At 45.3% G+C, this 57,671-nt stretch carries 30 protein-coding genes (1 of these 30 running past the window's edge); 20 read left to right on the forward strand and 10 right to left on the reverse strand.

The features are described 5' to 3' along the window. From LU351_RS04930 to LU351_RS04940, 3 genes are all read right to left on the reverse strand, one after another. Positions 1-4,790, reverse strand: a 4,790-nt coding sequence (locus LU351_RS04930; RefSeq protein ID WP_232592946.1) for a beta strand repeat-containing protein, incomplete at its 3' end; no start/stop codon positions are given. A gap of 135 nt (positions 4,791-4,925) precedes the next feature. Next, positions 4,926-6,872, reverse strand: a complete 1,947-nt coding sequence (locus LU351_RS04935) for a ShlB/FhaC/HecB family hemolysin secretion/activation protein (RefSeq protein ID WP_232592947.1) — start codon at positions 6,870-6,872, stop codon at positions 4,926-4,928. 123 nt (positions 6,873-6,995) lie between these two features. Beyond that, on the reverse strand, positions 6,996-9,680 hold the full coding sequence (locus LU351_RS04940; RefSeq protein ID WP_232592948.1) for a bifunctional serine/threonine-protein kinase/formylglycine-generating enzyme family protein: 2,685 nt from the start codon (positions 9,678-9,680) through the stop codon (positions 6,996-6,998). A 598-nt stretch (positions 9,681-10,278) separates the two neighbouring features. Here LU351_RS04940 and tagH point away from each other — a divergent pair. From tagH to tssC (LU351_RS04985), 9 genes are all read left to right on the forward strand, one after another. Beyond that, the gene (tagH, locus tag LU351_RS04945) at positions 10,279-12,456 is read left to right on the forward strand and encodes a type VI secretion system-associated FHA domain protein TagH (RefSeq protein WP_232592949.1); all 2,178 of its coding nucleotides are present in this window, start codon (positions 10,279-10,281) and stop codon (positions 12,454-12,456) included. Between the two features lie 167 nt (positions 12,457-12,623). Then, positions 12,624-13,100, forward strand: coding sequence for a type VI secretion system lipoprotein TssJ (gene tssJ, locus LU351_RS04950; protein ID WP_232592950.1), 477 nt, complete (start codon positions 12,624-12,626; stop codon positions 13,098-13,100). A gap of 72 nt (positions 13,101-13,172) precedes the next feature. Next, positions 13,173-14,507: a type VI secretion system baseplate subunit TssK gene (gene tssK / locus LU351_RS04955; RefSeq protein ID WP_232592951.1), complete on the forward strand. Its 1,335-nt coding sequence runs from the start codon at positions 13,173-13,175 to the stop codon at positions 14,505-14,507. A gap of 2 nt (positions 14,508-14,509) precedes the next feature. Next, the gene (gene icmH / locus LU351_RS04960; RefSeq protein ID WP_232592952.1) at positions 14,510-15,376 is read left to right on the forward strand and encodes a type IVB secretion system protein IcmH/DotU; all 867 of its coding nucleotides are present in this window, start codon (positions 14,510-14,512) and stop codon (positions 15,374-15,376) included. A 60-nt stretch (positions 15,377-15,436) separates the two neighbouring features. Further along, positions 15,437-18,982, forward strand: a complete 3,546-nt coding sequence (tssM, locus tag LU351_RS04965; protein ID WP_232592953.1) for a type VI secretion system membrane subunit TssM — start codon at positions 15,437-15,439, stop codon at positions 18,980-18,982. Between the two features lie 172 nt (positions 18,983-19,154). Next, positions 19,155-19,835 (forward strand): type VI secretion system-associated protein TagF, encoded by a 681-nt coding sequence (tagF, locus tag LU351_RS04970; protein WP_232592954.1) that lies wholly within the window; start codon positions 19,155-19,157, stop codon positions 19,833-19,835. Positions 19,836-20,177: 342 nt separating this feature from the next. After that, positions 20,178-21,479 (forward strand): type VI secretion system protein TssA, encoded by a 1,302-nt coding sequence (gene tssA / locus LU351_RS04975; RefSeq protein ID WP_232592955.1) that lies wholly within the window; start codon positions 20,178-20,180, stop codon positions 21,477-21,479. A 348-nt stretch (positions 21,480-21,827) separates the two neighbouring features. Further along, positions 21,828-22,340, forward strand: a complete 513-nt coding sequence (tssB, locus tag LU351_RS04980) for a type VI secretion system contractile sheath small subunit (RefSeq protein WP_232592956.1) — start codon at positions 21,828-21,830, stop codon at positions 22,338-22,340. A 4-nt stretch (positions 22,341-22,344) separates the two neighbouring features. Beyond that, entirely contained in the window at positions 22,345-23,832 is a 1,488-nt protein-coding gene (tssC, locus tag LU351_RS04985) for a type VI secretion system contractile sheath large subunit (RefSeq protein WP_232592957.1), read from the forward strand. Positions 23,833-23,912: 80 nt separating this feature from the next. On the opposite strand, the gene LU351_RS20645 is transcribed toward tssC (LU351_RS04985), so the two are convergent. Next, on the reverse strand, positions 23,913-24,047 hold the full coding sequence (locus LU351_RS20645) for a hypothetical protein (protein ID WP_269783295.1): 135 nt from the start codon (positions 24,045-24,047) through the stop codon (positions 23,913-23,915). Between LU351_RS20645 and tssC (LU351_RS04990) the strand changes: the two genes are divergently transcribed. The 7 genes from tssC (LU351_RS04990) (at position 24,037) to LU351_RS05020 (ending at position 35,517) form a co-directional block, all read left to right on the forward strand. Continuing rightward, entirely contained in the window at positions 24,037-25,764 is a 1,728-nt protein-coding gene (gene tssC, locus LU351_RS04990) for a type VI secretion system contractile sheath large subunit (RefSeq protein WP_232592958.1), read from the forward strand. The two genes, LU351_RS20645 and tssC (LU351_RS04990), sit on opposite strands and share 11 nt — an antisense overlap. A 2-nt stretch (positions 25,765-25,766) precedes the next feature. Then, positions 25,767-26,246, forward strand: coding sequence for a type VI secretion system baseplate subunit TssE (tssE, locus tag LU351_RS04995; RefSeq protein ID WP_232592959.1), 480 nt, complete (start codon positions 25,767-25,769; stop codon positions 26,244-26,246). Continuing rightward, the gene (gene tssF / locus LU351_RS05000; RefSeq protein ID WP_232592960.1) at positions 26,243-28,072 is read left to right on the forward strand and encodes a type VI secretion system baseplate subunit TssF; all 1,830 of its coding nucleotides are present in this window, start codon (positions 26,243-26,245) and stop codon (positions 28,070-28,072) included. Before tssE ends, tssF begins: the two co-directional genes overlap by 4 nt. Continuing rightward, the gene (gene tssG / locus LU351_RS05005) at positions 28,036-29,196 is read left to right on the forward strand and encodes a type VI secretion system baseplate subunit TssG (RefSeq protein ID WP_232592961.1); all 1,161 of its coding nucleotides are present in this window, start codon (positions 28,036-28,038) and stop codon (positions 29,194-29,196) included. Before tssF ends, tssG begins: the two co-directional genes overlap by 37 nt. A 261-nt stretch (positions 29,197-29,457) precedes the next feature. Continuing rightward, positions 29,458-32,208 (forward strand): type VI secretion system ATPase TssH, encoded by a 2,751-nt coding sequence (tssH, locus tag LU351_RS05010; RefSeq protein WP_232592962.1) that lies wholly within the window; start codon positions 29,458-29,460, stop codon positions 32,206-32,208. A 153-nt stretch (positions 32,209-32,361) separates the two neighbouring features. Next, the gene (locus LU351_RS05015) at positions 32,362-33,894 is read left to right on the forward strand and encodes a type VI secretion system contractile sheath domain-containing protein (protein ID WP_232592963.1); all 1,533 of its coding nucleotides are present in this window, start codon (positions 32,362-32,364) and stop codon (positions 33,892-33,894) included. A 663-nt stretch (positions 33,895-34,557) separates the two neighbouring features. Further along, positions 34,558-35,517, forward strand: a complete 960-nt coding sequence (locus tag LU351_RS05020; protein WP_232592964.1) for a sulfotransferase family protein — start codon at positions 34,558-34,560, stop codon at positions 35,515-35,517. A 115-nt stretch (positions 35,518-35,632) separates the two neighbouring features. Here LU351_RS05020 and LU351_RS05025 read toward each other — a convergent pair whose 3' ends face one another. Both LU351_RS05025 and LU351_RS05030 read right to left on the reverse strand, forming a co-directional pair. Continuing rightward, on the reverse strand, positions 35,633-39,979 hold the full coding sequence (locus tag LU351_RS05025; protein WP_232592965.1) for an EAL domain-containing protein: 4,347 nt from the start codon (positions 39,977-39,979) through the stop codon (positions 35,633-35,635). 3 nt (positions 39,980-39,982) lie between these two features. Continuing rightward, positions 39,983-40,399 carry a BLUF domain-containing protein gene (locus LU351_RS05030; RefSeq protein ID WP_232592966.1) on the reverse strand — a complete coding sequence of 139 codons (417 nt, stop codon included), beginning with the start codon at positions 40,397-40,399 and terminating at the stop codon, positions 39,983-39,985. A gap of 716 nt (positions 40,400-41,115) precedes the next feature. On the opposite strand from LU351_RS05030, the gene LU351_RS05035 reads away from it, so the two are divergent. Next, positions 41,116-43,671, forward strand: a complete 2,556-nt coding sequence (locus tag LU351_RS05035; protein ID WP_232592967.1) for a S41 family peptidase — start codon at positions 41,116-41,118, stop codon at positions 43,669-43,671. A gap of 177 nt (positions 43,672-43,848) precedes the next feature. Here the strand turns inward: LU351_RS05035 and pepN are convergent, their stop codons facing one another. Beyond that, positions 43,849-46,545: an aminopeptidase N gene (gene pepN / locus LU351_RS05040; RefSeq protein ID WP_232592968.1), complete on the reverse strand. Its 2,697-nt coding sequence runs from the start codon at positions 46,543-46,545 to the stop codon at positions 43,849-43,851. A 427-nt stretch (positions 46,546-46,972) separates the two neighbouring features. Here pepN and LU351_RS05045 point away from each other — a divergent pair, with 427 nt between their 5' ends. Beyond that, entirely contained in the window at positions 46,973-49,060 is a 2,088-nt protein-coding gene (locus LU351_RS05045; RefSeq protein ID WP_232592969.1) for a VacB/RNase II family 3'-5' exoribonuclease, read from the forward strand. A 77-nt stretch (positions 49,061-49,137) separates the two neighbouring features. On the opposite strand, the gene LU351_RS05050 is transcribed toward LU351_RS05045, so the two are convergent. Together LU351_RS05050 and LU351_RS05055 are read right to left on the reverse strand one after the other, a co-directional pair. Beyond that, positions 49,138-49,980, reverse strand: a complete 843-nt coding sequence (locus LU351_RS05050) for a substrate-binding periplasmic protein (RefSeq protein ID WP_232592970.1) — start codon at positions 49,978-49,980, stop codon at positions 49,138-49,140. A gap of 374 nt (positions 49,981-50,354) precedes the next feature. Beyond that, positions 50,355-53,174, reverse strand: a complete 2,820-nt coding sequence (locus tag LU351_RS05055; RefSeq protein ID WP_232592971.1) for a sensor histidine kinase — start codon at positions 53,172-53,174, stop codon at positions 50,355-50,357. A gap of 773 nt (positions 53,175-53,947) precedes the next feature. Here LU351_RS05055 and LU351_RS05060 point away from each other — a divergent pair. Together LU351_RS05060 and LU351_RS05065 are read left to right on the forward strand one after the other, a co-directional pair. Next, positions 53,948-55,051: an MBL fold metallo-hydrolase gene (locus LU351_RS05060; protein ID WP_232592972.1), complete on the forward strand. Its 1,104-nt coding sequence runs from the start codon at positions 53,948-53,950 to the stop codon at positions 55,049-55,051. 236 nt (positions 55,052-55,287) lie between these two features. Next, on the forward strand, positions 55,288-57,453 hold the full coding sequence (locus LU351_RS05065) for a prolyl oligopeptidase family serine peptidase (RefSeq protein ID WP_232592973.1): 2,166 nt from the start codon (positions 55,288-55,290) through the stop codon (positions 57,451-57,453). 91 nt (positions 57,454-57,544) lie between these two features. Here the strand turns inward: LU351_RS05065 and LU351_RS05070 are convergent, their stop codons facing one another. Next, positions 57,545-57,671: the 3' portion of a hypothetical protein gene (locus tag LU351_RS05070; protein WP_232592974.1), read on the reverse strand. Its footprint extends 98 nt past the window's final position; the window shows 127 of its 225 coding nt (coding positions 99-225); the start codon falls outside the window, past its right edge; it ends in the stop codon at positions 57,545-57,547.

Genomic DNA, 57,671 nt, shown 5'->3' on the forward strand with positions numbered 1-57,671 from the left:
CCGGTAACAGTGAAGGTATCTAATGATGTCGTACCGGTAATATCACCCGTGTTGGTAACCGTGGTAATCCCATCCACATCAATGGTTGTGGTATCCAGTGTAAAACCAGTAGCTGTTAACGTGACATTGCTATTACTGATATCAATGGTATTCGCAGCATCTCCCGTAACACCCGTTACACCCGCAAAGCTGCCTATACTGGCCGCAGTTAAATCACCTGAGATATTAAGAGTAAGGTTTTGTGTGGTGCCGGTTGAATTAACCGCACCAGCATTGGAGGTTGAGCTGATACCAGAGAACGTCATTGAATTAGAAGAAAAACCAGCATTACTCAGAGCAATATCCAATCCTAGAGCATTGTCTAAGGTGTCCGCTCCACCACCTCCGCTAAGACTTGTCACACCTTGGAAAGTAATGCCTGAATAAACAATTTCACCATCCGTGCTGGTTACGCGGAAGGCATCATCGGAAGAGGTTCCGATTAAAGAATTGGCACCCGTTACCGTATCCACATTCACTATCTGAGCACTACCACCGGCTGTACCGGTAATAGTGAAACGATTCCCTGTATTCAGTTGTACACTGGTATCGATACCTGATCCCAACGTGGCGATATCTGTACCACCACCACCATCGATATAGGATACATTATTAAAAATGGCCCCAGGACTTCCATTACTTGTGATATAAAAATCAACGTCTAGTTGGCCATCAGAACCAATATCGGTAATAGCAAAGGTTTCATTCGCGCTCGTACCGATAACAGCAGAATTATTCGAATCTACCTGTTCTATTCCCTCAAATAAAATACCATCTATACGAAAACCAGCCCCATCCACCACTGTTGACTGGCCAGTAAAATTAGTTAAGTTGTCGCCAGGTGTTATCGTATTTTCAGCCCCACCATCTACCGAAGAAACACCATAAAAGCTAACCCCATTAGAGGAGACATAAATACTACTATCTACACTCGCTCCCACTATAGAAAAAGAATCATCAAGAGCACTGCCTGTTAATGTGCCCAAATTCGTAACCGACTCTACATTAGAAAATCGAACACTACTTCCATTTACAAAGCCTGCATCTATAGCTGAGCCAGTATTCGTTATCGTCGCGTTATCACCCGCTAAGCTCACTTCATCGGCACCGGCAGCAGTATCGATACTGGATAAATTTTCGAACGTAAACCCGGCCCCGGTTCCCTCAACGGTGACAGTAGCACTGGTAAATACTGATCCACCAGCATCCACAAGGGTAACAACGTCATTCAGAGATGAAGTAGTTAAGGTACCAATATTAGTAATTGAAGTGATTCCTGAAGAAGGAGACACCTCAATGTCTGAAACAGAAGCCGAAGCATCAGTTCCAACGGTTGCACCAAGGTTTCCTGCATTCAGTGTATCTGCACCACCACCGCCGTTAAGGCCAGTTACTCCGCTGAACGATAACGTTGAGGCTAAGCTGGTTTCATTTAGTGAATTAGAGCCGGTAACAGTGAATGACTCATTTCCACTGGTCCCAGTTAGAACTCCCACTCCACTGATCGTTTGATAATCTGAACTTAATGCAATAGAGCCTGCGGTAACCGTTCCGTCACCGTCCAAAATGACACCAAGGTCTCCCGCGCTAAATGTCTCTGTACCACCACCACTAATAAGAGAAGTGACATCGGTAAAGGATCTGCCAGATACACTTTCTTGTAAGGAATTAGCGGCAGTTAGGGTAAAGTTTTCGCTCAATGAAGAGGAGGTTAGCGCACCCACTTGAGCGTAGTTTTCAGCATTATCAACGGTAATATTGCCAATGGTTACCGTATCAATATCGGTTATCGTGGCACTAGCATTATCGATATCGATCGTATCATCGCCCAGGCCAACATCAACCGTTAATGTATTGATCATGCTCGTACTTGAAATTGATATCGAATCATCACCATCAGAAGAGGTGAGTGTGGCGATATCTGCCAATATATCCCCAGCAATCGTTCCAGTAACCCCTGAAGTTGAGCCAGAACCCAGTGTTATCCCTAAGGTTCCTCCTGCTCCTTGCCCACTAGCCTGAATAGAAGAACCACTTCGAATGCGCAGTCCAGTAAGGGCGTTAAAGGTGATTGCACCGCCGGAGCCATCTAACGGATCACCACCATAACCATTGCCGTTTTCATCATTTCCCTCTGCCTCAACCACCACAACCACCGTACTCGTGCCGTCGAATCCAATATCGATGTTGGCATTGGTTGAGGTTATCGTTATATCTCCACCATCAATATTTGACGCAGAGCCAGATGTGGCGAGATCTGCACCGATTTGCACTGCGCCAGCTGAACTGATTGTAATATTGCCACCTTCAGTTCTGATTTCAGAGTGGCTGGTAAACTCATCTACGTAGGCTTCGAGTGATCCGGTACCCAGGTTTAAGGTGCTTGAACTGAATGTTAAATTGCCGGTTGAGGATAAAGCTGAGCCAAAGCTGAGAGTTGCTGCAGTACCAGCTGATCCATTCGTACCATTTGTTGCTGTAACACTAGAGCCACCTAAACCACCCCCCCCTTCATTTAAAACAAGTGCACCATTTACTGAGATGGAGATTGCAGATAAAGAGACATCTCCCGCATCTCCACCATCTCCACCATTTCCACCATTTGCAAGCCCACCGTTTCCACCAGCTCCACCGCTTCCTCCAGAGGTATTGATGGTACTAGAGGAGGAAATTGCTAAAGTTCCAGATACAGAATCCAAAGTAACTGAACCTGCCCCTGCCCCTGATCCACCTATACCTCCAGAACCCAAACCACCATTATTACCCGCAATACCATCAACACCACTGGTATCAATTATTCCGTTGACGGTGATATCACCCACCGCATCTATCGATACAGATCCACTCGTAAAGTCGGCAATCGTATCCGCTGCTGTAGCACCTGTAAGTCGTGTGGTAATAATGGAACTTGAGGAATCAATACTCACTTGGCCAAGATCACCCGCTTCGAGATCTAAGCCTGCATCAATGTCGACGTTTCCACCATTCGTATTGATCGTGGCACCGGTAATAGAAACACTGTTGTCAGCTTGTAAAGACAAATCCAAAGCACCGTCGCCGTTAGTGACGCTAATGTTATTGGAAACCGTAATGGTCTCATCGGCTAACAGTGTTAAAGAAGCATCGGAGCTCAAATCCAACGTAATCGACGTATTAACATCAATGTTACCCTCACCGGAACCCGTTGCATTCTCAGTGGTAATCGTAACATTGGTACCAGCCTCTAAAGCCGTCTCAATATCGGCACCCCGAATATTCGCAGTGGACGTACCCGCATTAGGGTTAAAGGCACCTGATGTTTCGGTGATATTAGAGGTCGACGAATTGGAAATCGTAATATCGGTTGGATCAATCAACCACTCGCCGGCCGCACCATTGACTGCACTGGCATCGACCGCCCCCTGAAGATCGACGTACTGCTTACCGGAAGTCTCAATAAACCCACCATCACCCGATTCAGAGCCCCCTTGAGCACTGATGTCACCATAAAAGCGAGTCGTATCATCTGCCCAAACAATGACTTTACCGCCATCGCCATGGGTACCACCATCGGAAGAAATTTGGGCAGTGTCACCAACATAAGTGACTTGTGCATTACGCACATTGGGGTTTTGACCTAAGTAATCGCCTCCAATGAGAACTTCACCACCACCGGTATCACCTGAGGCATCGATATTGCCTTGATTAAACACACCCACGTTGTCACCGAGGACGTTAACCGTACCGCCCTGACCAGCAACAGAATCGACCAGCACATCACCATCCACAATGGCAGTATCACCTTCAATGGTGATATCACCACCGGCAAGAACCCCTTCACTGGAGGCATCAAGAGTACCGGTAGTAATCACATCACCACCGAAGCCACCCAAGGTAATGGCTCCGCCGGAAGTATCAATGCCAGTGGCACGAACAATGCCGGTATTATTGACTGCCTGACTAAATAAATTGGCCGATACACGACCTTCCATCACAACGTTACTGGCTTCGATGGTTCCGCTGTTTAAGACAGCATCCGGCGTACCAAGTGTATTTTCCAACACCTCCTCGGATACTTTAATTCCAATAAGGCCGCCTTCATCAAATGTAAGAATCGCCTCTCGTGCAGCGGATAAATTGACAAGCCCGGCACTGATTAACTGGCCAGCGTTTTCCACCGTATTTCCGATTAACGCAACGCCATTGGCAGCATTGATAATGCCTCGGTTGATGACGTAGCCCGCGCCGTTGGGGTCGGCTCGAAAGGTATAGTTCCCGGCGTTGAAATCTTCTAGGTCAACAGCCAGTCCACTCACCACCAAACCGTTCACGTCTACCCTGGCGGTATCGGAAAACACAACACCGCTACTGTTGACCAGCACGACGTAACCATTAGCTTCAATGGCACCCGAAATGGTACTGACTTGATTATTGAGAACATTATTGACCGCGATCGCGGTATCGGTAGGCTGGACAAACAACACGGTCTCATCGGCATCGACATCAAAGCTTTGCCAATCGATGACCATGGACTGGGTGTTCTGATCGATTGTCGTTAAGGTATCTTGCTGAATGATGGTACCGTCACCGGCTGTGACCGTCCCTCCAGCAGGGCCTGCAACCGCGACCTGTGAGCAGAGATTTGCCATGAAGATACTGGCGGCCAGTTTATTGGCAAAATGCAGTTTTCGCTTTATTCCCCGGTAGCTCAATGTCACCAAGCCGCCCGAGAACAGGTAAGTTCCCTCACCGCAAATAACTTTTCTACTCACTGTAGACTCCCTCTTTATGCCCAAATCAGAGCATTTACGTTACACAATTATTGTTGAACAGTTAACAAGCAATTAACTGAACGGTTAACAAAATAGAACTAAAAACGCGCCATATGCCCACTTTAGAGTGCTTATTTATTCAAAAAAGTACGTAAAGTCCGCAAAAATATTCAATCCTTCAGATTCAATCTCTGAGCCCTCATCGCTAAACCCTGATCCGATTGATTTTGTAAAACTGAAAGATGAAGTGAAAGCATTGCCATAGTTCACTTTAATTAACCCACCCGCGCCCTGAATATGACCAAACTGATCATCATCTCGCCCATCCGTTGCATAAGCTTCGCCATAGGCGCCATCCCATACCAACGCGAACTGCAAGAAATCACCAATCGTGCGGCCGCCACCAACACCGAAATCCAAAACAGAAGGCAAATTCCAGTACCATTCGACCCCCAAGTAAGTGCCGACATCCGCCGAGAAATCTCCCGGTTGATATGCCCTAACGCCGTTGGCCCCGCTTAATACAATCTGTTCAAATCCCGGCAAACCTTGCTCGGTATATTGCCAGCGAGACTTGAGAAGGAACTGGGTGGGGATTTTGATAAACGGGATATCCCAAAATGCCAAAGTGGTTGTTGAAGCTGATAACTTATAAAATTCCGGATCTTGGAGTTCATCCACATCAGTTTGGAAGTCTCCATAAAGCAGATTCACTTCGTAAGCATTCAGCATTCTCGACGCCGTACTTAATTTGTCGCCACGAAGATAGAAGTTGGCCCCTAAGATGCGTTCATCATCAACCACACTGGAAGCAGCGGCCGCCTCCAAATCCGTTCCTCGATCAAGTAACGACACGCCTGAAGAAAAATTAGTGGTTCGACTGCGACGAAATTTGTGCTCAAGCCCAACGGTGTAAGTTTCATTAAGACCGGTAATACCAAGACGTGAGATGGCCTCTCCAACGACAGCGAAGTCAGTTTGATCCACTGACACTTTGACTCGGGTTCTGGGGCCACGAACAGGGAAAGAGTAAGAAAGCTGATACAAATCAGACTCGTCCGGTGAAAAGGACTTCATGTAACCCACGTTGATTTCATCGCCATAGCCAAAAGGATTATTCCATTCAGCCAGACCATACAAACGATGTTCACCGGTAAATTCGGAACCATGGTTATCTGACCGCAACGAAAAGCGATAAGGTTGCTCACGGTTTACATCAATATTCAGCAGGGTTTCGCCAACATTATCTCCAGCAGAGAAAGAACCATAGACGTTCAACCCAGGATAATCGTTCAACAGATAAATCCCTTCTTCAACCGCCTTTTGGTTAACCAAATTGCCATTATTTTGCTCAAACGGCGCCGCAAGGGTTTCTACTCGATAACGTTGTGCATTCGCGACTTTCACACCTCCCTGGATACCCTCCAAAATCGCCAATTTAACCACTGCATTTTGTACTTGCTGTGCAGGAATATAAGCTTGAGCCAAAAATAAACCACGCTCTCTGTAATAAGACTGCACTCGATTGGCAATTTCATTGAGGCCTCGAATACTAATACCACGCTGCGAACGCTGCTCTTGCAATAATTCAATCAAGCCTTCGGTATTCGAACCACGCAAATTTCCAGGCCTTGACAAGGTGCCCACTGAGGCAAGGTATTCACCAATCTGCTCAAGCTCTTGATGGGTAAAACCGCTTACCACCATATTGTCTTCTTGCATCAATTCGACGCGGGCATTCTCTACCAGCTCAGCCACTTCATCAGCGTGTACACCTAGATCAGGAAATTCAGGTATGCGATCAAAAACAATTTGTTTAACGATGATCCGCGTTTCATCATCGCGGCGGCTGACACCTTTGACTTCAATATTCTGCTTAGGGGCAAATTCTTCTGCTGCACGATCTCGATACTCAGCTTCAAAGTCCCGCTCATCAATGATGTGCAAACTGCCGTCCCGCGAGGTGCCGAACGTGGGCACAAACTGCTCATCACCCACTTGTGCAAACGCTGGAGCGTACACTCCTAACTTCACCAGTGCCACAGCGACACTAAAACTGGCTAACTTACTAATCCTTGGCATGAAAAACCTTACTTAATGTCAATCGCTTAGCCGATCATCCTAATTTTGATCAGACCAAAAATGAATGTAACGTCTCGTTATAATCTCAACACCCAAAACAATCTCAACACCCAAAAACCGCGTTCATTGAACTACCCGCAACACCCGAAACCCTGTAATACCATCCGGGCTTCCATTGTGCTCATGTACCGTCTCTGCATCACAACGTGACATGGGGTCGCGAATACTACCCCCCATTGCCAATACGGATGACCCAGAAGTCACCCACTCCTGAACATTACCTAAACTGTTCACAAGCCCGTAACCATTGCGCTCACCGGAGTTCACTGGAATAACGCTGTCACCCTTAGAGATACCATTGAATTTTAAATAGCAGTTACGGTTGGGGTCAGGCTGGGAGCCCGCCGCACGGGCGCCGCCTTGCCACTCACTCTTAGTGGGAATTCGGTACTCATACCCCGTCATTTGCCCCAACCAAGTAGCATACTGATTGGCCTCGGCGAACGAAAAACTGGTGACAGGTAATTTATCGTCCCCACCAATCGAACTACAGGCTTTCGTTGCTGCGCAATATTTATTGGCATCACGCACACTGATTTCATACCTGGAAATGGCCAATTTAATGTCAGGATCATCTGGGGAGGGATACACCACCATAACCGGTGGCTTAAAACCTTTGCGAGCACTGTCTCGACAGGGCTTCGCCGAACCAGCCCGAATATGTCCGCAAAAATCAATTTTTAGTGATTTCAAAGACGCCTGAGAAGGGAACAATTGTCTAGCAACATTCAACATATCTTGAGCCGAGGACGGGCTTCTTCTCGCCGTTTGTTTGACACAGGTCTCTGTCATACCGGATAACTGAGGAACAAACGTCATCGCCTGCTGAGGGTATTTCTGAGAAAACGCATCAAAAGCAGCTTTCGGCTCACCCGCTAAATTTAAATTTTTCTTACAAGCAAATTTACTGAAAAGCTGTTTCACGGCTCGATCGTAAGCATCTTTCTCTTTTTGAGCCTGAATACGATTCTGGCGAGCTTTCTCAGCTCGAATTGCGGCTTGCTCTCGCGCTTCTTCTGCGGCTTCTGCGGCGGCAATACTGGCTTCTAAATCTCTCTGCGCCTGCTCGATGGCCGCTTTTTCCAACACAATAGGCTCTGTGATTTCCACCCATTTTTTCGCGATCTCAAGACGAGCCCTAGCCGCATCAAGATCACCGGCTTCACGAGCGTCTGCTGCCAACTGCACGAACTGATCTGAGATGCGCATTTCAAAATCCGCCACAACAGTGTCATCTTCCTCGGCAACACCGGATAACTCCTCCAGTGTTTTACGGGCGTTGCTTTGCCATTTTTTAGACAACAAATTCTCCGTCAGTAATTCTTCCATCCGCTCAACCGAAAAGGTGTAGGTTTGCTGCCTCAATTCAACCACGCGCTCTTTTTCTAACTCTTGCCGCAACGCTTCTTCCCGTTGCTGAACCTGAAAATAAGAAACGATCGCCACAACGGCCATGACGGCCAATAACCCAAAGACAATTACAGGACTGCGCCGGGTGCCAAAAAACTCTGACACAAATTCATCAACGGAAGCCGTTCGATCTTCCCGGTGGAGAGCCAACGCTTTCTCTAGTGCACGCCACTGACGATTGCTTAACGCAGTAATTCGTGAAGGCTTGTCGGTGGTTACTTTGTTGGCGGGTGTTTTGTCGTAAGGGTGACGTCCCGTCAGCATTTCGTAGGCAACACAGGCCAACGCATACACATCATCACGAGGGTCAGGGTCTTCCCCTTCCAGCATTTCATAGCTGGCATAAGCCGGTGTTAAGGCCCCCAGACTGCCCGCATCAAATTCATCGTCTTCATCCACCCCTTCCGAAACCGCTCGTGCGATGCCAAAATCCAGCACTTTCGCTGCAATATTAGAAGCTTCTTTATCTTCTTCTGAAGCAGTAACAAAAATGTTGCCCGGCTTAAAATCAGAATGAACAATGCCGTGAGAATGTGCGTAACTCAACGCACTGGCGATATCTTTAGTGACACGTAGCGCCAGTTGATGCTCAAGACCCAGACCGTTACTTCCACGCAGCAACGTATCTAGGGGCTGGCCATCCAAAAACTCCATCGTCATAAAAACGATTTCACCATCCCGGTCGAAATCGTGCACATTCACAATATTGGGATGGGCCAGCGTTTGAGACTTTCGAGCTTCTCGCTGAAGGGTGACAAACGCCTGGGGATGGCGACGAAAATCTTCATTCAGAACTTTTACCGCCACATAGGGGTTACTGTCGCGCGCCTCCACTTTACGACGGTCAATCGCTTGATAAACCGCCCCCATTCCACCCACGCCGAGCAAATCAACAATCTCGAAGCGATTTCGAATAACACGTAAATCTTCGCCTGTCTGAGGCGATGAAGATTGAGGCGCTGTGGGTGCAATGGGCTTTCGCTCATAATTGCGATGCTTTGTATGCGCCCCAGAGTCCTGTGCAGGCGCCCCTTGTGCACCCTGTGATTGAGCGCCACTCGGTTTGGCAATCAACGTACGGTCATTGGGAGAAGCTTGCGCCGGCGTGGCTTGTCGTGGTCTGTCCGCTATAACGGTACGATCACTCACTTGCGTTTGCTTAGGCGACGCCGCTTGAGCGGATTTGCGATTATCACCGGTAATGCTATGTTTATTATCAGTAGGCTTTTTTACTACTGGCTTACGCGGAGTGAAGACAGTTTTATCTCCATTATCATCAGGGCTGCCTTCTTTATTTGATGGTTGAGAGACAAAAACCGTACGATCTTCTTCGGACATTGAACGACCTCTTCCTGAAGCATCAACAACGCTATGTAGCTACCTCCCTTTTTGACCCCTCACCATAGATTTGGCTCCAATCACAACGATCAAAAACCGATTCACAGCGAAGAACCACCAAGGGGCTCGAAAAACTCAGTATTCCCACCTACACAAAAAATTGACCTTTAAAACAACAAAAATAAGTATTCTTGTAATAAGAATTGCCAATCATTGGGTCGAAACATAAATTTTGCTCTATAAAACGCGATTCTACCGAATTGAACCAACCAAGCAACAAAAGCGTGCCAATCATCACACAAAAAACACTTTATAAATCACAAAAAAATCACAATAAATTCGAGTAAGCCGTGGATATTCACACTATGTCTTCTGTATAAATTACCTTAAATTATCTGATAATGACTTTTACTAAATGAATTTTTATAGAAATTGCGTTTTATGTGCAGATTTGTCACAAGCATTTGGCTTATTGCGCAAAGATCAGAAGAACATTAGTTTTAGATTTGCAAAGTTTATTTGCTATGATTTGCATTTACGAAACCTAAGATGTGGCAGGACTCGCCACTTGAAATAAATAGCGCAACGGTGATATGCGATGGAATTGACGCTAGTCATAATAGAAGCCCCTGAGCACTCAAACATGCTCAACCACACCAAAGTATTCCCCACCACAGGGGGTAGCTTCGGTCGTTCTGAGAAAAACTTTTGGGTCCTACCCGACCCAAATCGTATTATCTCATCTGAACATGCCAATATTGCCTGTGCAGCAGGCCAATTCACGTTAAATGACGTGAGCACCAATGGCACTTACGTCAACGACAGCAAGTCTCCCATTGGAAAAGGCAAAAGTCATACGTTACAAAACGGTGACATCATTGTCTGTGGCGAATACAAACTCAAAGCCGTATTGCCAACCGAAGCGCCAAAGCAGGCGGCACCTAAAGCCGGTGCGGGCTCCTTTTTGGATGATGCCGACAAGACCACCTTTACCTCATCCCCCGCTGCTGCCCAATCCGCCGCCCACGATGATGCACAATCCCTCGATAAATGGCTGGATAACCCAGCCGGAGGCCATAAGTCCGATTCACATGCCAGTGATTGGGGTGATGGCTTCGCCAGTATTTCTGACCCAAATCAAGCCAACAGCTTAGACCCACTGGCCTCTCCACCGAATAACACGGGTGGACTGAACACAGGTGGACTGAGTGGTAATTATTCAAACTCGAACCAATTTGGCTCTGACAGTTTCAGCGCCGGTGGTTTTGATTCAAATAACTTTGATTCAAATAACTTTGATTCAAATAACTTTGATTCAAACAACTTCGGTTCAAGCAACCTCGACTCAAATAGCTTTTCCTCAGACGGGTTTGGCTCTAACTCTAATGCAGACCCTTTTTCTGGTTTGAACGATGCCAATGTATCGCCCCCCAACTCAGGGCTCAATTCAGGCAATGACCCTCTGAGCGGATTTTCCAATGAGTCGCCCGCCAGTAATGGCCCAGAAAGCTGGGGTAATGATGACGATTGGTGGAAAGAGCCTTCTGTCGCCGATAATACTCCCGCGATCAATCATGCTGTGCCTAATGTTCGAGCAGAACAACCGAAACAGAATACGATGGATACACCATCACCTAGCAACCCCTCAATGGGAACAGCCGATGGCTCGAACTTCAACCAAGCTCGCCAGCAGCCACCTGCTACAAAACAACCACCTGCTATAAATAATCAAAGCCAGTTTGGTAATGACCCGGCTTTCAGTCACAGCCAAATCTCTGCCGACGCACACCAAGCGGATCCACTAGAAGGCTTTGGCGGGAGCAATGTTCAGAGCAACACATCAGCACCTGCTGAAGAGCCAGCTTGGGCACAGACTCCGCCTAATAGACCAATTGATGATGGGCTAATTGATGACGGACTAACTGATAACAGAGCCAACGATAACAAGGGGGCAGCACCTCAGGGCCAACCCCTTATTGGCGGTTTTACCGCAACAGAACAAACTCCACACGCTCAATCACCGTCCCAACAACCGCTGAATCAACCCCTTCATCAACAACAACCTCCAGCCAGTGAATGGCAAAACGCCCCCTCCCAAAGCCATAGCGCAGCTGGGACGAACAGTGGGGTTGCACTCAACGCTCAACAGCCAACGCCTCATGCTCCACCTTCCTCTAATAATGATGGAAGCTCAGATTCATTAGCAGCACTTTTAGGTATTGATGCTGCACGAATTCCCGCAAACCGTTCTTTAAATCAAGAAGTTTCTGAGATGATTTCAGAAACGGTGGTGCGACTGATTGATCTTTTGCGTGCAAGAAGTGCCATTAAAAATGAATTACGCGTCCAGCGTACAATGATAAAAACCACCGATAACAATCCGTTAAAATTTTCTGTCTTACCAAAAGACGCGATGAATGCAATGTTTGGGGAGCAGTCTCAATCGTTCATGTCTCCGCCTCAAGCCATTAAAGACAGCTTTGACGACCTTTCCGATCATCAGGTTGCCGTTTTATCGGGTATGCGTGCTGCATACGACACAATGCTTGAACAATTTTCTCCGGAAAATTTGGAACGTCGCTTTAACAACAAAGGTTCCCTTATCTCAAATAAGAGTGCAAAAAATTGGGATTCTTTTTCGGCCTATTACAAAGAACTTGTTGCTGACCGGGAGAAAACCTACTATCGACTTTTTGGTGACACCTTTGCTGACGCCTATGAAAAACAATTATCCGATATAAAGGCAACACGCGACTTTACCAACAAAAATCGTTAGGAAAGACAATAAAACTTCCTCTTGCATACAAGCATTTTTAGCAAGTGGGATACAAGGGAGCACCCGTACCGGGATAAAAAAATAAAACAGGATGAGATTTTGCAGTAATGATTGGCGATTTTTTAAAAAAAATTGTATTAAAACGATCCAATACAAGGGGAACAGAGGTGAATAAATCTTTCAACATTGCGATAATCGCGATTCTTTTTTCAGTAATTTTAATCGGTTGTCAAACCACTCGAGAGGTACTCAACTTTGATACCTCTGCTGAAATTAATTTCACCGCCCACCCAGATGTTAACCCAGACAAAGATGGCCGCCCCTCCCCGGTTATTTTAAAACTTTTCACCTTAACGGATGATCGCCAATTCGCTCGCGAAGAATTTCTTAATTTGTATGAAGATGCCAATGGGCGACTAGGTAATGATCTCATTGATACCATTACACTACGGGAATTTTCCCCCGGTGAAGAACGCCAAGAAGTGATCGAGCTGACACCTGAAGTCAAATTTATTGGCGTCATGGCGGAATATATTAATTATGAAGATGCGCGATCATTACTTCTGCTACCTATATTGGAACATAACGAAAATGAATTCGATGTGGATATCGCACACTTAAGCGTCAAAGTTAGTAAAGAATAATCGCCACACAACAAAATTTTGGCCCATACCCCAACTATTTTGGGGGCCTCTGCTGTAAGGGAATCAGTATTCATGTCAGTCAATAATAAAATTATTTGGTCTGAGGGCATGTTCCTCCGACCACAACATTTTCAACAACAGGATCGTTACATTGAAAACTATATTGAAGGCCGAACGGGCTTACTAAGCGCGTACAATTGGGGCTTCAGTGATATTCAAATTGACGGCGAAGCCTTATCTCAAGGAAAAGTCTCTATCGCCTCAATGAGAGGGGTACTGCCAGACGGCACACCTTTCAATGCTCCCGATATGGATCCACTGCCAGACATTATCGATATTCCTGAAAATACCTCTAATGAGCTGGTGTATTTATGTTTGCCATTGAAGCGACCAGGCACACAAGAATCGATTCGTGAAGATGAAGAATCTTCTCGCGCACGCTTCCTCGCTTATAATTTTGATATCCATAACAACACAACGGAATCTGGAGAAACCTCCCGAATTCAAGTAGGCCGATTGAAAACCTGCTTAAAATTAGGGTCGCAAGATTTAAGCGGTTACTCAACATTAGCCATTACGCGGGTGATTGAAGCACCGGCAGAAAAGCCGCTAAAGATTGATCGTCAATTTATTCCCGCAATGACCAACTGCTTGGCCTCCAGCGTTTTTGTTGCCTTTTTTGAAGAGCTAAAAGGCTTATTAAAGCAACGGGGTGAAGCGTTAGGCCACCGCCTTGCAGACAGCGGTCGATCAGGTTCAGCAGAAATTGCCGATTACATGCTACTGCAATTGATTAATCGTGTTGAGCCGCTCATTCAACACTTATCAACACTCAATGTGTTACACCCAGTCCACTTTTACAATGAATTAGTACAAATTGCCGGCGAGTTAAGTACCTTCACACAGTCCTCTAAGCGACCGCCTGCCCTACCCATGTACAGCCACAAAGATTTACAGCATACCTTTGGCGGCATATACACTGTTTTACGCCAGGCTCTGAGTATGGTTTTGGAACAATCCGCCATCTCATTGCAATTGGTAGAACGCAAATTCGGTATTCATGTTGCCCCCATAACCGATCGTTCACTAATGACCTCCGGTGTATTTGTTATGGCCGTTAAAGCCGATATGCCAACCGAAGTACTGCGTACGCGCTTCCCAACTCAGGCAAAAATTGCCCCAGTGGAAACCATTCGAGAATTAATTTCTACGCAGCTGCCTGGCCTGGCATTACGCCCTCTCCCTGTGGCACCCCGTCAAATCCCTTATCACGCGGGTTACACCTATTTCGAAATTCAGCAAGGCACAGAACTATGGGGCGCAATGACACGCTCAGGAGGCTTTGCCGTACATCTGGGGGCTGAATTCCCCGGGCTTTCCATGGAACTTTGGGCAATTAGGAGCTAATCATGACCAACGGCGACAGAACCATCATGATCCCTAATCCGGGCGGACGGGGGCAGCAACGCCCCGACGGAGCGGCACAACAACCCCCGCCGCCTCCGTCCAATAATGAGCCAATGGAGTTCAAGCACGGATTGAACCCACTCATTAATGCCGCCTCTACGTTGCTCGGCGTCATTGCCAAATTACGCAATACCATGAGTCACGATAATCCGCCGGATTTACACCGCCGTGTCTCAGAAGAAATTAAAGGGCTAGATCTAAAACTAAAACAACAAAATCTTCCCCACCAAACCGTCATTACCGCACGCTATTTACTGTGTACTGTTGTGGATGAAATTGTCCTAAACACGCCCTGGGGCGCCAACAGCGGATGGAGCAGTCATTCTCTATTAAGCATGTTCCACCAAGAAACCTTCGGTGGTGAAAAATGTTTTCTCGTTTTACAGAAACTCTTGGAAGCGCCCGGCTCACATTTAGATTTACTCGAACTCTACTATCTCTGTTTGAGTTTAGGTTTTGAAGGAAAGTATCGTGTAGAGCGCCGAGGACACGAGCAACTGAATGTTATCCGCGATAATCTATACCAAACCATTGCCAACCATCGACCACCCCCAGACAGGGACTTATCTCCGAAATGGCAAGGCCTTGGTAAAGTTAAAAAACATATGATCAATTATATTCCGATGTGGGTAATTGGGAGTGTCGGGCTACTGCTGCTGCTAGTACTGTACTCCGGTTTTCGCTACTGGATTTACGACACAACTCAACCCACCGCTGAAGCCATTCGCGCCGAGCTAACCGCGCAAATTTCGGACGACACAGCCATCGATTCCTCTGGTGAATCAACACAAAATAACACTAACCTCTAATACCACGGATTCGCTAAACGCTAGGCAAACGCTTTTTGCCCCGTTCGCACGGAGACTTGCATGAAAAAAGTAGTTGGTTTTCTCACCAATAAATGGGTTATTGGGATTATTGGTCTGATTGCCTTGAGCCTGCTGATTTGGTTCGGCGCAGATTTTGTTAAATTTGGCGAAGATAACGCAACGCTAAGCACCACCACCCGCTTTATTTTGATCGGACTTTGTGTAGTCGCATGGGTGGTGTATCAATTAATCACCACCATCTTAGAATTACGACGTAATAACGGCCTTATTGAAGAAATTGCCGAGGTTGATAACGAAGAAAACCCTGACGACGTTCGCACTCGCGAAGAACTTCAAGCCATATCCGAGCGCTTTAAAGACGCCATGCAAGTGTTGAAAAAATCGCGCTTTCAATCCAACTTCGGCAAAAAATCTCTTTACCAATTGCCTTGGTACATCATTATTGGCCCACCTGGGGCAGGAAAAACCACAGCATTAGTGAATTCCGGCCTTGAATTCCCATTGGCACAATCCCACGGTAAAGAGTCCATCGGTGGTATTGGCGGCACCCGTAATTGCGATTGGTGGTTTACCAATGAGTCGATCATTATCGATACCGCCGGACGATACACCACACAAGACAGCCACCGTGTAGTAGACAATACCGCATGGCAAAAATTTTTAGCGCTGTTAAAAAAATACCGCAAACGTCGCCCCATTAATGGTGTTTTACTGGCGATTAGCCTGCAAGACATCATGACGCAAACTCCTGAGCAACGTTTACAACAAGCGAAAACATTGCGCACTCGCATTAACGAATTACAACAGCAACTGGGAATTCGCTTTCCCATTTATCTCACCTTTACCAAATGCGATTTGGTGGCTGGGTTTTCGGAATTTTTCGAGAATCTAAGCCAAGCCGAGTGCGAACAAGTGTGGGGCGTGTCTTTTTCTCCTGAAGGTAGCCCTAATGCAGGAACCGACCTCAGTGAATTTAAACCGGAATATGAAAAGTTAGTCGAGCGCTTAAACCAACGTATTTTGGTACGACTAAATCAAGAACGAAATGTCGATAAACGTTACTTGCTGCAAAGTTTCCCCGCACGCATGGACAGCATTGGCCATGCACTGAATGATTTCGTCACACAAATCTTCGCCGCCAATCGCTATGAAACCACGCCTTTAGTTCGCGGCGTCTATTTTACCAGTGCCACACAAGAAGGTTCGCCCATTGATCGTATGATGTCGTCGATTTCCTCCACATTTGGGTTGGAACGGGACCAAGGGCAGCAACAACGCGGTACGGGCAAAAGTTTCTTTATTACCCGCTTGCTTAATGATGTCATTTTCCCAGAATCCGAATTAGTGGGAGTGAACCGCACGGTAGAGCGCACCATGGTATGGATGCGACGGGCAGGATACGGCGGCATTGCAGCCCTTTTAGGCGCCTCTACTCTGACTTGGGTAGGCAGCATCACACAAAACAAGCTGCAAATGTCAGAAGTAAGAGAAAACCTAACCGAATTCCAAAAAGCCACTGCCAAACATCCTGACGCCAAAGAAAATGTGCGCCAAAGTTTGGACGTTATTAGCCCTTTATACAATGCCTCTACTGTTTACGACAGCGAAAACAATCGCTGGCTCTCAAACCTTGGTATGTATGACCGCAGCGTAGATAACGCCGCAGATGCACTTTATCAAGAGAAACTGACTGAAGTCTTTATGCCTGCCTTCGCCCGTGAAATTGAACAAGACCTGTTCCGCATGGACGAAAGTGATGGCCGCCTACCCGATACACTCAAAATATACTTGATGCTGTTTGATCAAGATCGTCGTGATGTAGATGCCATCAAAACCTACGCCAACCTTCGATGGAAAGAACAATACGCCGGCAAGGAAGAGATCCAAGCGCAATTAACTCAGCATTTAAACACCGCACTGGAAAAACCCAACCCCATTGCCGAAGACATGCTGAACACGCGTATTGTTTCCAGCACACAGGCAAAATTGAGACGCATCCCCATTGCCCATCGTTTATACGCGAAACTGAAAGCGTCTCCGGAACTATCCCAGAACATTAATTTCTACAGTGATATCGGCGGTGACACTCAGTTTTTATTCGGCCTAAATGAAAACAGCCCGACATTTACGGTACCGTTCATCTTCACCAAAGCCGGCTTCGACAGTGTTGACGTGGATGCCAACTCAGACTTAATTCAATCATTGAGTGAAGACCAGTGGCTTTATGGCACCCCTTCCAATAACGAACGCAATGCAGACGTTGATTACAGCCGTGTGAGCCGTGAAATTGAGAAGCTGTACCACACCGAGTATTACAACTATTGGAGCAACTTCCTGAAGTCCATTAACATCTCGAAGTTCTCCAGCCTGAATGAAGGCATGAGTTTATTGAACAAATTGTCCGACCCGATTTATTCCCCTCTCTTGGCCATTGCCGAAATTACTACTTCCAATACGAAACTCACTCCCACTTTTGAGCTACCGAAAACCTCCATCAATAATCTGCGTGCACCTGTCAGTGGTCAAACCCAACAACTGGCCTCCGCTGCCGCCGATGCTGCTGCCAGTAAATTACGAGAAGCGAACGAACCTACGCTGGTGGACATTCGTTTTAAAGAATTACATCAAGCCACACTGGCCCCGAAAGACCGACAAGCTCGAATTCAAGGGTACCTGCAAGCGATTGCAGAACTCAGTGGATTTCTTTCTGAGCTAGAGACGGTACCGGATTCTCGAAAAGCCATGTTTGATGTTGCGAAAAAACGCTTCAGTGGTAGCACAGCGGACGCTATTCAAGCGTTGCGTTCCCAAGCCAGCCGTGCACCAAACCCAATGAACCGCTGGTTAGAGGGTATTGCCGATAACGCTTGGTCATTGGTGCTAAACAGCGCGAAAAATCATGTTAATACGGTCTGGAATAACCAGGTGTACACGGTGTATAACGCTTCACTGGCAGGCCGATACCCTTTCAGCACCGGTACTCGCAATGAAGTCCCCATGCTGGAGTTTAATAATTACTTTAAGCCCGGCGGCATTGAGCAGTCATTCGTTGACACCTACGTTAAACCGTTTGTCGACACCCGTCGCTGGCAATCCCGATCATTGGATGGCCGCAGCCTAGGCTTCACCGCCGAAAGTTTTAGCCAATTTAAACAGGCCGACACCATTCGTGGTGCGCTATTCAGTACCGCCGACAACGCCCAGGTGAATTTCCGATTACAGCCCCTAAAATTGGATTCCAGCGTACGTTTATTCGCATTAGAACTTGGCAACTCACGCATCACCTATTCTCACGGCCCTCGTACTCCCTCCTCCCTAAGCTGGACAGGCGGGCAAGAATTACGCAGCCGAATCATTTTTGAAGACCTTAACGAAACCGTTCACCGAAAGCATTTCGAAGGTGATTGGGCGTGGTTTAAATTGTTGGATGCCTCAAGAGTGGAAGCCACAAACGCTGCCAATATCAAAAATATTACGTTTGAAGATAACGGCCGGGAAGCCCAGTTTAAATTAACGGCTAACAGCAATATTAATCCGTTTGATTCTCAGCTTCTGAAAAAATACCGAGCACCGAAAACACTTTAACGCCAGTATTTAGAGCAGCTTTTTAGAATAGTCGCTAACACAACTTTTAAATCAAATTTGAAAAATTGTTAAGAGCATCATTAAAGATAACTAAACGGCCCTGCTGAACAGGGCCATACCCATAATTTGTTGTTCACAGTATGAATAACTCACAAAAGATACAAAGCAGTTTATGACCAGTTCAATCGGTATTTTTGGCAAGCTACCCGCTCATGGCGATTTTGTCGACAGAGGCTTAGCGCCTGGATTTTTAACCATTTGGGACGAATGGCTTCAGCGCTGCATTGCCAGCAGTCGCCATCAACTGGATTCTCAATGGCTGGATTTTTATCTTTATTGCCCTATTTGGCGATTTTCGATTAGCAGCGGAGTCGTAGATTCACAATCGAGAATCGGCATTTTACTTCCCAGCGTCGACAGTATTGGCCGGTATTTTCCTTTAACCATTACGCAATTAACGCCCAACCAGCCTAACCCTTATAAAACGCTTATTAGCTACGACAACTGGTTTCGTAATGCCGAAAATATCGCCGTTAATGCCTTAAATAATGGCGATTCGGTAGACATCGTTCTTAATAACCTGGCAAACCTCAGTGAAAACGACAACATTAAAAAATCCATGCCCACTAAAGGGTTATCCCCCATGGCAGGGTGCTTTATCAGCCAGACAGAGGATAACAATCACGCAAGCTTAATGAGTGAATTACTTTACCAACAACGACAAGCCGTGGCGCCGGCCAATTCATGCTGGTTACAAAACACCCAAGAACAACAAACGCTCTTTGACAGTGAAGGGCTTCCCCCACCGGAAAGCTTTACCAAAATGCTAACCGGGCAGTGGGATAAAGGTTAAAAACAGAACAGCTTATTGATTATTCAAAAAAGTCAGCAAAGGCGAATTGAAAAATTCAAATTTGATAATAAATTAAAGAATAAGCAATAAAAAATTTGGCCTGAATTACTTTAATTTCACAAAAATTAAGGATATGAATGTCAAATGCATGACAGATTCACTAAATAGAATCAGTATTAATCACACCACATTGTGCGCCACAGAAAAGACACGTTATACTGCGTTCAATAGTGGATTACACAGAGTCGCTGTTGTGTAAATAATGCGTTATTGGCACGGGCCAAAAACTGCATCCAATTTTTATCTCACACTCGACTTAAACAAGGACAGTAAGGAATTTATATGCCTGCTCCGCATGTCATTGACATAGAAGCGCTTGTCGCTCCCATTTCCGACGATAATCCTGTTGGCGGCGATATTCGTGAAGACCGATCTCCTGAGGCCCCGTTCTACGGAATTAAAGATGCCCGTAACAGCGCTCGTGCCAATGAACGTACCAATATGTTCGATTCTGAAGCCGATATCCTCACCCCATGGCAAGCAGTAGCGGATCAAGCCGACGGCATCCTAAAATCCAATTCCAAAGATTTAGAAATCTGCGCTTGGTATGCAGAAGCCCTCGTTCGCTTTGAAGGCGCAGAAGGGTTGCGCGATTGCTTTAAAGTTATCAGCCAACTGATTGAAAACTACTGGGAAGACCTCTACCCCCTCCCCGATGAGGATGGCATCGAAACAAAAGTTGCGCCTTTAACCGGCCTCAATGGCGACGGTGGAGAAGGCACCCTGTTAACACCGATTCGCTCCATTTTGATCACCGATCCCTCCGTTACGTCCGCTTTTACTTATTGGGAATATCTGCAAGCCCGCGATGCCGACAAAATTAAGGACGAGGACGAGAAAAAATCCCGAGAAGAGTCTATCGGTTTTAAACTCGAACAAATTACCAAAGCAGTTTCTGAAACCTCTGCAGAGTTCTATCTACAGCTGATCGAAACCATTCAAGAAGCCATTGATATTTACAAAGCCTACAACGCCGAACTACGCAAACACTGTGGCGCAGACGCCCCTCCTAATTCCGCCATCACTAAACTATGTGAAGAACTGTTACGCACCGTGCGATTTGTCAGCAAAGAAATTGTAGAGGCCTATAATTTATTGCACGGAGAAGCCGACAGTAACGATGATGGCCAAGCCTCTGACGAGACCGGTGCAAGTAGCGGTGACAGCGCCCCAGCAGGCAACCAAAAACGTGCAGCGGCCGGTGTTGGTGCTCCCATTGAAACCCGAGAGGACGCCCTGAAACAACTGGCCATTATTGCCGACTACTTTAGAACTTACGAACCACACACCCCCATCGCCTCAGGTATTGATCGAATTGTAGGCTGGGGCAGAATGACGGTCGCGCAGTTGATGATGGAGCTCCTACCGGATGAAGGTTCTAAGGCACTTTACAGCCAATTAACGGGAGTTCGCTTGGATGGGACGGACACGCAAAAATACGTAGTCCCTCCAACAAATACGAATACTGCCGCCCCAGCCCCAACCGCCACTACCGAAAATGCAGCGGAGAGTGAAACGTCTGAGGAGAGTTCAGGATGGGGTAATAGCGGTGGGGAAGCTCAAAACAATAGTTCAGGCTGGTAGTTAACCACGAAGTCTTAGAAATATTGTTTAAAGAAATCTTTACAGAGAAGAATGCCTTTTCATTACCCTTATTCTTCATAAAAATGGTAACTAGGAAGAACTAAACTGAAACAGTATTTGCCCAAACTCAGTTTTAAACGGAAGGCACAGCTCAACAAGCCGAGCTAGATTGAAATTTAAACAAACATAACGATTTAGCAGTATAGTAAATAAATTAGTCACTTTTGATTTAACTGTCGTTAAAACAGCCATTAACTCAAGAGTACCCTGGACCCGTCTCTCAAGGGTTCATTCAATGATCATTTGTTATAAAACAATGGTAACAACACAATAGGCAAGGAGTAGACGATGTCCGAAAGCATCCATAACAAACTAAAGCGCGTCAGGAAGCCTCGCGTCCACATCACTTATGACGTTGAAACCAACGGCGCAGAAGTGAAGAAAGAGTTACCTTTCGTGGTGGGCGTCATGGGTGATTATTCGGGCGATAATACCGATGCCAAGCGCCCACTCAAAGAACGTAAATTCGTTCAAATTGACCGCGATAACTTCAACGACGCCATGGGGAAAATCAACCCGAAGCTTGGCCTACAAGTGGAAAACACGTTGGCCGGTGATGGCTCAAAAATGGCGGTTGATCTCGACTTTAAAAACATGGATGACTTCTCTCCAGAAGCCGTTGTTTCTCAAGTCGAGCCGCTGCAAAAACTATTGGATGCTCGCAACAAGTTACGCGACCTTCTCAGCAAGGCAGACCGTTCTGAAGATTTGGAAAATGTCCTTGAAGAGATTTTGAAAAACGCTGACGAAGTGGCGAGCATTTCCAGTGAATTGAATGGTTCAGAAGAGCAAGGAGAATAACGGGATGTCTACAGAAGAAGCCCAAAGCGCATCCGCAGAAGCCGAAGAACAGTCGGCGAGCCTGTTAGATCAGGCCATTGCATCCACCAAGCAAACCGACAGCAACGACGTTAAGGACTTGCTGGCCAACCTAACCGAGCAAGCGTTAGCCGGTACCGTGGTATGGGACAAAAACTTGACCCAAACCATCAACAAAGCGGTCAACGCCATTGATCAGGCGATGTCCAAGCAATTGACAGCGATTCTGCATGACGAGAAATTCCAGAAATTGGAAGGCTCTTGGCGTGGGTTAAATCACTTGGTGAAAAACAGCGAAACGGGCACCACCCTGAAAATTCGCATGATGAATATCACCAAACGTGAGCTGTTTAAAGATTTGGATAAAGCGGTAGAGTTTGACCAAAGCCAAACCTTCAAAAAAATCTACGAAGAAGAATTTGGTACTGCCGGTGGTGAACCTTACGGCGCCATGATTGGTGATTTTGAATTCGGTAACCACCCTGAAGATATCGACCTGCTTACCCATATGTCGAACGTGGCTGCCGCCGGTTTCTGTCCGTTTATTTCTGCGGCAGGTTCACAAATGTTCGGTTTCGATGACTTTACCGAACTGTCTAAACCTCGCGATCTCGCCGGTATTTTTGACACTCAAGAATACATCAAATGGCGCAGTTTCCGTGAGAGTGAGGACTCTCGCTTTGTCACGCTTGTTATGCCGCGAGTACTATCTCGTATGCCTTATGGCGCAAATTCTAAGCCCATCGAAGCATTCAACTTCGAAGAGTTTGAATTGGACGAATCCGGCATGGCTAAAGCCGTTGATCACCACGATTACACTTGGATGAATGCCGCTTACGTTATGGGGACAACCATGACCCAAGCGTTCTCTGAAAACTCTTGGTGTACAGCCATTCGTGGTGCCGAAGGTGGTGGTAAAGTCATGGGCTTACCAAGCCACTTATTCAAAAGTGACGACGGTGACACCGACCAAAAATGCCCAACCGAAATCGGTATTACCGACCGTCGTGAAGCAGAGCTCAGTAACTCTGGCTTCCTACCGCTGTGTCACTACAAAAATACGGACTACTCCGTTTTCTTCGGTGCACAAACCACTCAAGACCCGAAAGAGTACGACGATCCAGACGCGACTGCGAACGCCTCCATCTCAGCTCGTTTGCCTTACTTAATGGCCACCTCTCGTATTGCCCATTACCTCAAAGTGATGGCACGCGATAAAGTGGGTTCATTTATGGAAGCGAACGATTGTGAGCGTTGGTTGAATAAATGGATCAAGCAGTACACCAACTCTAACCCAGACGCCAGCCCAGAAATGAAAGCCAAATACCCATTGGCCGAGGCACGCGTGGAAGTGAAGGAAATCCCAGGTCGCCCTGGCTCCTACAGTGCAGTGGCCTACCTAAAACCATGGTTGCAAATGGAAGAATTAACCACTTCTATGCGTATGGTGGCCAACATTCCTACGCCAGGCTAATGCGCTAGGTTGAAAAAACCTATTGAGCTGGTAAAACCACCCTCTGTAACGCACGGTGTTACAGAGGGTTTTGTTAAAAACTACACCAACCACCCACAACTGTGTTTTACAACACACGCGCTGCAACCTTGTTGCACACTTCGATTGGTTTTCACACTGCGATTGAAGAAATACCCTGCGGCGGTTCGGTAAGGGAAGATATCCGTGTCCGACACAACAAATCACCCTCCACACCCTAAGAAGCCCTCGGCAACAACGCCAACCGACGATACGTCCGCGACCCCATCGCCTCTTTCCGAAGACGCCCTTGTTCCCTCTGTGGACGACTTACCAGGGGATGACTTATCTCTGGATGCACCGTCTCTGGATAATCTGTCTTTGGATGACTTAGTTGAAGACTTTGACAATCATCAGGGCTTAGCCCCCATGTCAGTATCCATAGGCAGATTAGGTGGCACAGAGCAAGAAGACCTCGAAGAAGACACCGAGCTTAGCCCTGAAGAGCTAAAACGCTTACAACAACTGAAAGAAATCTCAGACCAATTAAAGATTATTGCGGGTATCTCTAGCGCGTTGGGCACCCGAGACAAACCCATCGCCAACTTTGCCATTTTAATCGCCGAGCTGGATGGTCTGATTGGCGACCAATTAGATGCCATTTTGCATCACACAAAATTCCAAGCGCTTGAATCGGCATGGCGTGGTGTTTATAAACTCATCGAAGCTGCCCCCATCAACGCCAACATTAAAATTAAGTGTTTAGACGCCAGCTGGCGAGAAGTAACGCGCGATATTGAACGTGCCGCCGACTTTGATCAATCGGCGTTATTTGACCTGTTTTACAACCGAGAATTTGGCATCGCCGGTGGAGAACCCATGGGCGTCGTCTTGGGTGATTACCATATTTGTCATCGCCCACTGCCAGATTATCCATACGATGATGTCTCCACCCTAAAAGGCATTGCTCAAGTCGCTGCAGCGGCTTTTTGTCCCTTTATTTGCAGCGTTCGACCCGAATTTTTTGGCTTAAATAACTTCGAAGAAATCAGCAATAACATCAATTTTCAAGAAGCCTTTCGCCAAAAAGAATACACTCGCTGGCACAGTTTACGTGAATTAGAAGACAGCCGATTTATTGGCTTGTGCTTACCGCAAGTACTGCTCAGAGAGCCCTACCGACAAGACAACAATCGAAGCGGGCACCTTGTTTATGATGAGATCGTGTCTGGTCGAGATAACCAAAAATTATTATGGGGCAATGCCGCCTTTGCGCTGGGCTCGGTTTTAATACGCGAGTTTGCCGAAACCGGCTGGTTTGCCCACATTCGCGGCGTGCCTCGTGACCACCACGGCGGCGGCCTCGTTACCCAATTTCCAGCACTGCATCAAACGGTCGATCATAGCCCGTTGGTGCCCAAAATTATTACGCCAGTGTTAATCAGCGACATGCTGGAACGTGAACTCAGTGAAATTGGCTTAATTTGCCTATGCCAATGCTACGACACCGCCATGGTGGCTTTCCGCTCCGTCCCCTCTATCCAGCTACCCAAACGCTTTGCCCACAAGGGGGCCACTGCCAATGCCCGCCTCAGTGCAATGTTGCAACAAATACTGTGCGCCTCACGCTTTGCTCAATACATCAAAGTCATGACCCGCGATAAAGTTGGTTCATACACCAGTGCCGCCGATTGCCGCCGCATGTTACAAAGCTGGCTCAACGAATACGCCACCGGCCGAGACGACCTTGGGTGGGAAATGTTAGCGAGATACCCTCTGCGTGAAGCTCGAGTCGAAGTCTCTGAAGATCGACGCAGCCCAGGCAGTTACCAAAGCGTGATTTATTTAAAGCCCCATTACATTGTCGATCACTTAGTGTCTGAGCTGAAGCTGACCACCACACTTGCTCAAGCCGCCGTTGGCACAGGAGGATAACGATGAAACTCAGTGAAAAGCGGCTACTTGCCCCCGTATTGGATCGACTGATCGATACCAGCGATATTGCCGATAACGCACAACCTCATAAGCTTTTACGACAAATTCGAGAAAGCGTTCGTCGTGATTTAGAGCATTTACTCAATACACGCTATAAATGCTTATCACACCCCGAAGGGTTAACACATCTGGACACCGCCATCACTGAGTTTGGCTTGCCAGATTTATCGACCGTCAACCTCACCGCCTCCACCAGTCGTGAGCGTTTTTGTCGAGACATTGAAGACTGCATTTTAACGTTCGAACCCCGTATTAAAACGGTCAAAGTCATCAGTGAAGGAAAACCAGACCCGGAAGACCCCGTCATTCGCTTTCGAGTGGAAGCCGTCTTACATATTAATCCGGCAGCGGAAGTGATCATATTTGACTCCTCACTGAACCCCGTTACTCAAAATGTTTCCGTATCAGAGGTAGGCGCATGAGTGATTCCCTGCTACATCATTACGAAAACGAGCTGGCGTTTATTCAACAAACCGCCGCCGAATTCGCAAAAAAACACCCTGCAGCGGCCTCACGCCTGCAATTAAATGAAGACACCATCGAAGATCCATTGGTTGAACGGCTTATTTCAGGTTTTGCCTACCTAAACGCCCGCATTCAACACAAATTAACCGATGGCTTTCCTGAACTCACCGACGCCGTACTCGATACCGTCTACCCGCATTACCTGCGCCCAATTCCCTCCATGGCACTGGTGTCGTTTGAACCTGACCCACAATTGGACAAACCCGAACACGTACCCAAAGGCACACTGTTAGAAAGCGACGTGTTTAATGGCGAGAAATGCCGATTCACCACCTGCTACGACACCGATATTTTACCGTTGAAAGTGCATGAAGCTGAGCTGATGGCCAGACCCTTCATTGCGCCCGGTTCCAATGATGTACCCGGTGCCGCCGCCGTTTTAAAAATTCGGTTAAAGGCGTTATCCCCGGATGTGTGTATTGGTGAGTTTGGCTTAAAAACACTGCGATTATTTTTGAAAGGGCAAAGCCAGTTTGTTTATCCCACTTACGATTTGCTGCTAACAAAAACTCTGAAAGTGGTTTTTGCTCCCTCTGATGACGCCGAGCACCCTTCCTTCGCTGGGCCAGAACTACTCTCTCAAGTAGGATTAAATGCGGAAGACAGTTTATTGCCCTACCCGCTGCAATCGTTCACCGGTTATCGATTGCTGACCGAATTTTTCGCCTTTCCAGAAAAATTTCACTTTATTGATATTAATGGGCTGGATATTCATGTCGATGAAAGTTACGGCGATGAATTGTGCCTTTATTTGTACTTAAAAGATTCCAATACCGAACTGGAGCATCAAATTACCGCGCAATCCTTTGCGCTGGGCTGCACGCCTGTTGTGAATTTATTTGAGCAAGACAGCGACCCTATAGCGCTCAGTCATCATCAGTACCAATACCCGGTTATTGCTGATTCACGACGACGTAATCAAATGGAAGTCTACAGCGTGGACAAGGTAACCGCCCACGCGTCCGACGGCTCCAGCACAGAATATCTGCCATTTTATGGGGTAAACCATGCAATGGCAGGAAAAGAAAGCGCGTATTGGTTTTCTCAGCGTGAACCGGTAGTAGAGGGCGAGCACAATAATGAAATGGCCACTGAGGTCAATCTTTCGCTGGTGGATTTAAATTTCAATCCTCATTTGCAGAAAGACCAAACGCTGGCCTTAAAACTCACCTGTTCAAATCGTAATTTGGCGAAGAAACTGCCTACCGGTAATAATCAGCCCTATCTAACCCCAGTAGAAGGTGACCTCACCGTAGAGCGTATTGCCTGTTTAGTCTCTCCCACCGCAGCCATTCGCCCTCCCATGCGTGAACGCAGTTATTGGCGACTGATCTCTCATTTAAATTTAAATCATTTATCCTTAGGCAATACACCAGGTTCCAGTGATGCTTTAAAAGAAATCTTAAGACTTTACGATTTTAAAGACTCCGCCAGTACACGAAAAATGATTCAAGCTGTTTTGGGGTTAAAAACCAAGTCCATTACCTCCCCGATACAGGTCGATGGCAGCATTGTGATGTGCCGAGGCACAGAAGTAGAATTTGAACTAGACCCAATTTTACTGTCCGGCACGAGCCCATTGCTGTTTGCCAGTGTTTTGGAAAAATTCTGTGGGCTTTATTGCTCAATTAATTCATTCACCAAAGTCACCGCTAAAATTCACGGTAAAGACGGAGTATTGAAAAGATGGCCACCCAGAGCCGGCGAAAAAGCGCTGCTTTAATCGATCAATTAGTTGACACTCCGTATCAGTTTGAGTTTTTTCAAGCGGTACGCTTGCTTGAGCGTGCCGCCGCGCTCGCACCCGATTACGATGGCTTCGCCTCAGCCCCACCGGGCGGGCGAGCCCGTGCCGGTGATGAGGCCATTCGGTTTCGCAATGTTAACCGCCTCGCGTTCAACAATTCCGATATCAGTGATATCAAGGCGGTCAGTACGGTCGATTTCGGCGACCAAGAAGGCCCTGAACAACGTTGGCAAGTTGACAGCTCTATTCTCGGTTTAACCGGTAGCCATGGTGTCATGCCTTACTATTTAAGTGAGCAAGTCATCCGCGAGTTGAAACAAAAGAATCCGTCCCTCAAAGAATTTTTGGATATTTTTGAACACCGCACGTTGTCACTGTTTTACGAAGCATGGCACAAGTATCAACTTCCGGTGAATTACGAACGTAATAAACAGCTCAGTAAACGCCGCCCGGACTCTTTCACACACCTATTTCTGTCTTTAATTGGACTCGGGTTTGACGAGCTTTCTTCACGAATGCGAGTGAGAGACGAAGCACTTATTGGGACTGCCGCTATTTTTGCCCGTGGTGCGGTTACCGAAGAAGGCATACGTCAACTCATGAAACACCACTTTGATTTGGACGTTACCGTTAAACAGTTTGTGGGTAGTTGGCAAGAACTACCGCCCGATATTCTCACACGATTGCCAGGTGAAGACGTACCCGCAGGACAAAATAATTGCCTTGGCCTTAATGCCATTATCGGCTCTCATTCTTTCCAAGCCCAAGGAAAATTTGCCGTGATTGTCGAGCCACTGCCCATTGAACGCTACATGGAGTTGTCCCCCGGCAGTCGTAAACTAGAATCCATTAAATCGTTACTGGACTTCGCCACTGGCAATGAATTTGAATTTGAAATTGAAGTGAGCCTAAGTTCAGCAAGTGTTCCCCCCGTGCAACTGGAAGATGAAGCTGAGCCCATGCTGGGCTGGAATACCCATTTGGATTACAAGACAGATTCAACAGCGGTCACCATTGTTAAACTGCCCCAAGACATTTGTGCACCCGATGAAGGGCTACCTGTAATCACAGAACCTTCGCTGTCGCCCCAACTGGGATAAAGGGTTTTAACTTAAATGGAGTGACATAAAAGTGCCTTATTCCAAGTATTGATTTTCATGATGTCATGGAAATTAATACCACTAAAAAAACGACTTACAGAAACAACGCTTAAAAGAATAACGCTGGATTAAATGCTGTTTATTTAAATACAGAAAATTAAAGCACCGTACACATAAGGACGGATTGATCTCGCAATGGACTGTTGTGGGTGATACCAATAACAATTCGAATTAAAAAAAGATACATAAAGGATAAACTCTATGATCAATATCAATCTTAAATCCCTGGTCGATAAAATGTCACCGACCTTGCGTGACAGCCTTGAAGGTGCCGCCGGCCTCTGTATCACACACACTCACTACAATGTGGAAATTGAGCACTGGCTGTTAAAGCTCTTAGACAACAGCGATAATGATTTAAATTCGTTGCTCAAAAAGCACGACATCCACTTACCGGCCATGGCCAGAGAACTGGCCGCCGGCATTGCAAAATTTAAAACCGGCAGCAGCCGCCCAGCCTCCCTCTCCCCTAATATTGTCGATGCCAGTAAAAATGCCTGGATGTTGGCCTCCGTTGAGTTTCAACAAAGCACCGTCACCTCGGCCCATTTATTGGCTGCCCTGATTTTGGATGATGTCTCACGTCATGAGTTACTGAAAAGCTGCCCTGAATTAAAAAATATTGCACCAGAATCCATTCGCGAAACCGCTCGCAGTGTGTATGGTTCAAGCTCTGAATCCGCCGCTGCCGTATCCAGTACTGATGCAACCGTTGCTGGTGGCAATGAAAATATCAAAGCTTCGAAAACCCCCAGCCTTGACAAGTACACCGTGAATTTAACAGAGCGCGCGAAAAAAGGAGAAATCGACCCGGTACTCGGTCGCGATGAAGAAATTCGTCAGTGTATCGATATTCTTACTCGCCGCCGCCAGAACAATCCCATCCTTACCGGTGAAGCAGGTGTGGGCAAAACCGCTGTAGTAGAAGGTTTTGCGTTGCGTGTGGCCGAAAACGATGTACCCACGCCATTGCAAGGCGTTATTGTTCGCACGCTAGATTTAGGACTATTGCAAGCTGGCGCCAGTGTAAAAGGCGAGTTTGAAAATCGTTTAAAATCCGTCATTGAAGAAGTAAAAGCCTCCATCACCCCCATCATCATGTTTATTGATGAAGCCCACACCATGATTGGCGCAGGCGGAAAAGAAGGCCAAGGGGATGCGGCAAACTTATTGAAACCCGCGCTGGCTCGCGGTGAATTACGCACCATCGCTGCCACCACTTGGGCAGAATACAAAAAATATTTTGAGCGCGACCCGGCCCTTACCCGTCGCTTTCAGGTGGTGAAAGTAGAAGAACCAGACGAAGAAAAAGCCATCGATATGATGCGCGGTATCTCACCCAGCTTACAAAATCATCATAAAGTGCGCATTTTGGATGAAGCCGTTGTTGCCTCTGTCAAATTGTCTCATCGTTATATTCCAGGCCGTCAATTACCAGATAAGTCCGTTAGCTTATTAGATACAGCCTGTGCTCGTGTTGCCTTAAGCCAATCGTCTACCCCTTCTGCCATGGAAAATGCCCAGCGCCGAATTGAGACCGCGCAACGCACCATTGATAAATTACAGCGCGAAAATATCGCCACCGGCGAACACGAAGAAACGTTGTCGGCACTGAACGATGAAAAAGCCAACGCCGAAGCGTTGCTTGAAACCCTCACGGCGCAACGCGAAGAAGAAAACACGGTTATTACCGAACTGAAAGCGGTATACGATCAAATTGATCAACACTACAACCAGCTCAACGGCGAGACGGTAGAGAACGACACCACAAACAGTGAAGACACCACAGACAGCGAAAACGCATCTGACACTGCCGAACCTGAAACTCAAGAGGAAAGCAGCGCCGCAGCCGACATCGACCTACCCGCTCTGCAAGCTCAGTTAAAAACCTTGCAAGAAAAGTTGGCCTCGATTCAAGGTGAATCGCCGTTAATGCAGCCCAACGTAGATGAACAAGCCATTGCCGAAGTCATCGCAAACTGGACCGGTATTCCCGTAGGGAAAATGGTCTCTGACGAAATTACGAACATTCAAAATTTAGCAAGCCGACTCGAAGAGCGTGTCATTGGTCAACCTCACGCCCTACAAGCCATTGCCCAAGCGGTACAGACCTCACGGGCAGGCCTGACCGACCCAAGAAAGCCAGTGGGGGTATTCCTGTTTTGTGGCACCAGTGGCGTGGGTAAAACCGAAACCGCGCTGGCATTGGCCGATCAACTCTTCGGCGGAGAGCAAAACATTACCGTCATTAACATGTCGGAATTTAAAGAAGAGCACAAAGTCTCTATGCTGTTAGGCTCACCTCCAGGGTATGTGGGTTACGGTGAAGGCGGCGTATTAACCGAAGCCGCTCGCCGGAAACCGTATTCGGTGATTTTGCTGGATGAAATGGAAAAAGCCCACCCGGGTGTACAGGACGTGTTCTACAACTTATTTGATAAAGGCACCATCAAAGATGGCGAAGGTCGTGATATCGACTTTAAGAACACTGTTATCATTATGACCTCCAATGCCGGTGAAGACGCCATTCGCGCCATCATGCAACAAGTGGAAGAAAAACCCGAACCAGAGGTTTTACTCGACAACATTCGCCCACACTTGCTGCAACACTTTAAGCCGGCCTTCCTTGGTCGCGCCAACGTCATTTCCTACTACCCGTTGGAAGACGACGACTTAATGAAAATTGCGCAAATTAATTTGCGTAAAATCGAAAAGCGTGTGCGCAATCATTACGGTGCATCGTTCGATTATCATGAAGACGTGTTACTGCACATTGTGGCGCGCTGCCAAGAGTCAGACATTGGCGCACGGAATATCGAAAATATTCTTAATAAAACCCTTCTGCCCGAATTAGCATCAGAATGTTTGAATGCCATGGCGAATGAAGCACCGATCAATCACGTTGCCATCGGCGTCTCGGAAGAAGGCGAATTTAACTATACGTTAAGTTAATTCCTTTACCCCACACTCAACGGAACTGCACCCATGGAGATGAATATGAATAGCAACATGAATCTCCATCGGGCCGCTTCCCTGAAACGAAACTTCACTTTCACTGTACCGGGACTTTCCGGTTAGTCAGTGCCAACCGCCAAGGAATTAATCATGTCTCGCGCCACCACCACTGCATCCAGCACGTTTTCATCGGGTGACGAACAAAGCCCCACCCCAATTAACACACCCGTCCTTAAAGTTGCCATACTGGGTGATTTTAGTGGTCGTCAAAATCAGGGGCTGTGTGAACCAGAAACCATTGCCACTCGCACGATATACCACCTGAATAAAGATAATTTCGACAATATTTTCAATCGCATGAAAGTCCGCTTGCAATTGCCTTTCATGGATAACACCATCGAGTTTTTCGAATTTGACGATTTACACCCAGACTACCTATACAGCCGTGTACCGTTATTTGAGCGCTTTATTGAACTGCAAAAACAATTACTGACTCCATCCCAATTTGATACGGCTGCCCGAGAAATCCAAAGCTGGGCGCACTACGAAGCGCCGAAAGCAGAAGCGGCTCCGAATACCGACAATACCGATGCGGCAGCAACGGCCTCTCACAGTAGTGATTCGTTATTAGATACCCTGTTAGGCAATAGCCAAGCGGTGCAGTCTTCATTGGAAACCACCGAGCAAAAAATCAGTGCCCTGATTAAAAGTATTGTTTCCCCTTATGTGGAGTCTCAAGACGACCCTCGGCAAGATGCCTTACTCGACGCCCTTCTCGCAGCCACCAATGAATCCATGCGTAAAATCATGCATCAAAGTGATTTTCAATCATTAGAATCCAGTTGGCGCGCCATTTATTTTCTTCTCCGCCGTTTAGAAAGCAGTGAACTCGTGCAACTGCATTTAATTGATGTGAGCAAAGAAGAACTGCTGGCCGATTTGGAAGCCGCTGATGGGGATTTAGAAAACGCCGGTATTTTCAAACGCTTGGTCAGCACCCAAACCAGTTACGGTGAACGCCCCTTCAACCTAGTTCTTGGTGATTTCTATGTGGAAGATACCATTGCAGATATTGGCCTGATGATTGATTTGGCCACCATTGCCGAAGCCACACAAGGGGTATTCGTCGGAGGCGCCAGCAGTAAAATTGCCGGCTGTCCAACCCTGGCCGGCTCAACCGACCCCGACGACTGGTACTACCCGCTTTCTGACGACTTTAAAGATGGCTGGAACGCCCTGCGTGAATACGACGCGACCGAACATACCATGCTCGTTGCGCCACGCTTTTTACTGCGCCTGCCTTACGGCACACAAACCTCGACTATTGATTGTTTCGATTACGAAGAGTTGGCACAAGATGGCACCCACAAGTATTACTTATGGGGCAACGGTGCCTATGCTGCAACACTGCTGTTGTGTGAAAACTATCTCGCTCATGGGCCAACCATGAGCCCGAGTCAACACACAACGCTGGGCAATATGCCACTGCACGTGTTCAAGCAATATGAAAGTAATCACGTTAAACCCTGTGCAGAGGCTGTACTCACCGATACCAGTGCCAAAGTCTTTCGCCAAGCCGGCATCTGCGTCATGCGCTGCCCACAAAATCAGGATCACGTGATGATCCCGCATTTTATATCGCTGCATGAAGAAGGTATTTTAAAAGGCCCATGGAGAGCGTAATCCACGCTCTCTCTTCTAATAACTCAAAAAGCGAAAGATAAGCACTTAGATCAAACATATAATGAAAAGCCTATGCTGCGTGCTTTTTTGAACTGTTTGATCTATAAAATTTACTTTTTATTCTATTTCAGAATCATCTAGATTCAACCCACTTTTATATCACCCCATTAAGCAATTCTCTCCGCCATTTAAGCAACTCTCTCTGCTATCGATCTCAGTTAATTCATCCTTCGGATTTTAAACGTTCGAATCGTACATTTGATTGAAAGCGTTTTTCATTTTTATTATTTTAAATGGCACGATTTTGCAACCAATCACAAATAAAGCGGGCAAGATCACTCTATTAACGTGGTTTGATTAGCATCTTTAAAAGCCATATTTCAAATAAAATAAATTTTTCTAAAAACACTTTATTATAAGAGCTGAATCGTTATAAAGGATCAATCCGAGTGAATTGATGGCTGCTACATGAAGTGATAAGCTCAGATTGGTTTTTGAACATTTTTATAAAACCTATACGACACAAGATAAGTACGAAACAAAAATTAGTACGAAACAAAATTAGTACGACATAAAATTAGCACGACAAGATAACTGTGGAGTAAGCATCATAGCTTTTTTCTTTTAAACAAGAAGACCATTTTGATTACACAGGAGAATCTAATGGTGGACGCGCAAAACTCAACTGTAACGGATTGCCCTATCTTTGTAGTTGGACCATTACGCTCAGGCACAACCATGCTCAGGCTAATGCTAGATCATCACCCAGACATGAATATTTTTGGGGAGTTCGAATGTGCTGTCTCAGAAGCCATTAATAATCAATGGCCATCGATAGAGCATTATCATGCGTTTTTAAAAACCGACCGTGAATTTGCAGATATGAAATTATCGGTCGACTCCACATTGAATTATGAACAATTAGTAAAAAGTTTTCTTAGGCAACAGTACCTGAGAAACCCTGTTAAAAAAGTGGGCGCTTCCGTACATTCACGTATGGATATGCTTCCCAAAATCTGGCCACAAGCTAAGTTTATTCATCTCCTTCGAGACCCAAGAGATGTTGCCAAATCGTGTATCGGTATGGGCTGGGTAGGCAATGTACATGAAGGCACTCAATACTGGATTAAACCTGAGAGACATTGGGAAGCATTGGAAAAAAGCATCCCAGAATCGCAACGATACACCGTACGCTATGAAGACCTCGTTGCCGAACCCGAAAAAGAATTAAGCAAAATTTGTGACTTTATCGGTGTACCCTATTCCGATGAAATGCTGAACTTGGAAAAAGACACGACATACAGCAGACCAGATGCTCGCTATGCCAATCAATGGAAGAAGAAACTCACCCCTAAGCAAATTTCACACGTTGAATATCAATGCCATGAAATGATGCGCACCCGAGGATACGACATCGCCAGTGATAAGATAGAGAAGCCCTCTATGCTGGAAATGCTGAAAATTCAAATGCAGAGTCGGCTCTATCGCATCTCATTCAATGTGAAACGTTGGGGGTTTTCACTATGGTTGCTGTTCATTATCAGTAAACGCCTGGGGTTAAAATCCCTTAAAGACTCGTGCCAATTACGCATTAACAAAATCACTGTACGCTATTTAAAATAACATTGGAGAATGGCAATACGGTTAATAGTAAGAGTCTTAACAGCAATAGCCTTAACAACAACACTTTTAATAGCAATACTTTTAAAAGCTGCAAAGAATATTAAGGCATTTGCACCTAGTGATGGTAGTTAATAAACTCCTCAAAAGGCAAAGGCTTACCCAATAGAAAACCTTGAAAGGCATCCACTTCCAAGGTTTTCAAACAATTGTACTGGTCATCCTTCTCAACCCCTTCTGCAATAACATTCAAATCCAACAAATGAGCGACCTCTTTAACGGAACTCACGATAGCCCGATTCACAGGGTCTGAAGTAATATTTTCAATAAATGACATATCAATCTTAACAGAATCTATCGGCAACTCTCTTAAATACGACAAAGAACTCATTCCCGTACCAAAATCATCCAGCGAAAACCGAAATCCAAGCGATCGGGCTTTTGACATAAATTCACGAGCCTTAACAAGATTAGACACAGCAGCAGTCTCTGTAATCTCAAAAGATATATTTTCTGCGGGAATATTATACTCTTCCACCAATTCGGATATTAAGTGCAAATAGGCCACATCCGTAATTGTATGCGCAGATAAATTAATATGTAAACGAGGAAATGTTTGACCCGCACTACTGTTATAATATTGAGCAGTACTTTTTAAAGTATTCTCAACCACCCAGCTATCAATACGATTAATTAAGCCAAACCGCTCTGCCGCTGGAAGAAAACGTCCCGGCAACAAAAATTCACCTTTTTTGTTAAACATTCGAATCAGCACCTCCCAAGAATAAATCTCTTTCGTGCTCACTTCACGAATAGGATGAAAGTACAATCGGAACAAATCATTTTCAATGGCTTCATTGATATCGGAAATGCTACGCATTTGCAAACGCTGCGTTTCTAAAACCTCGTTGTCATTACTGTGCACCTGAATTGAATTTCTGCCCATTTCTTTGGCTGCATAACAAGCCGCATCCGCATCACTGAGAACTTCAGAAATTTGATTAACATTTTGGTTAATACTCACCAATCCAATACTGACACCAACTCGAAATATTTTATCTTCCCAAGCAAACCGATATTCACGTATTTTTTGCTGTAACTTGTAAGCAATAGCTTCTGCGCCAGAGATTGAGCAACCATTTAGCAATACCGCAAATTCATCCCCCCCCAACCTTGCCAACGTATCCCTGGAGCGTAACATTTCACTCATTAATTGAGATAATTGCTTGAGCAATTGATCACCGGCTAAATGACCACAAGTATCATTAATCACCTTGAATTGATCCAAATCCAAATAAAGTAAAGAAGACTCGGTTCCATCTCGTTTCGACGAGAGAATACAACGCTCTAAACGCACCTCCATTTCATCGCGATTTACCAAACCTGTGAGCGCATCGTGAGTACTCTGCCATTTCAAACGTTCTAACTGTGCTTGCTTTTCACTCACATCACGAAGGGTAATAACACTTCCTGTAATAACACCGTCAGTACAAACATCGTCAGTACAAGCACCGTCAGTACAAACACCGTCAGTACAAGCACCGTCAGTACAAGCACCGTCAGTACAAGCACCGTCAACAACAGTGAGGTCAGTCAAACTGGAAGATTTCAGCGGCACAATAGAAAATTCAATATAAATATTTTTCCCGTATTGCGTTTTTAATGTAAAGGGCCTTGACGATTTTAAACAGGGTTCATCCTCATCATGACAACGATGAATAAGTTCTTCAATATCAACGACGTCGCCCTCTTCCTCAATCAAATGCAAGCGCTTAGTGAGCTTTTTCCCCAGCATGTCATCGCTTTCCCTTTCCATCAGTTGCAATGCAGCAGGATTAATGTACTCCACCACATGCTCCGCATTGAGACGCACTACCCCCTCCGACACCAATTCCAGTGTCGTTTGCGCCTGAGTTTTTTCCACGCTTAAGGCATACTGTGAACGTGTAAAATCTGTAGTATCGTAAAAAATGATGGTGTAGCCGTCAAAATAGCCACTCGCATTAGTATAAGGAGAAATTTGACACTGATAGTAACGATTGGCAATCTCAACCTCAATACATTGCGTCGCCAATGCTTCTTTTGCACGTTCAATAAAGGGTTGAAAATCGGGTATGCTACTTTTCCACTGTATCGCAAAAAATAAATCATCAATCTTAATTTTTTTGGCATCAAACAATACCGCACACTTACGGGTAAAGCGCTGAATTCGATAGTCAGTGTTGATTAAAAAAAAGGGGATATCCAGCGATTCTTGAATATTATTCAAATCACTCGACATTCTTGACTGTTCAGCACTCTTTATAGAATACTCTTCATTTACCGTGATTAATTCTTCATTCGTCGACTGCAACTCTTCGTTAACCGTTTGCAGCTCTTCATTAGTACTTTGGTATTCTTCATTAGACGATTGCAACTCTTCATTATAGACTTGCAGTTGCTCATTGGCAGATTCCAACTCTTCAATCACCGTCTGTAGATTTTCACGGGTAGCATTAAGCTCATGCTCCATTTGAAGAAGAGACGACTCACCCTCACCTTGGACAATTTGACTTACCTCACTGGCCGCCACTTTGAGGTAAGATACACACACCAAATTATCGTATGCACCCTTTAAAGGGCGAACAGATAAACGAATACAAATTGGCTTTCCTTCAATAGGTAAATATTGTGATACACCATTACACACCTCTCCTGTTTGACGAACCCGATAAACCAAGGCTCGACACTCAGCACGTAATGGAGGAGAAATCATTTCAAACAAATCGGTATTCACAAAGCCGCCTTTACTGGAAATAATAGGCAAATAATCTCCATGGGCATAAATCATCGCATTTTTACTGTCTACCACAATTGAGGCAGGAATAAAACTCATATTCAATGACTTAAGAATCGAGCGTTCTTTATCTAGGGTGTTGGCTCTAGTGATAGATTCACCCACCAATGGTTTTACATCCCTTTGCCTTAAAGAAGAAATAACAAGCCCAGCTGCATCGTTTTGTTTTTTTTGAAATACTTTATCTCCTTTACTGACCACCCCAAATAATTCATGACCAGATACATCCTCTGAACAACCTAAAAACAGCAACCCGGTTTCCATATTGAGTGCATAATGAAACATTTGAATTAATTCGTCTTGCAAATGCGCATCAAAATAGATGAGCAAGTTACGGCAAGAAATGATATCCAAACGTAAAAACGGCGGATCAGAAAATATATTATGCACAGAAAAAACAACTTTTTCACGAATATAACGGCGAACCTGGTACTCGCTAGCCTCCTTCGATTCATCAAAGTAGGATTCGCACCACCCCTCTGGCAGATTACTGAGTTTTTCTATGGGATAACACGCAGCCCGGGCAACTCCGATGGCTTTATCAGAAATGTCTGTGGCCAAGATTTTATAATCAAACGTGTTTGATTGTTCTTTTTTTATCTCCTCAAAGATCATAGCGATGGTATAAGCTTCTTCTCCGGTAGCACAGCCTGCCACCCACACCCGCATAAATTTAGGAGCAGGCATGGCGTTTAATTTCTCTACCAAACAATCTTTGAAAGCATCAAATTGCTCTACATCTCGATAAAACTCTGACACCACAATAAACGCATCTTGAACAAACGCTCGAACTTCTTCTTCATTGCTTTTTAAATATTCAAAATAATCCTCTAGCGATACAATACCCTTTACCGCCAAACGTCGATACAACCGCCGCTTGATTGTCGACTGTTTATAATGGGAAAAATCAATCAACGTCGCCCGAGCAACCAAATTCAGAATGGCATCGTAATGCGATTCTTCTCGAACACCAAATTCAGAGCCCTCTTCAGGTATACCCTCGTTAATAATGTTAGATAATTGCTGCCCCAACACTTCTGGCGCCCCAATCACGTCCACCATATGAGTGGCAATTGAAGCGCTTGGCATACCGTCATAGTCAGCGTGTTTAGGATCTTGCGCAAACACCAAACCACCCGATGCACGAATATCTCCCACACCTTCGGCACCATCTGAACCCGTTCCAGATAATACCACCGCAATAGAATAACGACCTGAATTTTGCGCCAATGAAGAGAAAAATTTATTGATATTCGGCTTGGGAAACGGGCCTTTTCCTGGCGTGGATAAAAAGATGCGATTGTGCTCTATTTGCACATCGGCATTCGGCGGTGAAATAAATAAACACCCAGAACAAATAGACTCACCATGCGTAATTTGACGTACGGTCAAATCGGTATCTTTCGATAAAATCTCTGCCAACTTACTTTCATGCACCGGTGATAAATGTTGGCAAAGAATAAAACAGGCTTTGTAATTTCGGATATTTCTCAGTAGCTTACGACAGGCATCCAACCCACCAGCAGAAGCACCAATTCCAATAATTAGCGTCTTTTCTTCTTCTGAAGAGGGGCTACAATCGTTGCTTGAAGACATCTGAACGAATTCACTATCCGATGTGGCGCTCATTCTTTAGCTCCTGGATCGAAAATACTGCAACAATCGCAAAGCCTTTGTAGGCTCTGCGCCCATAGTACTGATGCTTTCTTGACCTGAAAAATAATCCTTAAAACCGGGATTATCCTTTACTTCGTTATCGACATTCACAAACCCCATGCTCCAGTCACCAAACATCCTTTTTTCCAGTGGCTCATCAATTAATATTTTGACATGTGTATGACGCAGATCCCGCTCAATAGAGGTAAACAAAGAGCGAACCGAATCCGAAGGCCCTTCAATTAACTGAATAAAAGAACGATCTTTGTACAACAACAACCCTGATATGGATAATACTTCGTTTTTATTACGAGCCTGATCCAACAATTCAACTAATTCTGGAAAACTCATCAATCTAACGGCAGTAGAAATGTAAACAATGTGATGCAACATGCATCCTCTCCCTGATTTTTACTTTTTAAAACAGTTATTTTAACCCTTTAAAAATCAAACTGCACAATTCAAAAAAACCAAAATAAAAGAGCGGGAATTATTTTTTACCATAGCATACCCGCATAACAAAACACCCACACAACAAAATACCCAAACCGCATTCTCATCACACCCCATTATTTCAGAGAAAGTGCATCACGCCAGTTGCAACGCTTTTAATATTGATACGACTTTCATCACCATTGGGTTTTCCATTTCATACCACTCCTTTTCAACACTCCTTTTCAACACTCCTTTTCAACACTCTTCTTCAACAACAAAGCATCGCTATTAATAAATCATTTACACCAATCAAAAATTCTTTTTTAAGAATAAATAGAGCACTGCAATCAACAAAAAATGCCAATGGATTCAAAAAATGATTAATGATTTCAGAAAACACCAATGAGGAAATAGTTAACAACTTCGTCACTTTATAAACATAGAAAATCACAAACGGAAGATTATGGCGCCAAGATGAGGAGTTTTCTGAAAAAAAGAACCAATTTGATGAACAATTAGTATATTTTTGTGCTTGCCGAGTCGCGTAAAGCCTATTCTCAGCAACAACGATAATTTTGCAATCATGCCTGAATCCGCATGTTTCAGTAGAAATGATTATATAAATTGTAACGATACACGTTATAGAACCAGCTTGATCCATTAAGGGTGTTACTATGAAACCATTAAAATCTATGCTCCTGAGTGCAGCCATTGCTACTGCGTTTTCTCCAGGGTTATCTCACGCACAAAGTGGCCTACAAACCCTAGAAGAGGTCAGGCCGTCCATTCAATTCCCAAGAATGTCGGACCGTGAAAAGCGTTTTTTGGTCGAACAAGCGCAAATTTTACTCAGAGATCTCTATGTCAACCGCCAAAGTAAACAAGCCTTTTACGAGGGTGTGATTGACCCGGTACCTGCTGTGGCCGAGTTACTGGAGAATGTCGACGAATTAAGCGTTGAAGAAGTAGAGCTGGCATTGTTTACCATTTTTGCCGCACAACGTGATTTACACCTTAATTATATTTTCCCATCACCCTATTCTAATTTCACCAGTTTCCTACCATTAACGTTTACACGTACGGTTGATTTTCCTTTTTTAACCGAAGCGTCTATTTTAAAGTTTTCTAAAGTTCGCATTAATTCAATCAATGCCTCTCTATTCGAAGAGTTTGCATCTGACCAAGCCGTTCCAGACGTTGGCGATGTAGTATTGTCCTATAACGGACTGCCGATTCGCGACGCCATAGAAGAAGAACAAAAAACGGCTCAAGGCGCGAATGATTTTGGTGGCTTTACTCGTGCCATTGGACAAATGACGTTTGTTCGCCATTTATTAACGCCAGTGCCTGAAGAAAATGAAGTCACTATCACTTTAAAAGCGTCGGGTGAAGGTTCTCGCCCTAAAGGGGAAGTCTACAGTATTACTTTGCCATGGTTGACAGAGACTCCCTTTACCGCCGAAAGCACACCAAATGCACTATCAACGCCAAGTGCCTTATCAACCCCAAGTACGTTGTCAGCACCATTAACCGAAGGCGTTTTGCGTAACGAAGCACCAGAAAAAATTAACCTTCGTGAACTCATTCAAAGTAAGGAATTATGGCAGGAAGAGTTTAATCAATTTACCGATGCGTATGATTTAGAGCGCAAAACGGAATACCCTTCCAATCCTACCGCAGAACCCACATTAAATTGGGGAATCATCAGCAACGAGTACGGTGATTACGGTTATTTGCAATTGGAAAGTTTTGTTCCGGCCTTAGGCAATGATGTAACCTTAGCCGAAGCTCAGCGTATTATTTATGAAGAATTTGGCGATACCAAAGGGCTGATTTTTGATGTTCGAAATAATGGCGGTGGCTCTGTTGACCTTGCAGACCGTTTGTATCAATTATTTATGCCAACCACGGCACAAGCACCTGGCGGTCGAGTATTGAATACCGATTTAAATCGCACCCTGCTGAATGAAACGTTGTTTAGAGATATTTTCAGCCAAGACTGGGTCGATAACATCAATGCGGTTGCAGGCACTGATGCTCTTTACAGTGCGGATGCGCCGTTCACAGATCAAGGCAGAGCCAATCAACTGGGTCAGTCGTACTACAAACCTGTTGCCGTATTGGCCAACGCACGCAGTTATTCTGCCTCTGATTTATTTACCTGTTCCATGCAAGACAATGAAGCAGCATGGGTGTACGGTGAAGATCCAAGAACCGGAGCCGGTGGCGCCAACGTTTGGGAGCATGATATTTTCAATTTAGTGCTGCCAGAAGTCTTTCCTCCACTGCCGCTGGACCACAGAATGCGTGTTTCTTGGGGTCAGTTAGTACGCTTTGGGAAAAACGAGGGGGGCATCATCGAAGACTTTGGGTGTGAAGCCGACATAAACGTCAGCCAAACCACCGACGATTTATTCAACAATAACGTTGATCAAATTAAAACCATTACGCAAAGTCTGTTTTTGCGCAATTTTGATAAACGTTACTACGCCAATGTGGAACCTTCCACAGGCCCTGGCAGTGTGATTGTGGATGCCGAAAACGCCAGTTATGACTTGACCGTTTCTAACACCAAATTAATCAACGTTTACTCTGATGGCGAATTGGTAGACAGCGTGCCGGTTTATACGGCATTTAAGCCTCGCAGTGTTTCAGTGGCGTTGAATACCCTTGCCACCGGCAGCAATAACATTACTTTCGAAGGTGTCGATTATTTTGACAAAACCGTGTGGAATGTTAAACGCCAGTTTGTTGCCTATGAAACCAAGCTTGTGATCGACGAAAGCGGTTACGAGAAATCGTTCTCTGACGGCATCACCAGCCCTATGACTATCATCAACAACACGGCTCAACCCGGCTGGACGTTGGCAGAGCCTTACTTACAGGTTGGCTTTAACCCCACTTATGTTGATAACGTCAATTCCGATGCCACAGTGTTACTCGACCTGACCAATCTTGAAACCGCTACGCTGGCCTTTGAGATGGAAATTGATACCGAAGCCTTCTTTGACTTCATCGATGTCTACGTGGAAGACCAAGAGGGTAATCGCCAAACCGTATTGCGTACCAGTGGTGCCATTCGCTCTCAACCTTATGATGCGGATATTTCAGAATTTGCCGGTAAGGATAATGTGGTTCTGCATTTCCTATTCACCAGTGATGGCAGTGTCACCGCCCCAGGTGTTCGTTTAGAAAACTTCTCCATCACCGCCGGTGTTGAACGCGAGTAACCCTTTCGGTTTTTATGTACTAAGAGATTTTAACGTATCTGGGCTTTAAAAACCCAATGCGTTAAAACCCAGGAATAAAAAAACAAGGTATAAAAAAAGCCGCACTGTTTGACACAAGTGCGGCTTTTTTATTTTACAAAATTAAAACCTTATACAAAATCCAGAATACAAAAGCGATTACCCGTCTTGTTCTAAACGCTTTTGTACCGCAACGCACTCTTCTTCCGATTGAGAGAGCTTCTTCAAGGTTTTTACAGCAGTACCCGGCATATTCTCTAGTGCCGCCAACTCCAACATCTTTTGTTGTGCCTTCAAACTGCACTGACGTGGAATCAGGTTACTGGCATAAGTTGACAACATCACCGGCGTCAATGTCTCTGCCAACTCAGGAATGGCATTAACAATGGTATCGGTAAACGCCAAATGTTCTTCATGTTGCTCCAACGGAAACAATGCGCGCGTGATACTGCGCATCTGAGTATACGCGTATTCTGTTTTCGGATTTTGCGCCTCGGATATCCATTGTGCTTTCACCGAGTTATCCGGCACCACAATACTGGCCAGTATTTTATTTAATTTTGCATTGGAAGAATTGTCTTCTTTGCTGAGTGTTTCCACCCATTGCTGAGCAGACTCTTGTTGCTCACGCATCAGCGCTTTTACCACCGTCCAACGATCATCCAGCGTGAGGTCTTTTCCAGCCAGCAACGCTTCGGCCTCAGCTATGGATTTTGGTGAGTGCAACATCGATAACCACATACCAAACCACTGACGCTTCACGGCACCAGTACTGTTTTGGTAACCATGCCATGCCATGGCTTCTAGCTTGCCTTGGTATGACTTGGCTTGAGCGTTAATTTCTGAATTATTAACGCCCCCCACAACCAGATAACCATAGGCTCGGTTGGTATTGCTTAACTGCCCTTGTAATAAAGAACTGTTTTGCTCTTTTGGTAAATAATTTAGGGCTAAATCTAGGTAATCGATGGCAGACAATTCTCCGGCTCTAACAGACTCAATCAAGCTCCGCCAAATCATGCCGCGCTCAACAGCACTGTCAAAATCGCCAAAGTGTTTCTGAAGATAAGCAACGTCTTTTTGCCCCAATAAAATCTGCACGAACGTGTGATCAGAAACATTCGGCAATACAAATGCCGGGCAGGCTTTCCCATTTAACGCCTTCAAGACATTGCTTTTTTCACGAACGGTGACATCAACCGTTGAGCGCTCGCCGGCATCACTCACCAACAGCACATCCAAACCGTGCTCACGAATGGCACCGCTGACGTTAGCCGGACGCTGAGTTAAGTCAAAACGAGTAATTTTGCCCTGCTCGCACATTACCTTGGCTTGCAACGCATTCACCCCAGAGGTTTTTAACCACTGATCCGTCCACTGTGACAAATCCCGATTCGCCGCCTGACTGAGTGAACCAATAAAATCGGTGAGTTCCGTATTTTTCCAGGCGTAGGTATCGAAATAATTCACCAAGCCTTGACGGAACGTGTCTGGCCCAAGCAAGTGCATTAACTGAATTAAACTGGAGGCCCCTTTCGCGTAAGTAATGCCATCAATACTGGCCATCACTACTTCCGTATTGGGGATATCCTGCACAATCGGGTGAGTGGTAATCCACTGATCTTCGTTGTAGCCCCACGATTTACGATTGGTCGAAAACGTGACCATAGCACCGGTGTATTCAGTAGCATTCGCGGTGGCAAAATTTCCCATTAAATCGGCGAAGCTTTCATTCAACCAAATATCGTCCCACCAGCGCATGGTGACCAAATCACCAAACCAGTGGTGTGCCATCTCATGCATTACCACCACGGCCATGGTTTGACGATCTTTGGTATTTTTTTCACGACGAGGTTGTAAACGCTCGGTGAACGTTACGGCACCCACATTTTCCATCGCACCAAAAACAAATTCCGGCACTAAAATCTGGTCGTACTTCCCAAAGGGGTAGTCGTATTCAAAATAGCCTTCGAAAAAATCAAACCCTTGACGAGTAACTTTAAACCACTCTTCAACGTCGACAAATTCGGCGTAACTTTGACGAGCGAACAAGCGTAAAGGCACACGAAAAGTCTCTTCTTCTTCCCACATTTTGTAGGGGCCCGCGTGCAGCGATAACACATAGGTGCTAAATGGCGTGGTTTTAGCAAACGACCAACGCTTGCGCCCATCGCCGACCTCTTCAATAGACGTTTCACGAGTCGCACTGATCACTTGCCAGTGGCTGGGGGCTTCTACGTCTAATTGATACGTTGCTTTCAAATCTGGCTGGTCAAAACCTGGAAAGACTTTATTGAAATCCCACGCTTCAAATTGGGTAAACAAGTAGGTTTCTTGATCGACCGGATCTTGAAACCAATGCAAACCTCGTCCATCACGACGATAGGCATGTGTGTATTCCACCTCAACGGTGTTTTTCCCCTCACGCAATGATTCGGGCAATACCGTAATAAACACACCGTTGTAATCTACGTTTACTGGTGCGCCGTTTACCACGACCTTACTCACTTCTCCCTCAACGAAATCAAAAGTAAGGGGGGCTGTTGCCTCCTTCAATGAGAAATGAATCGCCGCCGTTCCCGAAAACGGAACGTTTTCAGCCGGTAAACGGATGGACAAGTCATAATGCACATCACTGAGACGTGCTGCCCGCACGCGCGCGTATTCTCTTTCCAGTAATACGTCATTCTTACGGGTTTGATAATGGGTGATTTCTGGTACAACGCCTTTTGGTACAATACCTTTTGGTACAATGCCTTTTTCTTCTGGAGCTTGAGTAGAATCCACGCAAGCGGTCAAAACACATGCCAACAAAAACGTCGACACTGTGCGAGAGATAATTCGAAAATAATTCATAAATAGCCCTAAATATCGATTTCCGGAACCAAGCATGACATTGACTTATTAGACAACTTTTTCACTCGGCGAATGGATCCCTGACAGTGTACAAAAATCTCTACAGAAAAAAATGATCGAAATACTTTAGCGCGTTTTTATTAAACACCTAGATCAAAAAGCAGACAACTGGCACTCCAATCCAAATCTTTTTCTCAAAAAAATTTTTTAAGCCCGGCAAAATACTCCCACTCGACACGACTTACTCACAAAAACCTCGGAATCTGTGGTGAATTTGTTATCATCCTTCACCATCGCCACTTGGCTAATCTCCCGTTAGATTTCATGCGCATTAGCATCGTGAAATAACGTGTTATGGCACCACGGCTCGCGCCCTATACCATCGCCAAGTTCTTCTTTTGATCTTACACAAACGATAACGGTCACAATGCTCAGTTCGAACGCCCTTAACCAACTTACCCAACTAAAAAAAGATATTCGCGCCAGCAAAGACTACGCCGAGGGTGTAGTAAGAGGCACTCAAGGCCGCTACGGCTTTGCGATGCTTGACGATGGCCGCGAAGCTTTTATTAACCCAGATCAAATGCAGCGAGTTTTTCCTGGCGATCGGGTAGAAGTTACCCTGACCAGTAATGACAAAGGCCAACTGGAAGCCACGCTCGAAAAACTCATTCGCACCGAGCTCAAAGAGTTTGTAGGAACCTACCTAGTTCGAGGCAAAGGCCATTTTGTCATCCCTGATGTAAGCCAGTTAAATCGCTGGGTCTTTTTACCACCGAAAAGTCGTGCTGGCGCCAAAGACGGTGAGTACATCCGTGCCCGCATTACTCGTCACCCATTCGAAGACGGTAAAGGCCAAGCCCGCGTGGTAGATCGTATTGGCGCGCCCACCGATGAAGCCATTGAGCGAAAATACATCCTCAGTAAGTTTCAATTACGCCACCAATGGCGTGAACCTCACAATGCGCAATTAGAACAAGTTATCGCCAATCCGGTCATCACCCCCGATGGATTAGAACGGACTGATCTCACTACACTGCCGTTTGTCACGATTGATTCAGAAACCACTCGCGACATGGACGACGCATTATTCGCACGCGAAACCGAGAACGGCCTAGAAATCATGGTGGCAATTGCCGACCCTTCCGCCGGTATCCCATGGGACAGCGCTCTGGGTAAAGAAGCATTGAGCCGTGGCCAAACCGTGTACTTACCCGGACAAAGCGTTCCCATGTTGCCCGAAGCACTGTCTCACGACATCTATTCACTGGTGCCAAATACACCACGGCCTGCAGTAGTCTGTACCTTATCGGCCGACTCTGAAGGCAACATTACGCACTTTGACTTTAGCCTTGCCACCATTCAATCTGCGGCAAAACTCTCCTACGATGGTGTCTCAGAATTTTTAGATACCCCCGAAAAGGCATCGCTTGAACTGGATGAATCCATTCAACACTCACTCACGCTATTGGCAACCTTTGCCAAGGCTCGGCTGCAATATCGCCAGCAACACGCCTTAGTAATGGCAGAGCGTACCGACTACGACTTCCGCTTAAATGCCCAAGGCAAAATTGAAGAAATTATCCGACTAGAGCGCAACAGCGCTCAAAAATTGGTGGAAGAAGCCATGCTGGCCACCAATGTGTGCGCAGGCCAATTTTTTGCTGAAAAAAACAGCAATGGTCTCTTTTCAAGTCATGCGGGTTTCCGTCCAGACCGTGCAGAGCAGGTCAGCCGACTCCTAAAAGCGCACCTTGGGGACGAAGCAAAAAGCATCGGAGAGGACTTCACCACTCTCGACACCTACCGAACATTGATTCAACGCTTACAAGCCAATAATGAGCACACCACTTTGCTTGCCGCATTGAAACGCCAATTAAAGCCCAGTGAATTAAGCCTCTCACCACAACCTCACCTGGGGTTAGGGTTTGACTTTTATGCGAATGTCACATCGCCGATTCGCCGAATTCAAGACTTCTACAATCACTTGCTGATCAAATCATTATTAAGTGAGCAAACCACCTCTTCACTGCGAGAAGAACAATTAGAAGCTCTGAAAGAGGTCAACAGCAATGGCCGCACTGCCTGTCGGCAAATGGAACTGTGGTTAGTGTGCCAATACATGCAACAGCACATCGGCGCGGAATACGATGCGCAGGTGGTCATGGTCAATAGCCAAGGGATTGGGGTACGTGCAGAGGCAAACGGTGTAGAAGCCTACGTTCAATTACGCGAGCGCCCAGCCAAAAATAAAGGGGACAGTAACAAGGGAGGCAACGGTAAAGGAGACAACAGTAAAGGAGACAACAGTAACTCGAAGGCTGTACAAAAAGTCGACTTTAACCCAGACCTATTGACCTTGAGCGTCGACGACACTACTTACGCTCTGGATCAGTCGGTAAAAATCAAAATTCAGTCGGTCGACTTAGAAAAACGCCAAATTACGGCACAACTTGTCCCTCCGGCTCCGTCAAAGCAAGAAAGCGACTTCACTGAGACCACTGAGTTATCGTAACTCATCATGACTTGTAAGACGTGATGACTTGTAAGACGTCATTCTCTTAACGGAACGCCGTAATCAATATGGCCGCTCTATCGATAGAGCGGCCTCTCAATAGGGCGTACGTAAAGCACGCCATACTCATCGAACATACCTTTTACTTCCCCAGTATCGATCATCTCCTTGAGCACTTTAGTAATGGCTTGCTCGTATTTCAGAAAAGAAGATCGTTGAGACAACGTGAAATACACATCCTCACCATGGGTGGAAAAATTGGCACGAACGAAACTATCTTCCAACCCTAAATACTCCACAATGGTGGAAAAATACCAAGGCTCCGACAAGACTACATCCACTCGGCCCGATAACAACATTTTAAAACGCTGTATTTCCGAGTCCACAACAAACTTTCTCAAGTGTTTATCGGAATCAAAGGGTTCAAAATACTTTACCCCGGTAATGGTTCCGATACGGTATTTGGCTAAATCCTCATAACGATTAATCGTAATAGATTTACCGGGTAAATGAAAAAAATGAATTTGCTCTGTATGAATGGGGGGTTCTAAGTACCGAAGGTAACGTTCTCGTGTTTTCCCTCTGTACAACAACCCCATAAAATCCAAATCACCCGTTTCCATCATTTGAAGACAATCATTAAAAGAACAGGTTTTATACTGCGTCTGCCAACCCATCTTTTCAGCAATACGCCGGGTGATGTCTAACGTCACGCCTCTACGAGGTTCAACACCAGACTCTCGCTGATGTTTTTCTTCAATAAGCGGAGGGGCCTCCTCCAGAGGAATCAATAAAATGGGGGAGTTAGGTGCCTTGGAGTGATCCTCCTGAGGCACTGCTGCCATAACGACGACGGGAACTAGGATAAAGACGATGCATATCACCCTCCTCGTAGCGAAGCTCTGATACATTGCTTTCATAATGACGGCCGTATTGAGTATGTTATGGATACACCCTTATTGACCCGATAATGCCGTTACTCTTCTTCTACCATTACGCTGTAATCATTCTTCTTTTAATATTTTTTAGTACTTTTTATCACACTTATCTTACAGTACTTATTTCATAGGCTTTTTCTTAGCACTGTTTTATGATTTGTCTTTTTTAGAAAAACAGTGACACCATGAGGATAGTTAATCATGGTGCATGATCAAATACCAATATTTGAAATAATGTTAAATTCACCACTATTTTTTATGGGATACAAACGTGTTTGCTTGAGGGAAGAAAAGTATTTTTACAAACGCATACAACATACGCCATAAAAATCACCCTTCAAAATAATTTACCAATCTTAAGATTGGCTCACCCTAAGACTTCCTGAATCCTGAACCGTGAATTTTCTTTGATAAACAGGCTCTTTACCATTGCGGCTAAAACGCTTTCCCTGAGTGGTTATTTTCGCGCCACTGTCATCAAAATCCTCCTCCGTCATCGCAACCACCGGTGTTGGTATCCAAATGCAAAACTCAGAATCAGGAGACTCATTCACCCATGCACGACCGCCATGCAGCTCAGCAAATTCATGAACCAAAACCAAACGCAAGCTGGCTTCATTGACTTTCTTCCCTTTCGCACGCAAATTGGCCAGTTCGCTGAATCGCTGAAATTGCGCTCGACGCGCCTCCGCTGCTTCTCCCAAGCCACTGTCAGAGACCTTAAATAAAACACCTCCTTTGCTGTTTTGATACTCCGAAGTCACTGTTAATGTCACCCAGCCTGCCTCCGTTACATCAATAGCACTGCCCACCAAACTGAACATCATCTGCCGTAAGCGTAACCGATCCCCCCAGACAAATTTCACCTCTGTAGAAAAGTTCAGCTTCAATGACTTACGTGTGTTAATTTCGACGGCGTATTTTCGTAACTCACCCATCAAAGTTCGCATATCCACTTGGTGCTTTTGCATTACCATAGAACCAGACTCAATTGTTGATAAGTCCAGAATCTCATCCACCAACGCCAACAGGTGCAATCCATTACGATGGATGGCATCCAATCCCTCACTCACATGAGGGTCCCGTTTAATCTCCGGTTGTTTTAACAAACGATGGGAAAAGCCAATGACTGAATTTAACGGTACTCGCAATTGATGAGACAAACTATTCAAAAATTCCGTTTTCAAACGTCGTTCATTCTCCAATGACTTTAATATCTTTGCTAAAGAGGCTTCACGAGATTGGCCTTTCTCGAAAAGCTCAGCCTCTTTAAAGCGGGAAAAAAATAAGTACAAGACACATACCATCATGAATAAAACCGATTTCATCATCAATGATGCAATCACTGTGGTTTTTTGCACTACATCGAAATACTGCCTATTAAAGAAATGTACACGCCATGTCTTATCAAGAACACGAATAATATGACTGGATGCACTAAGCGACCTTGTCGTATTTCCCCTCTCACCTTCACCTTTTGAACCTGCAACGTTCCCTCCCTCCCACACATTGCTCAGCATATCTTGGGAAGAGTGGTTTTTACGAGAATGATACAGGCTCAGTAAATGAGGATTACCATATAGATGGCGTTCCATACCCCCAATCAGCTCCACAATTCCAATATCAAATACAGAGTGAGAAAGCTGCTGAGCATGAGCAATTAATGACTCAATGGGCAATAACGTCACCACAATCCCTTCAAGATTATCAGGCAAATAACGATATGTTGGAGCACCATTAATCGCCAAGCCATCTTCGGGGAGCGTCGACAGTGCCGGGCTTGATAAAGAGGCCTCTGAACTGGTTATCGTTTGTTTTACTGAATCCTTTTCATACACTGGGTAGGCAAAAGCAATGTACCGTTCATCATCCGCCAATTGGATATCCGGGCTGACCGCAACGCCGTCCACTTCGACTGCATTTTCAAACAACGTAAAATACTCATAATCCGCCAGCAAATTCCAGCCCAACTGAACCGCCTCAAAGTGCTGGGGGTATTTTTGGGATACCACTAAATATTGCTTCGCAGGTTCAGCAGAGTGAATACCACCAGGATGTAAATCCAACACCTTCGTTTTCACATTTTGCAATTCGTCATCTTCAATTTTTTTCAACCATAAGTGTGAAGCTAAATGATGATCGTTGTTGTAATAACGTGTAATAAAATGATGAAAATCTTCTTCCGAAAAAGCAGCATTAGCACGAACAAACTGACCCAAAATTTGAGCCACTTGAACATTTTGGGTAATTGCCGTTTCAATTTCATGAGACAGACCGCGTGTACGTTCAGCATCAATATTACGCTGATGGGTAATAATGGTATGGCGACTTGAAATAAAAACAGCAGAAATAACCGCAGCAACAACGATATAGGGCACCACATGAAAAAAGTAATGCCGAATTTTTGTATGATGAAAGACGTGTAATGTCATGGCAATGGCCACCACTAGCACAACACCATTAAAATTACCCGCCAACCAAATACAAAAAGCCGATTGAGGCGGCATAGAGAAAACTAATTCTTCACCCAGGCTCAATAACCCAAGGAATAAAACAGACGTACACGCTAACGTCGTCAGTGGTGAATACAGTAAAAAAAATCGCCAAAGCAATTTCCGACTTTGAGACAAGCCATAATTAGGATTTAAGCGAATTGGTGACAGCAAACGCCCAAGCCAAAACCCTTGCAAGGTTAAGAACACAGCGCTATATAGGCAAAGGACAAGCGCCTCAGTATGACGACTGAATACCGGATGCTGAAAATGAGCGGTATCAGAAACCAACCAACACGAGACAACCAAGCTCAAAAAGCAAGGAATAAAGGCTCTGGCACCAAAATAAAAAAACACCACAACGGCCAATCCCGCTGGCGGCCAAATCAGAAAAAAACCTTGCTCTTGCAATATCGTCGGCAACGCCAAACCTGTGAAAGCAATAAAGCCACACAACACCAATAACAGGAGGGGGGAAGGGTCGCGCCATGATTGGCCCTTTTGATCATGAACAGGCTCTGTATTAGAAGATAACAGCGCACTTGAATCGATTGAAGACGATAGCTTTTCAATCGGTGATCGTTCACCAGCAGACACGAAAGAGCGGTAGCCCTTAAGTTTCGTTGATACTGTAGGCTCTTCCTTATCTGGCAAAGCCTCTTCGTGATCATCGTTGTACGACAACGCCTAATACTCCAAAATATACCTGAATCAAGACATCCCAGCAGGAAGACATAAGCCACAGCATAGTAAAGAAATATTAATGACTACGATTTATTCAAGGTTATGCTTAAAAAAATGTCGCAACAATCCCTCTTTTTTGAAACCATATTCTGAATGACGACAATTCAACCCACCCTGAATACCCCGACATCTATCCTGCTTTTCCAGCGAGAAGCTTTCTACCAGAAAACCTCTGAAAAGACTTATTTACCCTATTTTATTAATGGTTATTCATCTTTTTTTAATAGAGTAATGCAAAGCATTTTTATCAATTTCTGAAATGCCGCCACATCATTCGACCACACTAAGCAGCAGAAACCAATACCTATTTTTAATCATTTTTTATGACACTTTTTATCAATTATTTTAGTTCTATGTTAATGTTCTTATCGTTATGCTCTGCCTCATAGAACACTCTTATTCAACACCAAGCACGCTATAAAGAGCGTCTAGCATTCAAATCCTACATCAAAGCTTTTTTCATGAAAAACCACAACACGACAATAGTCGATACCATTTAAAACCAATCCAAATAACTGTGTATTTTTGACAATAAAGCCGAATCATCACAAAGTGACTTCTTAACTTCCTACAAAAAATCAAATCACTCAATAAAATTTATGACGCAGCTCCTCTCTAATAAAAAGTTTTCCATTGATAGCGGTTTACTCACTTTGGATAAACTAATAAACAGGTTTCTTTTTATACCTTTATTCGCTTTCGCCATGATGGCTATGAGCAGCACTTGGACAACACTTTATGCCGAATCTGTTGAATTGAAACATAACATCACCCCCTCTATCTCCTGTGATGACACGTCCTTTGCGATACAAATATTAGGAGCGGGAGGGCCAGAATTAGAAGACCAGCATCATTCAAGCAGCTACCTTATTTGGCATAATCAGAAAGCTCGCGTATTAATTGATGCTGGCAGTGGTAGCAGTACTCAATTTAATCTGGCAAAAGCAACATTTTCAGACTTAACCGCTATAGCACTGACTCATCTGCATGTTGATCACAGTAGCGACTTACCGGCCTATGCAAAAGGCGCCCACTTTACCCGACGCCGAACCCGCCTACCCCTTTATGGCCCAGCGGGAAATGATCGAATGCCTGCCACAACTGAATTTTTACAACGCTTGTTTGGTGAAAAAGGGGCTTATCCCTACCTATCGGACACATTGCCAAACACAATGCGTTCCTCTCGTACGCCTTCAAAACTGACAGGCCAAGAGAGTAAAAGCAACCGGAAAAATGGCTTTTATTTTGACCCAGTAGATGTCCCTCTAGATGGAAAAATTCACACCTATACCCCTATGTATAAAGATGATGATAGACAACGAAACGATAGACAACGAGACAAAGAGAGTAATAAACAGCATGGAGAAAACACGGCAAATAGAACAAGCTCACAAGACAATGGACGTTCAATTCAACTTTCAGCCATCAGTACTCATCACGGCCCCATACCCGCAGTAGGTTGGCGCGTAGACATTAACGGTTGCAGTATTATTGTCACCGGCGACAGTACGAACCAGTGGCAACACTTAACGACACTCTCCGCTGACGCTGATTTATTAGTGGCCCATGTGGCTATTCCTGAAAACGCACACCCTGTCGCAGCAACTCTTCATATGCGCCCCTCACAAATTGGGCAATTAGCTCATGCAGCCGGGGCAAAACGCTTACTCTTAAGTCATTTTATGCGTCGCACTTTACCCCCCAATCAAACTAAAGCTCAGATACTTGCCGCCATTCGCCAGCACTACTCCGGCCCCATTTGTTTTGGGCAAGAGCTCAAACGCTATTATCCCGCTAAACCTCCACATACCCTCTAAATACTGGCTATGCGTACTTACTTCACTCACCCACTTCATGAAATTGGAGTTATGCAAGAGTGGCTTACCCTATCATCCATTCCATACCAACAATTACCCACACCAACAACTACCCACACCAACAATTACCCACACCAACAACTACCTATACCAACAGTGCTTGCGAAATACTTGTCTTGCTATAAAGTGGAGTTTTTAAAACCCATTCGAAATAAACACAACATTGCAGGTTTATTATGGTCAAGACACCTTTAGTCTCATCTCTGTTTCTTATCAGTGCCTTATTAACCGGATGCCAGCACAGTAATAACGCCCCACGTCACAATGAGACTCAAGCATCGATGACAACTAAATCCCATTTGATTTACCCCGTCACTCGCAAAAGTGATGTTGTTGACGAATATTTTGGCGTTCAAGTAGCGGATCCCTACCGTTGGCTAGAAGATGATCGAAGCAAAGAAACCGCTCAATGGGTGAGAGCTCAAAATAAGGTCACCTTTTCCTATTTAGAAAACATTCCTTATCGGGAGCAATTAGAGCAACGACTGACCACTTTAATGAATTATGAAAAAGTCACGGCTCCGTTTATTGAGGGCGACTACACCTATTTCTATCAAAATGACGGCTTACAAAATCAGTACGTGCTCTATCAGCAAGACAAACAAGGCAATACACGAGTCTTCCTAGATCCCAATACCTTCAGTGAAGACGGAACCACCTCACTGGCCGGCGTTACCTTCAGTGAAGATGGCTCTCTCGCCGCTTATCGAATCTCCGAAGGTGGAAGCGATTGGCGTAAAGTCATCACCATTAACACCACAACCCTTGAGCCTGTGGACATCACACTCAACGATGTAAAATTCAGTAGCATTGGTTGGTACAAAAACGAAGGGTTTTATTATTCCAGCTACGATAAACCTGATGGTAGTGAACTCTCTGCCAAAACCGACCAGCACAAACTGTATTACCATCAGTTAGGCCAACCACAAAGTAAAGATGCGCTGATTTTTGGTGGAACCGAAGAGGAAAAACATCGCTACGTCTCTGGGTACACGACAGAAGATGCCCGTTATCTTATTGTGAGTGCAGCACACTCCACCTCCGGAAACAAACTTTTCCTCAAAGACCTTTCACAACCACACCACACTTTACAACCGCTGTTTACCGACACCAGTGCGGACAACTACGTTATCGATAATAAAGGTGAAACCCTTTACATCGTAACCAACCACCAAGCACCCAATAAACGCTTAGTAAAAGTCAACGCAAAGAATCCCACTCCAGAATTTTGGGAAGACGTTATTCCCGAGACAGAACACGTACTTAATTTAACGAAAGGGGGAGGCTCTTTCTACGCCCAATACATGGTTAATGCCATGACAGAGGTAAAACAGTTTGATCAAGAAGGGCTATTTATTCGCGATATTCAATTACCTAATTTGGGTACTGCCGGTGGGTTCAGCGGAAAACGTCAGCAGCAAACTCTTTACTATTCGTTCACAAACTACAGTACCCCCGCCACCATTTTTGAACTGGATGTCGCAACCGGCAAATCCACTTTGTATCGCAACTCGAAAATCGCCTTTGACGACAGCCAATATATTTCAGAACAAGTGTTTTATACCTCTAAAGATGGCACTCGTGTTCCTTTAACCATTACTCATAAAAAAGGACTTAAGAAAAATGGAAAAAACCCGACCATTCTTTATGGCTATGGCGGTTTCAATGTCAGCCTGCAGCCACGCTTTAGTTCTACTATTGCGTTATGGTTAGAGTTGGGCGGAATCTACGCAGTACCGAATTTGCGGGGCGGCGGAGAATTTGGCAAAGCGTGGCACAATGCCGGCGTGAAAACAAAAAAACAAAATGTATTTGATGATTTTATTGCGGCCGCTGAATATTTAATTGACCACCGCTACACCGACGCCAAACACCTCGCTGCCTTAGGCCGCTCTAACGGAGGGCTATTAGTGGGTGCCGTTACCACCCAACGCCCCGATTTATTCGCAGTAGGATTACCAGGGGTTGGTGTGTTGGATATGCTGCGCTATCACACCTTTACCGCCGGCGCTGGCTGGGCCTATGATTACGGCACCTCAGAAGACAACCAAGAAATGTTTGAATATTTGTTAGGTTATTCACCGGTACACAATGTAAAAGAAAACATTACCTACCCTGCTATGCTTATCACGACGGGTGACCACGACGACAGAGTGGTTCCCGCCCACTCCTTTAAATTCGCAGCGCAATTGCAAGACAAATACAAAGGCAATAACCCTACTCTAATTCGAATCGAAACCAACGCCGGGCACGGCGCAGGCACACCCATGGATAAAATTATCGAACAATATGCCGATATTTTTGGGTTTACATTGTTTAATATGGGAATGACTAGGATTTAATAATTCAGAGCAACTTCTTTTACCGACGCTTATCTAAAGCGTCGGTATTAATTATGTTGCGCTCTCATTTTTATCTTATTTATTACGCCTATCACTCATCAGTATAGACTGTATTTAAACTAGGGCCAGAGTTCTCACTCTCTTCAATTTCCCGATTTACCAGGGCCAAAAGCCTGTTCAAATACAAGATATCATCCTGGATTTCAGAGAATTCATCT

It is taken from the genome of Marinibactrum halimedae, from assembly GCF_021234875.1.
Taxonomy (GTDB): Bacteria; Pseudomonadota; Gammaproteobacteria; order Pseudomonadales; family Cellvibrionaceae; genus Marinibactrum; species Marinibactrum halimedae.

What these genes read in the sequence shown, in the direction of transcription:
- LU351_RS05015 (WP_232592963.1), top strand. Translation starts at nt 32,362, where the DNA reads ATGTCTCGCGCCACCACCACTGCATCCAGCACGTTTTCATCGGGTGAC.
- LU351_RS05060 (WP_232592972.1), top strand. Translation starts at nt 53,948, where the DNA reads ATGAGCAGCACTTGGACAACACTTTATGCCGAATCTGTTGAATTGAAA.
- tssA (WP_232592955.1), top strand. Translation starts at nt 20,178, where the DNA reads ATGCCTGCTCCGCATGTCATTGACATAGAAGCGCTTGTCGCTCCCATT.
- LU351_RS05035 (WP_232592967.1), top strand. Translation starts at nt 41,116, where the DNA reads ATGAAACCATTAAAATCTATGCTCCTGAGTGCAGCCATTGCTACTGCG.
- LU351_RS05050 (WP_232592970.1), bottom strand. Translation starts at nt 49,980, where the DNA reads ATGAAAGCAATGTATCAGAGCTTCGCTACGAGGAGGGTGATATGCATC.
- LU351_RS05045 (WP_232592969.1), top strand. Translation starts at nt 46,973, where the DNA reads ATGCTCAGTTCGAACGCCCTTAACCAACTTACCCAACTAAAAAAAGAT.
- LU351_RS04935 (WP_232592947.1), bottom strand. Translation starts at nt 6,872, where the DNA reads ATGCCAAGGATTAGTAAGTTAGCCAGTTTTAGTGTCGCTGTGGCACTG.
- tagF (WP_232592954.1), top strand. Translation starts at nt 19,155, where the DNA reads ATGACCAGTTCAATCGGTATTTTTGGCAAGCTACCCGCTCATGGCGAT.
- tssM (WP_232592953.1), top strand. Translation starts at nt 15,437, where the DNA reads ATGAAAAAAGTAGTTGGTTTTCTCACCAATAAATGGGTTATTGGGATT.
- tssH (WP_232592962.1), top strand. Translation starts at nt 29,458, where the DNA reads ATGATCAATATCAATCTTAAATCCCTGGTCGATAAAATGTCACCGACC.
- tssB (WP_232592956.1), top strand. Translation starts at nt 21,828, where the DNA reads ATGTCCGAAAGCATCCATAACAAACTAAAGCGCGTCAGGAAGCCTCGC.
- LU351_RS04940 (WP_232592948.1), bottom strand. Translation starts at nt 9,680, where the DNA reads ATGTCCGAAGAAGATCGTACGGTTTTTGTCTCTCAACCATCAAATAAA.
- tagH (WP_232592949.1), top strand. Translation starts at nt 10,279, where the DNA reads ATGGAATTGACGCTAGTCATAATAGAAGCCCCTGAGCACTCAAACATG.
- tssK (WP_232592951.1), top strand. Translation starts at nt 13,173, where the DNA reads ATGTCAGTCAATAATAAAATTATTTGGTCTGAGGGCATGTTCCTCCGA.
- LU351_RS05025 (WP_232592965.1), bottom strand. Translation starts at nt 39,979, where the DNA reads ATGAGCGCCACATCGGATAGTGAATTCGTTCAGATGTCTTCAAGCAAC.
- tssE (WP_232592959.1), top strand. Translation starts at nt 25,767, where the DNA reads ATGAAACTCAGTGAAAAGCGGCTACTTGCCCCCGTATTGGATCGACTG.
- LU351_RS05030 (WP_232592966.1), bottom strand. Translation starts at nt 40,399, where the DNA reads ATGTTGCATCACATTGTTTACATTTCTACTGCCGTTAGATTGATGAGT.
- LU351_RS05020 (WP_232592964.1), top strand. Translation starts at nt 34,558, where the DNA reads ATGGTGGACGCGCAAAACTCAACTGTAACGGATTGCCCTATCTTTGTA.
- LU351_RS05065 (WP_232592973.1), top strand. Translation starts at nt 55,288, where the DNA reads ATGGTCAAGACACCTTTAGTCTCATCTCTGTTTCTTATCAGTGCCTTA.
- icmH (WP_232592952.1), top strand. Translation starts at nt 14,510, where the DNA reads ATGACCAACGGCGACAGAACCATCATGATCCCTAATCCGGGCGGACGG.
- tssG (WP_232592961.1), top strand. Translation starts at nt 28,036, where the DNA reads ATGGCCACCCAGAGCCGGCGAAAAAGCGCTGCTTTAATCGATCAATTA.
- tssF (WP_232592960.1), top strand. Translation starts at nt 26,243, where the DNA reads ATGAGTGATTCCCTGCTACATCATTACGAAAACGAGCTGGCGTTTATT.
- pepN (WP_232592968.1), bottom strand. Translation starts at nt 46,545, where the DNA reads ATGAATTATTTTCGAATTATCTCTCGCACAGTGTCGACGTTTTTGTTG.
- tssC (WP_232592957.1), top strand. Translation starts at nt 22,345, where the DNA reads ATGTCTACAGAAGAAGCCCAAAGCGCATCCGCAGAAGCCGAAGAACAG.